At 69.8% G+C, this 56,229-nt stretch carries 53 protein-coding genes, 1 tRNA gene and 1 pseudogene (1 of these 55 only partly in view); 25 read left to right on the top strand and 30 right to left on the bottom strand.

Annotation, left to right across the window (positions count from 1 at the left end; all coding sequences use genetic code 11):
• Positions 1 to 154: the 3' portion of a hypothetical protein gene (locus tag ACFXOA_RS00275; RefSeq protein ID WP_385020097.1), read on the top strand. Its footprint begins 47 nt before the window's first position; the window shows 154 of its 201 coding nt (coding positions 48–201); its start codon lies beyond the left edge, outside the window; the stop codon is at positions 152 to 154.
• Positions 155 to 217: 63 nt separating this feature from the next.
• Here ACFXOA_RS00275 and ACFXOA_RS00270 read toward each other — a convergent pair whose 3' ends face one another.
• On the bottom strand, positions 218 to 1,294 hold the full coding sequence (locus tag ACFXOA_RS00270; RefSeq protein WP_385020094.1) for an acyltransferase family protein: 1,077 nt from the start codon (positions 1,292 to 1,294) through the stop codon (positions 218 to 220).
• Positions 1,295 to 1,766: 472 nt separating this feature from the next.
• Here ACFXOA_RS00270 and ACFXOA_RS00265 point away from each other — a divergent pair, with 472 nt between their 5' ends.
• Positions 1,767 to 2,531, top strand: coding sequence for an SDR family NAD(P)-dependent oxidoreductase (locus ACFXOA_RS00265; RefSeq protein WP_385020091.1), 765 nt, complete (start codon positions 1,767 to 1,769; stop codon positions 2,529 to 2,531).
• Here the strand turns inward: ACFXOA_RS00265 and ACFXOA_RS00260 are convergent.
• Positions 2,521 to 3,474, bottom strand: a complete 954-nt coding sequence (locus tag ACFXOA_RS00260; RefSeq protein WP_385020088.1) for a ScbA/BarX family gamma-butyrolactone biosynthesis protein — start codon at positions 3,472 to 3,474, stop codon at positions 2,521 to 2,523. The genes ACFXOA_RS00265 and ACFXOA_RS00260 overlap by 11 nt on opposite strands.
• Before the next feature lie 105 nt (positions 3,475 to 3,579).
• Here ACFXOA_RS00260 and ACFXOA_RS00255 point away from each other — a divergent pair, with 105 nt between their 5' ends.
• Both ACFXOA_RS00255 and ACFXOA_RS00250 read left to right on the top strand, forming a co-directional pair.
• Positions 3,580 to 4,224 carry a ScbR family autoregulator-binding transcription factor gene (locus ACFXOA_RS00255; protein WP_385020085.1) on the top strand — a complete coding sequence of 215 codons (645 nt, stop codon included), beginning with the start codon at positions 3,580 to 3,582 and terminating at the stop codon, positions 4,222 to 4,224.
• Between the two features lie 90 nt (positions 4,225 to 4,314).
• A complete protein-coding gene (locus tag ACFXOA_RS00250) occupies positions 4,315 to 5,049 on the top strand; it encodes a peptidoglycan recognition protein (RefSeq protein ID WP_385020082.1) in 735 nt (244 codons plus the stop codon).
• Between the two features lie 111 nt (positions 5,050 to 5,160).
• Here the strand turns inward: ACFXOA_RS00250 and ACFXOA_RS00245 are convergent, their stop codons facing one another.
• Positions 5,161 to 5,526, bottom strand: a complete 366-nt coding sequence (locus ACFXOA_RS00245) for a PH domain-containing protein (RefSeq protein ID WP_362549864.1) — start codon at positions 5,524 to 5,526, stop codon at positions 5,161 to 5,163.
• A 126-nt stretch (positions 5,527 to 5,652) separates the two neighbouring features.
• On the opposite strand from ACFXOA_RS00245, the gene ACFXOA_RS00240 reads away from it, so the two are divergent.
• Positions 5,653 to 6,516: a transglycosylase family protein gene (locus ACFXOA_RS00240; protein ID WP_385020079.1), complete on the top strand. Its 864-nt coding sequence runs from the start codon at positions 5,653 to 5,655 to the stop codon at positions 6,514 to 6,516.
• A gap of 457 nt (positions 6,517 to 6,973) precedes the next feature.
• Here ACFXOA_RS00240 and ACFXOA_RS00235 read toward each other — a convergent pair whose 3' ends face one another.
• Positions 6,974 to 7,189 carry a hypothetical protein gene (locus ACFXOA_RS00235; RefSeq protein ID WP_385020076.1) on the bottom strand — a complete coding sequence of 72 codons (216 nt, stop codon included), beginning with the start codon at positions 7,187 to 7,189 and terminating at the stop codon, positions 6,974 to 6,976.
• Positions 7,190 to 7,349: 160 nt separating this feature from the next.
• On the opposite strand from ACFXOA_RS00235, the gene ACFXOA_RS00230 reads away from it, so the two are divergent.
• Together ACFXOA_RS00230 and ACFXOA_RS00225 are read left to right on the top strand one after the other, a co-directional pair.
• On the top strand, positions 7,350 to 8,111 hold the full coding sequence (locus ACFXOA_RS00230; protein ID WP_385020073.1) for an HAD family hydrolase: 762 nt from the start codon (positions 7,350 to 7,352) through the stop codon (positions 8,109 to 8,111).
• Positions 8,111 to 10,543, top strand: a complete 2,433-nt coding sequence (locus ACFXOA_RS00225; protein WP_385020070.1) for a glycoside hydrolase family 65 protein — start codon at positions 8,111 to 8,113, stop codon at positions 10,541 to 10,543. Before ACFXOA_RS00230 ends, ACFXOA_RS00225 begins: the two co-directional genes overlap by 1 nt.
• 60 nt (positions 10,544 to 10,603) lie before the next feature.
• Here the strand turns inward: ACFXOA_RS00225 and ACFXOA_RS00220 are convergent, their stop codons facing one another.
• Complete coding sequence (locus ACFXOA_RS00220) at positions 10,604 to 11,272, bottom strand: class E sortase (RefSeq protein ID WP_385020067.1); 669 nt, start codon at positions 11,270 to 11,272, stop codon at positions 10,604 to 10,606.
• Positions 11,273 to 11,350: 78 nt separating this feature from the next.
• A complete protein-coding gene (locus ACFXOA_RS00215) occupies positions 11,351 to 13,015 on the bottom strand; it encodes an ABC-F family ATP-binding cassette domain-containing protein (RefSeq protein ID WP_385020064.1) in 1,665 nt (554 codons plus the stop codon).
• Between the two features lie 454 nt (positions 13,016 to 13,469).
• Between ACFXOA_RS00215 and ACFXOA_RS00210 the strand changes: the two genes are divergently transcribed.
• Positions 13,470 to 14,147, top strand: a complete 678-nt coding sequence (locus ACFXOA_RS00210; protein WP_385020061.1) for a polysaccharide deacetylase family protein — start codon at positions 13,470 to 13,472, stop codon at positions 14,145 to 14,147.
• A gap of 124 nt (positions 14,148 to 14,271) precedes the next feature.
• Positions 14,272 to 15,381, top strand: a complete 1,110-nt coding sequence (locus ACFXOA_RS00205) for a hypothetical protein (RefSeq protein WP_385020058.1) — start codon at positions 14,272 to 14,274, stop codon at positions 15,379 to 15,381.
• A 201-nt stretch (positions 15,382 to 15,582) separates the two neighbouring features.
• Here ACFXOA_RS00205 and ACFXOA_RS00200 read toward each other — a convergent pair whose 3' ends face one another.
• The 7 genes from ACFXOA_RS00200 to ACFXOA_RS00170 form a co-directional block, all read right to left on the bottom strand.
• Positions 15,583 to 16,701, bottom strand: coding sequence for an NADH:flavin oxidoreductase (locus tag ACFXOA_RS00200; protein ID WP_385020055.1), 1,119 nt, complete (start codon positions 16,699 to 16,701; stop codon positions 15,583 to 15,585).
• 88 nt (positions 16,702 to 16,789) lie between these two features.
• Positions 16,790 to 17,497: a Fic family protein gene (locus ACFXOA_RS00195; RefSeq protein ID WP_385020052.1), complete on the bottom strand. Its 708-nt coding sequence runs from the start codon at positions 17,495 to 17,497 to the stop codon at positions 16,790 to 16,792.
• Positions 17,484 to 18,206 carry a hypothetical protein gene (locus ACFXOA_RS00190; protein ID WP_385020049.1) on the bottom strand — a complete coding sequence of 241 codons (723 nt, stop codon included), beginning with the start codon at positions 18,204 to 18,206 and terminating at the stop codon, positions 17,484 to 17,486. Before ACFXOA_RS00190 ends, ACFXOA_RS00195 begins: the two co-directional genes overlap by 14 nt.
• 334 nt (positions 18,207 to 18,540) lie before the next feature.
• Positions 18,541 to 19,182 carry a fasciclin domain-containing protein gene (locus tag ACFXOA_RS00185; protein ID WP_385020046.1) on the bottom strand — a complete coding sequence of 214 codons (642 nt, stop codon included), beginning with the start codon at positions 19,180 to 19,182 and terminating at the stop codon, positions 18,541 to 18,543.
• 455 nt (positions 19,183 to 19,637) lie between these two features.
• Positions 19,638 to 22,931 carry a S8 family serine peptidase gene (locus ACFXOA_RS00180; RefSeq protein WP_385020043.1) on the bottom strand — a complete coding sequence of 1,098 codons (3,294 nt, stop codon included), beginning with the start codon at positions 22,929 to 22,931 and terminating at the stop codon, positions 19,638 to 19,640.
• A 479-nt stretch (positions 22,932 to 23,410) separates the two neighbouring features.
• Complete coding sequence (locus ACFXOA_RS00175) at positions 23,411 to 23,680, bottom strand: GlsB/YeaQ/YmgE family stress response membrane protein (protein WP_362549898.1); 270 nt, start codon at positions 23,678 to 23,680, stop codon at positions 23,411 to 23,413.
• Between the two features lie 124 nt (positions 23,681 to 23,804).
• Positions 23,805 to 24,029 carry a hypothetical protein gene (locus ACFXOA_RS00170; protein ID WP_385020039.1) on the bottom strand — a complete coding sequence of 75 codons (225 nt, stop codon included), beginning with the start codon at positions 24,027 to 24,029 and terminating at the stop codon, positions 23,805 to 23,807.
• Between the two features lies 1 nt (position 24,030).
• Between ACFXOA_RS00170 and ACFXOA_RS00165 the strand changes: the two genes are divergently transcribed.
• The 3 genes from ACFXOA_RS00165 (at position 24,031) to ACFXOA_RS00155 (ending at position 26,350) form a co-directional block, all read left to right on the top strand.
• Complete coding sequence (locus ACFXOA_RS00165) at positions 24,031 to 24,225, top strand: hypothetical protein (RefSeq protein ID WP_385020036.1); 195 nt, start codon at positions 24,031 to 24,033, stop codon at positions 24,223 to 24,225.
• 544 nt (positions 24,226 to 24,769) lie between these two features.
• Positions 24,770 to 25,366, top strand: coding sequence for a hypothetical protein (locus tag ACFXOA_RS00160; protein WP_385020033.1), 597 nt, complete (start codon positions 24,770 to 24,772; stop codon positions 25,364 to 25,366).
• A gap of 213 nt (positions 25,367 to 25,579) precedes the next feature.
• Positions 25,580 to 26,350 (top strand): polysaccharide deacetylase family protein, encoded by a 771-nt coding sequence (locus ACFXOA_RS00155; protein ID WP_385020030.1) that lies wholly within the window; start codon positions 25,580 to 25,582, stop codon positions 26,348 to 26,350.
• 132 nt (positions 26,351 to 26,482) lie between these two features.
• On the opposite strand, the gene ACFXOA_RS00150 is transcribed toward ACFXOA_RS00155, so the two are convergent.
• From ACFXOA_RS00150 to ACFXOA_RS00135, 4 genes are all read right to left on the bottom strand, one after another.
• Entirely contained in the window at positions 26,483 to 27,895 is a 1,413-nt protein-coding gene (locus ACFXOA_RS00150; RefSeq protein ID WP_385020027.1) for a glycosyltransferase, read from the bottom strand.
• Between the two features lie 86 nt (positions 27,896 to 27,981).
• Complete coding sequence (locus ACFXOA_RS00145; protein WP_385020024.1) at positions 27,982 to 28,125, bottom strand: hypothetical protein; 144 nt, start codon at positions 28,123 to 28,125, stop codon at positions 27,982 to 27,984.
• A 574-nt stretch (positions 28,126 to 28,699) separates the two neighbouring features.
• Complete coding sequence (locus ACFXOA_RS00140) at positions 28,700 to 29,038, bottom strand: thioredoxin family protein (RefSeq protein WP_385020021.1); 339 nt, start codon at positions 29,036 to 29,038, stop codon at positions 28,700 to 28,702.
• A gap of 351 nt (positions 29,039 to 29,389) precedes the next feature.
• Positions 29,390 to 30,529, bottom strand: a complete 1,140-nt coding sequence (locus tag ACFXOA_RS00135) for a PucR family transcriptional regulator (RefSeq protein WP_385020018.1) — start codon at positions 30,527 to 30,529, stop codon at positions 29,390 to 29,392.
• An 85-nt stretch (positions 30,530 to 30,614) separates the two neighbouring features.
• On the opposite strand from ACFXOA_RS00135, the gene ACFXOA_RS00130 reads away from it, so the two are divergent.
• Both ACFXOA_RS00130 and ACFXOA_RS00125 read left to right on the top strand, forming a co-directional pair.
• Positions 30,615 to 31,670 carry a ferredoxin reductase gene (locus tag ACFXOA_RS00130; RefSeq protein ID WP_385020015.1) on the top strand — a complete coding sequence of 352 codons (1,056 nt, stop codon included), beginning with the start codon at positions 30,615 to 30,617 and terminating at the stop codon, positions 31,668 to 31,670.
• A 7-nt stretch (positions 31,671 to 31,677) separates the two neighbouring features.
• A complete protein-coding gene (locus ACFXOA_RS00125; protein ID WP_385020013.1) occupies positions 31,678 to 32,796 on the top strand; it encodes a fatty acid desaturase family protein in 1,119 nt (372 codons plus the stop codon).
• Between the two features lie 92 nt (positions 32,797 to 32,888).
• Here ACFXOA_RS00125 and ACFXOA_RS00120 read toward each other — a convergent pair whose 3' ends face one another.
• Positions 32,889 to 33,368 (bottom strand): hypothetical protein, encoded by a 480-nt coding sequence (locus tag ACFXOA_RS00120; protein WP_385020010.1) that lies wholly within the window; start codon positions 33,366 to 33,368, stop codon positions 32,889 to 32,891.
• Between the two features lie 389 nt (positions 33,369 to 33,757).
• On the opposite strand from ACFXOA_RS00120, the gene ACFXOA_RS00115 reads away from it, so the two are divergent.
• On the top strand, positions 33,758 to 34,624 hold the full coding sequence (locus ACFXOA_RS00115) for a trypsin-like serine peptidase (protein WP_385020007.1): 867 nt from the start codon (positions 33,758 to 33,760) through the stop codon (positions 34,622 to 34,624).
• Between the two features lie 248 nt (positions 34,625 to 34,872).
• Here the strand turns inward: ACFXOA_RS00115 and ACFXOA_RS00110 are convergent, their stop codons facing one another.
• From ACFXOA_RS00110 to ACFXOA_RS00080, 7 genes are all read right to left on the bottom strand, one after another.
• The gene (locus tag ACFXOA_RS00110; RefSeq protein ID WP_385020004.1) at positions 34,873 to 35,274 is read right to left on the bottom strand and encodes a DNA-binding protein; all 402 of its coding nucleotides are present in this window, start codon (positions 35,272 to 35,274) and stop codon (positions 34,873 to 34,875) included.
• A complete protein-coding gene (locus ACFXOA_RS00105; protein WP_385020001.1) occupies positions 35,271 to 35,519 on the bottom strand; it encodes a hypothetical protein in 249 nt (82 codons plus the stop codon). The genes ACFXOA_RS00110 and ACFXOA_RS00105 overlap by 4 nt, the downstream gene beginning before the upstream one ends.
• A gap of 193 nt (positions 35,520 to 35,712) precedes the next feature.
• Positions 35,713 to 36,003, bottom strand: a complete 291-nt coding sequence (locus tag ACFXOA_RS00100) for a hypothetical protein (protein ID WP_385019998.1) — start codon at positions 36,001 to 36,003, stop codon at positions 35,713 to 35,715.
• A 29-nt stretch (positions 36,004 to 36,032) separates the two neighbouring features.
• Positions 36,033 to 36,398: a hypothetical protein gene (locus ACFXOA_RS00095; RefSeq protein WP_385019995.1), complete on the bottom strand. Its 366-nt coding sequence runs from the start codon at positions 36,396 to 36,398 to the stop codon at positions 36,033 to 36,035.
• Between the two features lie 29 nt (positions 36,399 to 36,427).
• The gene (locus tag ACFXOA_RS00090; RefSeq protein ID WP_385019992.1) at positions 36,428 to 36,622 is read right to left on the bottom strand and encodes a type II toxin-antitoxin system Phd/YefM family antitoxin; all 195 of its coding nucleotides are present in this window, start codon (positions 36,620 to 36,622) and stop codon (positions 36,428 to 36,430) included.
• A 369-nt stretch (positions 36,623 to 36,991) separates the two neighbouring features.
• Positions 36,992 to 38,413, bottom strand: coding sequence for an ATP-binding protein (locus ACFXOA_RS00085; RefSeq protein ID WP_385019989.1), 1,422 nt, complete (start codon positions 38,411 to 38,413; stop codon positions 36,992 to 36,994).
• A gap of 657 nt (positions 38,414 to 39,070) precedes the next feature.
• On the bottom strand, positions 39,071 to 39,445 hold the full coding sequence (locus ACFXOA_RS00080) for a DNA-binding protein (RefSeq protein WP_385020691.1): 375 nt from the start codon (positions 39,443 to 39,445) through the stop codon (positions 39,071 to 39,073).
• A 298-nt stretch (positions 39,446 to 39,743) separates the two neighbouring features.
• Between ACFXOA_RS00080 and ACFXOA_RS00075 the strand changes: the two genes are divergently transcribed.
• The 6 genes from ACFXOA_RS00075 to metC all read left to right on the top strand — a co-directional run bounded on the left by ACFXOA_RS00075 (position 39,744) and on the right by metC (position 46,830).
• Positions 39,744 to 40,916 (top strand): ATP-grasp domain-containing protein, encoded by a 1,173-nt coding sequence (locus ACFXOA_RS00075; protein WP_385019986.1) that lies wholly within the window; start codon positions 39,744 to 39,746, stop codon positions 40,914 to 40,916.
• Positions 40,917 to 41,002: 86 nt separating this feature from the next.
• Positions 41,003 to 42,256 (top strand): radical SAM protein, encoded by a 1,254-nt coding sequence (locus ACFXOA_RS00070; protein ID WP_385019983.1) that lies wholly within the window; start codon positions 41,003 to 41,005, stop codon positions 42,254 to 42,256.
• A gap of 20 nt (positions 42,257 to 42,276) precedes the next feature.
• Positions 42,277 to 43,503 (top strand): acetyl-CoA carboxylase biotin carboxylase subunit family protein, encoded by a 1,227-nt coding sequence (locus tag ACFXOA_RS00065; protein WP_385019980.1) that lies wholly within the window; start codon positions 42,277 to 42,279, stop codon positions 43,501 to 43,503.
• Complete coding sequence (locus ACFXOA_RS00060) at positions 43,500 to 44,384, top strand: sulfurtransferase (protein WP_385019977.1); 885 nt, start codon at positions 43,500 to 43,502, stop codon at positions 44,382 to 44,384. The genes ACFXOA_RS00065 and ACFXOA_RS00060 overlap by 4 nt, the downstream gene beginning before the upstream one ends.
• On the top strand, positions 44,381 to 45,643 hold the full coding sequence (locus ACFXOA_RS00055) for an MFS transporter (protein WP_385019974.1): 1,263 nt from the start codon (positions 44,381 to 44,383) through the stop codon (positions 45,641 to 45,643). Before ACFXOA_RS00060 ends, ACFXOA_RS00055 begins: the two co-directional genes overlap by 4 nt.
• Positions 45,640 to 46,830: a cystathionine beta-lyase gene (gene metC, locus ACFXOA_RS00050; protein WP_385019971.1), complete on the top strand. Its 1,191-nt coding sequence runs from the start codon at positions 45,640 to 45,642 to the stop codon at positions 46,828 to 46,830. Before ACFXOA_RS00055 ends, metC begins: the two co-directional genes overlap by 4 nt.
• A 114-nt stretch (positions 46,831 to 46,944) precedes the next feature.
• On the opposite strand, the pseudogene ACFXOA_RS00045 reads toward metC, so the two are convergent.
• A pseudogene (locus ACFXOA_RS00045) lies at positions 46,945 to 47,199 on the bottom strand (hypothetical protein); the annotation flags it as partial.
• Positions 47,200 to 47,285: 86 nt separating this feature from the next.
• Positions 47,286 to 47,359: transfer RNA gene (locus ACFXOA_RS00040), tRNA-Gly, on the bottom strand.
• A gap of 477 nt (positions 47,360 to 47,836) precedes the next feature.
• On the opposite strand from ACFXOA_RS00040, the gene dcd reads away from it, so the two are divergent.
• Positions 47,837 to 48,412: a dCTP deaminase gene (dcd, locus tag ACFXOA_RS00035; RefSeq protein WP_385019968.1), complete on the top strand. Its 576-nt coding sequence runs from the start codon at positions 47,837 to 47,839 to the stop codon at positions 48,410 to 48,412.
• A 6-nt stretch (positions 48,413 to 48,418) separates the two neighbouring features.
• A complete protein-coding gene (locus ACFXOA_RS00030; RefSeq protein WP_385019966.1) occupies positions 48,419 to 48,919 on the top strand; it encodes a phosphoribosyltransferase in 501 nt (166 codons plus the stop codon).
• 121 nt (positions 48,920 to 49,040) lie between these two features.
• Here ACFXOA_RS00030 and ACFXOA_RS00025 read toward each other — a convergent pair whose 3' ends face one another.
• The 3 genes from ACFXOA_RS00025 to ACFXOA_RS00015 form a co-directional block, all read right to left on the bottom strand.
• Positions 49,041 to 49,964 carry a Yip1 family protein gene (locus ACFXOA_RS00025; protein ID WP_385019963.1) on the bottom strand — a complete coding sequence of 308 codons (924 nt, stop codon included), beginning with the start codon at positions 49,962 to 49,964 and terminating at the stop codon, positions 49,041 to 49,043.
• Positions 49,965 to 50,193: 229 nt separating this feature from the next.
• Positions 50,194 to 52,461, bottom strand: coding sequence for a (Fe-S)-binding protein (locus tag ACFXOA_RS00020; RefSeq protein WP_385019960.1), 2,268 nt, complete (start codon positions 52,459 to 52,461; stop codon positions 50,194 to 50,196).
• 92 nt (positions 52,462 to 52,553) lie between these two features.
• Complete coding sequence (locus ACFXOA_RS00015) at positions 52,554 to 53,231, bottom strand: sugar transferase (protein WP_385019957.1); 678 nt, start codon at positions 53,229 to 53,231, stop codon at positions 52,554 to 52,556.
• Positions 53,232 to 53,558: 327 nt separating this feature from the next.
• Here ACFXOA_RS00015 and dnaK point away from each other — a divergent pair, with 327 nt between their 5' ends.
• Complete coding sequence (gene dnaK / locus ACFXOA_RS00010) at positions 53,559 to 55,415, top strand: molecular chaperone DnaK (protein WP_362550028.1); 1,857 nt, start codon at positions 53,559 to 53,561, stop codon at positions 55,413 to 55,415.
• Complete coding sequence (gene grpE, locus ACFXOA_RS00005; RefSeq protein ID WP_385019953.1) at positions 55,412 to 56,062, top strand: nucleotide exchange factor GrpE; 651 nt, start codon at positions 55,412 to 55,414, stop codon at positions 56,060 to 56,062. Before dnaK ends, grpE begins: the two co-directional genes overlap by 4 nt.
• The last annotated feature ends 167 nt before the right edge of the window (positions 56,063 to 56,229 follow it).

Raw genomic sequence — 56,229 nt, 5'->3', positions numbered from 1 at the left:
GGCCCCGGCAGGGGTGGCGCAGGCGGATGAGACGCACACCGGCTCCCACAACGGGCCGCAGGTGGCACTGATCGCGACGGGGCAGATCGACGACCCGCTGGAGGACGTCCTGGAGCACGTCACGCTCCTCGGTACGACGCGTATCACCGGCTGAGGGCGGTACGGCCGGGCCGTCGCAGGGGCGCCGGGCCGCCGTGAGACGGCCCGGGGCCGCACGTCAGTGGGCGGTCCTCGGCTTCCTGGCCCAGCCGAGCCGGGGCTCCACGACCGGGCGCAGCAGGCGCCGTACGGGTGCGGTGCACAGGCCGGTCACGACGGCGGCGGCGAGGAGCGACACCAGGACGCGGCCCGCCGGGGTGGCGAGGAGGTCCGCCTCGAAGAGGTCCCACTTGACCGCGGCCTTGATGACGAAGCCGTGCAGCAGATAGCCGTAGAGGGTGCCCGCGCCGAGTGCGGTCATCCACAGCTCGCGCCTGGGCACCCAGGCCAGGAAGCACGCGCTGAGGACCAGTGCGCAGGAGAACAGGAGCAGGGTGACGACGGCTCCCGTCCAGGCGGGAGAGCCGAGCTGCTCGGCGCCGTAACGGCGGAAGAACCACGACGTCGTCGTACGGGGCACCGCCCAGTAGGCGGCGGCGAGTGCCACGAGGCACACCGGCACCGAGGCGATCCGGACGGCCCGGCCGCGTACGAGGTCGAAGTGCGCGGGGCGCAGTTGCAGGCCGACGACGTAGTAGGGCAGGAACTGCAGGATCCGCTGCAGCTGAAGGTCCCCGCCGATGTTGCTCGTGACCGCCCCCATCGCCGCGATCACCAGCGCCACCGCCACCGGCCACCGCACGGTCTGCCAGAACGGGGTGGTCAGCCGCCACAGGAACAGGGCGGGCAGGAACCACAGCAGCCAGTACGGGGTCAGCGGACTCAGCGGGAAGCCGGGAGCCCCGGTGACGCGCTCGAAGAGCGTGTAGGCGATCTCGAAGAGGGCGTAGGGGACGACCAGGCTGGTGACGAGCTTCCAGACGCGGTCGGACGTCAGCTCCAGGCCGCGCGAGAAGTATCCGGCGATCATGATGAAGACCGGCATGTGGAACGTGTACACGAAGGTGTAGAGGGTCTCCACGACGCGTCCGCTGCCAGGCAGCGGTTCCCAGGAGTGCCCCATCGCGACCAGCACGATCGCCAGGTACTTCGCGTTGTCGAAGAACGGGTCGCGTCCCGGACGGCGTGATGCGGAGGCGGACGTCTCGGCACCTGCGGTGGCCGGGCCCGGAGAGTCTGAGGTCACGGAGGGCATCCGGTCACCCTAAGGGCTGCCCCGCGGGGCGTGCGGGGGTGTGATGCCGGGCCGTGGCCCGCCGGGCCCCGCCCCGCCCGCGCGCCGGGCCGGCGACGCGGGCCGGCGCGGCTCGTACCGCGGTGGCGACGCGGGCTGAGCCTTGTCCGTACACGGCCTGTTCCTGGCACTCCCCGCCCCGCCTCGTCCGCGCCGTGCCGTGCCGTGCCGTGGCTGTGTCCGGCCGGGGTCCGGCGGAGCCGTGGCGGGGGCGGGCGGCCAGGGCCGGTTCCGTGCGGCCCGCCGTGAAGGCACACCCTCTGTGTGGCGGCGTCGGGAATCGGCGACGGGCATCGGCCGAACCAGGATGAACGGTTTGTTATGGTCCGTGGCGGAATGTGACTCTTCCGGAGGGGCTGGAGGTGCCGGAGCGGCCGACGTGATGTGGTCACGAGCGTGGCCGCGACGGAGGGGGTCCTGCCAGACTGCGGCCATGAGCGATCTTCTTCACGACAGAGTCGTCCTGATCACCGGGGCGAGCAGCGGAATCGGCGCCGCGGCGGCCCGCGTGTTCTCGGAGGAAGGCGCGACGGTCGTCCTGGCCGCCCGCCGGGAGGACCGACTCGCCGCCCTGACGGACGAGTTGAAGGCCGAGGGGGCCCAAGCGTCCTATGTGGTCTGCGATGTGACCGTCGCGCAGGACGCCGCGCGTGCGGTGGACTTCGCGGTCGAAACCTATGGGCGGCTGGATTCCGCGTTCAACAACGCCGGGCTCGGGGGAGACCGAACTCCCATGCATCTCATGGGTGATGACGTCTACGACGCGGTCATGGACGTCAATGTGCGAGGTGTGTGGAACTGCCTCCGGCACGAGATCGCGGCCATGCTGGAGAACCCCGGTAAGTGCTCGATCGTGAACAACAGCAGTGTGGGAGGGGTGGTGGCCATCCCCGCCGCGGCCCCCTACATCGCGGCCAAGCACGCGGTCGTGGGACTCACCAGGGCGGCCGCGGACGAATACGCCCAACAGGGCATACGTGTGAACGCGGTTGCACCCGGAACGACCCGCAGCGAGATCACGGCGGACTGGTTCGGGCGCAACCCCGGGCTGGAGGACATGGTCAACAGCATGACGCCGCAGGGGCGTACGGCCGATCCGGAGGAAATAGCCCAGGCTGCGGCCTGGTTGCTCAGTGACCGCAGCCCGTTCCTCACCGGCACCGTACTCCCGGTGGACGGCGGCTTCCTCAACCAGTGAACCCGGTGCCTGGCTCGGCCGGCCCGCAACGGCCGGTCAGCCGACTGTGAAGAACCGTTTCTCCAGCCTGGCTCGCGGTGATCAGGACGGCGACCTCGGCGCCGGCCGCGATCTCCGTTCCGGCCTCCATCTCGGCGTCGATCCAGCAAGGCCGGTCGAACTCGGTGTACTTCTCGAAGGAGTTGCTGAAGGTGAGCACTTCGAAGGGGACGGGGTGCAGTGCGGCCAGCGCAGCCTGGTACGCCGCTTCCATCAGGGCCAGCCCGGGGACGTGGTCGACCGGGTGGTCGTAGAGCACGACGTCCCGTACGTCGTTGCGCAACTGCCAGCGCAGCGGCCGGTCTCCGGGCGAGAGGACCACTTCGGACGCGACCGGGCGGCGTACGACGCGCGGGTCCAGCGGGCTCGGTACATCCCAGGTGTTCCACTCGGTGCCGGGGGCCGCGCCACGGATCCTGCTGTAGACACGGGGAGAGATCCAGCCGAACTCCGAGGCGGCACGGGCGACAAGGGTGGCACCCTGGAGGAGCCGTACGTCGATGCCGAGGGAACTCACGGACCTGCCGGGGCGCTTGGGGGTCGAGGCGGAGACCTCGATCGCGAGTCGGCCCGGCACGTCCGGGGGTACCGCGAAGCCCTGGAGTACGTTGAAGTCGAAGTGGTGGAGCAGGGTTTGGTGAGTCAGCGGGACGCCGTAGGCCGCGTGTGCGATGAGCAGACCGCTCTGCCGGACCGTCTGGGTGAGCATCCGGATGTCGTAGGGAAGCCCGGCGGCCGGAGGCGGCCAGCTCGCGGTGAGGGAGAACTCGCCATCCGCCACGCGTCGCCAGCCGGTGAGGAGGACCGTGTCGGATCGCCGCAGGTGGAGGTCCTCCTCGCGGACGCTGTTCCAGCCCGCCACGGTGCCCGGCGGTGGGCTCGGAACGACGGGTATGTCGGGCATGGCCCTCCTGGGGTATGGCGCAAAATGGTCATTACGGCGCTGATAGAATACCGGCCCATCGGTACTTTTTGAAGAAACGTCAGGCACGTTCAAGGGGAGCGCGAGTTGGCACGACAGCAACGGGCGATCCGCACGCGCAGAATCTTCCTGGAAGCGGCAGCAGAGGTCTTCGACGAGCACGGATACGACGCGGCCACGATCGCGGCCATCCTGGATCGGGCCGGCCTCACGAGGGGCGCTCTCTACTTCCATTTCACGTCGAAGGAGGAGCTGGCCCGAGGTGTCCTGCAGGAGGCGGTGACCTCGGACGGGGTCACTCCGCAGACCTTCAAGCTGCAGGAATGGGTCGACACGGCGCTCCTGCTGGCCTATCGGCTGCCCAGGGAACCCCTGCTCAGCGCCTCCATCCGCCTCTCCGTCGACCCCCGGGCGCGGGGCCTGTTCGGCACGCGCTGGCCGGACTGGATAGCGCTGTGCACGGAGATGCTCACCGAGGCCAGGGACAGGGGCGAGCTCCTCCCGCACGTCGACCCGGAATCCACGTCCCGGCTGTTCGTGGGCGCCTGGACCGGGGTCCAGCTGGTGACCGAGTCGATGGCCGAGCCGCCCGACCTCGTGTCCGAGATCTCCGCCCTGTTCGAGCTGATCCTCCCCAACAACGCCGTGCCCGGCGTGCTGGCCCGTCTCGACACCTCGCCGCACCGCGCCGCCCGGCTCATCGAGCAGCAGCAGGCGGTCGCGGTCTCCTGACCCCGGCCTCCCCGGGGCGCCACCGCGGTCCGTCACCCGATCGGGTGCGGGGTGCCTGCGAAGTGGCTGGTCAGCCCGCATGGTGGCCCTATGTGGCTTCGCCGAACAGTCGTGTGCGCCATGGTCGTGCCGCTGGCTTTCCTGGTCATCCGGGACGCGCCGGTGCGACTCGTCGCGCCCGACCGCGATGCCGCGAAACCCTTGCAGCGCCCGGCGGCCCCCAAGCCGGTGATCATCACCAGAGCGCAGTGGCACGCGGACGAGAGTCTGGTGAAGGAGCACGCCGTCTACACCGGGACGGTCAAGGCGGTCTTCGTCCACCACACAGGGCACCCCAACGGATACGACTGCGCCGACGCCCCCGCCATGCTGCGGGAGATGGAGGAGGCGCACGTGGAGGGGAAGGGCTGGGACGACATCGGCTACAACTTCGTGGTCGACCGCTGCGGGAACATCTACGAGGGCAGGGCGGGCGGAGTCGGTCGCTCGGTGCGCGGAGCGCACACCACGGGGTTCAACGCGCACAGCGTGGGCATCGCGGCACTCGGCACCTACGACCCCGGGGTGCCGGTGCCCAAGGCGCTCATCGAGGGCATCGCGAAGGTCGGCGCGTGGAAGCTCGACCGGTCCGTCGATCCGAAGGGCTTCGTGCGGATGGTCTCGACGAACGACGACAGCCTTTACCACCGCGGTGAAGTGGTCTATCTGCACACGGTGGCGGGCCACCGGGACACCTTCCAGACGTACTGCCCCGGTGAAGCGCTGTACGCCCAACTGCCCGCCATCCGGCAGGAGATGGCCAGGATCCGGGCGAAGAACCGCTGAGGGCCGGCACGCAGTCCCCGGCGGGCGCGAACTGCGTGACAGCCCTTGGGTGTTCCCCTTCGGCCGGGCCTGACCGGACCGGATCCGCGGGAGACCGCACGGTGGCGCCCGCTACCCCGCGACGTACTGGGTCAGGACCGCCTGCACCTCGTAGATGTCGACGCCCTTGGTGAACGTCTTCTGGATCGGGGTGGCGGATCCGGACACCCAGATCTTCAGTTCGGCGTCCAGGTCGAAGGTGCCCGCGGTCTCCACCGCGAAGTGCGTGATGCTGCGGTACGGGACGGAGTGGTACTCCACCTTCTTGCCGGTGATCCCCTGCTTGTCGATGAGGACGAGCCTGCGGTCGGTGAACAGGATCGTGTCGCGTATCAGCTGGTAGGCGGCGTGCACCTGCTCTCCCCGCCCGAGAAGTCGTGCGTAGTCACGCTGAGCGCCGGCCGGATCGATGGTGTGAGCGTTGCCGAACAGTGCCATGAGGTCCCCTCCACCCGAGTGAATGTGCCGACCTTGAACGCGTCAAAGCCAGATAAAAAGAATATCGGCGGCTTATCTGTTCGTGCCCTTGCACACCTTCTGGAGCACAGCGGAGGAAATACCGTCATGCCGGCATCACCCCTCGCCAAGCGGCCCGTCGAATCGGTGCTCGCCCTTCTGCTCGTCCTCCTGAGCGTGCTGGGCCTCTCGGGCCGCAGCGCCGCCGCCACCCCGCAGCACGCTCCCGCCCAGGCTCCGGCCCAGGCGGCCACCGCCCGCGCAGCCGTCGCGCCGGCCATCACCACGGTGACGGGCGTGACCGGCGGTACGGACTGGGACCGCATCGCCCAGTGCGAGAGCAGCGGCCGCTGGAACACCAACACCGGCAACGGCTACCACGGGGGACTGCAGTTCTCCCCCTCCACCTGGCGCGCGTACGGCGGTGCGAAGTACGCGCCCCGCGCGGACCTCGCCACCCGGTCCGAGCAGATCGCCGTCGGTGAGCGCGTCGCACGCTCGCAGGGAATGGGCGCCTGGCCCACCTGTGGCCGCCTCGGCGCCGGCGGTTCGTCGTCGTCCTCCTCCTCGTCCTCCTCCTCGGCCTCGTCGTCCGGGGGCTCCGACCGGAGCGACGTCGCGCAGTCGGCCCCGAAGCGGCAGTCGGCCGGCGGTTCGAACAGCGGATCGTCCCAGAACGCCTCGTCCGGCGGTTCGTCGTCCGGCAACTCGTACTCCGGCGGTTCCTCCAGCGGCTCGCACGAAAGTGCGAACAGCGGCTCGTCCGCGAGTGACAGCGGCGCCACCCGGTACTCGGAGGACCTGGTCGGTGAGGAGACGTACGTCGTCGAGTCGGGCGACGTGCTGTCGGCGATCGCCGAGCGTGCTGACGTGGACGGCGGCTGGCCCGCACTGTACGAACTGAACCGCGAGGTCCTCGACCAGGGGCCGCACCTCATCTTCCCCGGACAGCGCCTGCGCCTGAACGCCTGAACATCGAAGCGCGACAGGACCGGCAACACGGGTAGGACCGTACGACCGGCGTCTCCGCAGTAAGAGCAGTAAGAGCAGTAAGAGCAGTAAGAGCAGTACGAGCGGTACGAGCAGTGAGAGCAGGACGAGTAGTAAGAGCAGTACGAGCAGGATTGCAGGACGCGCGGAGTCAGCAGCGCCGCAGGATCAGCAGGATTTACGAGCCGGAAGCTTCATGTGTGCCGTCCGGGCGGCGATGCCGGTCCCGAACGACGTACACGGCCAGGTACGCGGACGAACGCGAAACGTGGGTGGTGAAATGCGCACGGTCCAGAGGCAGTTCGAACCGGGAGAAGAGCGGTCGCCCGCGAGCCGCGCGATTGCCGTGGAGATCCGGACGGGCCTCAGGGCCACCGGTCGCACCCGCGCTCACGACCGTACCGGTCACCGGGACGAGGTGTACGGCCCCGAGTGCCGCTCACCGGTCGCCGGAACGCACGCTCCGCCCAGCGGTGGCGTCCTCCTCGGACCCGCTGTACCGATGGCACGCGGGGTTGTGGCACTCCCCGGGGCCCCACTGGGGGACGAAAATGCCCAGAGTCTTGTGCCGCGCCAGGACGGTCGCGACGGGCTTCTTGCAGGCCGGACACGCGTACTCCGCCTGCCGGCCGGTCTGACGCTCGGTTCTGGCCATGCCTTCACGGTAGCGCCGAAACGGACATGGAGAAAGTTTTACGACATTTTGCCCTGGTTGGCCCTCGTGAACGAGGAGCGGCCCGGGGCACGACAGGCGCGGGCGGCCGGATCCTGGTGCCATGGAGCGGGGGACGCCTCGACGAAGGGACCACCCGGTCATGGCACGCGCACCGTCACCGGCAGCAGTCCTGCTCTCCGTGCACGCCGTCGTCTTCGACATGGACGGTGTGATCACCGACTCGGCCCCGGCTCATGCCGCCGCCTGGAAACTCGCGTTCGACGCCTGTCTCTCCGGCCACCAGGACCAGCGACCCTTCGACGCGACGGAGGACTACCGGCTCCACGTCGACGGGAGGGCCCGCAAGGACGGAGCCGCCTCCTTCCTGAAGTCCAGGGGCATCGACCTCCCCGAGGGCAGCCCCGACGACCCTCCCGGCACCGGCACCGTGTGGGCGGTAGCCGCGCGCAAGGACGAGGAGTTCACCCGCCGGATACGTACCGATCCGATCGCGGTCTGGCCCGGGACCGTCCGTCTCCTGCACGTGCTGCACGACGCGCGGGTGCCGTTCGCCGCAGCCTCGGCGTCCCGCCACGCGACGGAGCTCCTGGCCGGGGCAGGACTCCTGGAGATGTTCGGCGCGGTGGTCGACGGCAACGAGGCCCGGCGCCTGGAACTGCCCGGCAAGCCGGACCCGGCCCTGTTCCTGGAGGCGTCACGGCGCCTCGGGATCCCGCCAGGGGAGAGCGCCGTCGTCGAGGACGCGCTGGCCGGGGTGGAGGCGGGCAGACGGGGTGGTTTCGGACTGGTCGTCGGCGTCGACCGTACGGACAGCCCCGAGGGAGCTGCCGGCCTGCGACGCCACGGCGCGGACGTGGTGGTGTCCGATCCCGGTGAACTGCTGATCGACGGGGAGGACTGATGGCCCGCGGATGGACCTGGAGCTACGAGGGGTACGACCCGGAGAAGGAGCGTCTGCGCGAGGCGCTCTGCACCCTGGGCAACGGCTACTTCGCGACCCGCGGGGCCGCGTCCGAGACACCCGCCGGTGACCACCACTACCCGGGCACCTATGTGGCCGGCTGCTACAACCGGCTGACCTCGTCCGTCCAGGGTCGGCAGGTCGAGAACGAGGACGTGGTCAACCTCCCCGACTGGCTGCCGCTGCGCTATCGGATCCACCCCGGTGGCGGGGCGGACCCAGGACCGTGGCTGACCCCTGACCACCCCTTCCTGGCGGACCATCGGCAGTCGATCGACCTGCGCGGAGGGATCCTGACGCGCAGGTCCGTGTACGAGGACGAGGCAGGGCGCCGGCTCACGGTGGTGCAGGAACGGCTGGTGCACATGGGTGACCCCCATCTCGCCGCCCTGCACGTGGAGTTCAGCGCCGAGGGCTGGTCGGGGCAGCTGGAGGTCGAGGCCGGGATCGACGGCGACGTCCGCAACACCGGGGTCGCCCGCTACCGTGCGCTGGCCGACCGGCACCTCACCGGCTGGGAGACCGGCACGGAGCCCGGTTCCATGGTGTGGCTGCGCTGCCGGACGGTGGAGTCGGACATCGGTGTCGCCCTGGCCGCACGCACCGTGGCCTCCTGCGGGCCGGAGCACAACGGTGACCACCGTGCCGAGCCGGAGCAGCAGCCACGCGCCGTCAACCAGCGGCTGCTGCTCCCGCTGTCCCCCGAGGAAGGGGTGGTCGTCGACAAGACCGTCGGCCTGTTCACCTCCCGCGACCCGGCGATCGGCAGTCCGCTGCGGGCCGCGGTGTCGGCGGTGGGCGACGCCCCGCCCTACTCCCGGCTGCGGTCGTCCCACCGCAGGGCGTGGCGCGATCTGTGGCAGCAGGTGAAGCTGGAGGTGCCGGGGGAGCCCGGGCGGATCCTGCGGCTGCACCTCTTCCACGTGCTGCAGACCCTCTCGCCGCACACGGCCGAACTCGACGTCGGCGTACCGGCCAGGGGCCTGCACGGGGAGGCGTACCGGGGGCACGTCTTCTGGGACGAGCTGTTCGTGCTGCCCTTCCTGAACATGCATCTCCCCGAGGTGTCACGAGGATTGCTCGACTACCGCTACCGGCGTCTGCCCGCCGCGTGCGCGGCGGCCGAGGCCGCGGGGCGGCGGGGCGCGATGTACCCGTGGCAGAGCGCGGACGAAGGGCGCGAGGAGACCCAGGAGGTGCATCTCAACCCGAGGTCGGGCCGCTGGCTCCCCGACCGCTCGCGGCTTCAGCACCACGTCGGGTCGGCCGTCGCCTACAACGTGTGGCAGTACTGCCAGGCCACCGGCGACACGGAGTACCTGTACTCCAAGGGCGCCGAGATGATCCTTCAGATCGCCCGCTTCTGGGCGGACAGTGCGCAGTGGGACGACTCCGTCGGGCGCTACCGCATCCGAGGGGTCGTCGGCCCGGACGAGTACCACGACGCCTATCCCGACTCCGACGTGTCGGGACTGGACGACAACACGTACACCAACGTGACGGCGGCCTGGGTCCTGGCGCGGGCGGGTGAGCTCTGCGGCAGTCTGCCTCCGAGCCGGTGCCGGCAGCTCCTCGAGATGATCCGGATCGAACCTTCCGAGCTGGACCGCTGGGACGACGTCTCCCGGAGGCTCCATGTCCCGCGGCACCAGGGGATGATCAGCCAGTTCGCCGGATACGGGGAGCTGGAGGAGCTGGACTGGGAAGGCTATCGGGAGAGGTACGGGGACATCCGGCGGCTCGACCGGATCCTGGAGGCGGAGGGCGACACCGTCAACCGCTACCAGGCGTCCAAGCAGGCCGACGTGCTGATGCTCGGCTACCTGTTCTCCCCCAAGGAACTCGCCGCGCTGTTCGGCCGGCTCGGCCATGAGCTCGACGACGACACCTGGCGCGCGACCGTCGACTACTACGAGCGGCGTACGAGCCACGGCTCCACCCTCAGCTCGCTCGTCCACGCCTGGGTGCTGGCGAGGGTGCACCGCGACCAGGCATGGAAGTACTGCGAGGAGGCCCTGATCGGCGACGTCGTCGACATCCAGGGCGGCACCACGGAGGAGGGCATCCATCTCGGGGCCATGGCCGGCACCCTGGACTTCGTCCAGCGGGGCATGACCGGCCTGGAGACCAGGGACGACGCCCTGTGGCTCGCACCGGCCACGCTCCCCCAGCTCTCGAAGTTCCGTATGCGTCTGCGGTTCAGGCGCCACTGGGACGTGGACCTGCGCCTGCGCGCGGAACGCCTCAGGATCGCCGTACCGGACTCGGAGCGGCCGGGGGTGCGGGTCAGGCTGGACGGCAGTGCGTACATCGTCGAGCCGGGGACTTCGCGATGGCTGGAGCTGCCGGACGACATGACCGGTGGTCCCTGAGCGGGCGCCGGGTTCAGGTGGGCCGGTTCGTGAGGGCCCCGGTTCATGGGGCCGGCGGGTTCAGGAGGGCCGGGAGGAGATCAGCACGCCGATCTTGTCGATCCGGTGCTCGGGGTTGTCGTGCGCGTCACGCCAGTGGTTCCCGGCCGCGTCGTCCTCCGGGGTCGCGCACGTGGAGACGGTGATCATGGCCCGGGTGGCCTTCTCGCCCGGTTCGCCGGGCACCTCGGCGCGCTGCTCCGCGAGGGAGCGCTCGGAGCGGAAGGACGTCTGCCGGGTCTCAGTGATCCGGTACTCGTAGACGGTGCCGCCCTCCTCGACGCGGACGGACTCGCCCTTCGCGAGCGCCGGAAGGTCGCGCAGGGGTCCCCCGTGGGAGAGGCGGTGGGCGGTCACCAGGTAGTTCCCGACCTCGCCCGGACCGACGCCGCCGTCCACGCCGTACGGGCTGGCGGCCACCCCGCGGTCCTGGATGCGGGTGCCGGGGGTGTCGTCCGTCGTTCCCTCGTACGGGACGACGGGCAGTGCCGTCACCCCGATCGACGGGATGGTGAGATCCGCGGTGGCGGTGCGCGGGTCGGTCCGGTCGGACGGGGCGGTGTACGCGGCGGCGGTCGCCGGTGGGGGACCGGCGGTGGCGGCCACCGGTGGGGCCAGGGCCGTCAGCAGGACGACGGCCGTGCCCGCGAGGGCCCGGGAGATGCCTCGGAACGCTGCGGAAGGGTGCATGGCGGAGTCCGGATCGGTGGCCGGGGGTGCCGGGTGCGGACCCGGCGGACGGCCCGCACCCCTCCAGTAGAACACCGCTCACACGGTCGCGCCGGGCGCCCCGAACAGGTCCCGCACCTCCTCCACACCCAGTTCCGTGAGTTCCTCACCCACGAGCACCCAGCGGGTGATGCCGGCCGACTCCAGGAAGGCGAGGTCGTGCCCCGCGATGACCAGGGCACCCTCGTAGGAGTCGAGTGCCGTCGTCAACTGCCGCACGCTCGCCACGTCCAGGTTGTTGGTGGGCTCGTCGAGCAGCAGCAACTGGGGTGCCGGGGCGGCCAGCATCGTGGCCGCGAGCGCGGCACGGAAGCGCTCGCCGCCCGAGAGGGTGCCGGCCGGCTGCTCGGCGCGGGACCCCTTGAAGAGGAAGCGCGCGAGCTGGGAACGGATCTCGTTGTCGGTGATGCCGGGCGCGAGGCGGGACACGTTCGCGGCCACGCTCAGGCCGTCGTCGAGCACGTCCAGACGCTGCGGCAGGAAGCGCAGGGGCACGAAGGCCCTGGCCTCCCCGGATTCCGGCGCGAGCTCCCCGGTGAGGGTGCGCAGCAGCGTCGTCTTGCCCGCGCCGTTGCGTCCGACGAGTGCGACGCGTTCGGGCCCCTGGACGTGGAGCTCACCGTCGCGCAGGGCGCCGAACCGCGGGCGCAGACCCTTCACGCTGAGCACCGTGCGGCCGGCCGGGACGGCCGTGCGGGGCAGCCGCACCCGGATCTCGGCGTCGTCGCGGATCGCCTCCGACGCCGAGTCGAGCCGCTCCCGTGCCTCCTGGAGACGGTCCTCGTGGAGTCCGCGCAGCTTGCCCGCCGCCTCCTGGGACGACCGCTTGTGCGCTCCGGCGACGATGCGGGGTGCCCGTCGCTCGGCGTCCATCTTCCGGTTGTGGCGCTGGCGGCGGGCCACCTTGGTCTGCGCCTCCTCCAGCTCGCGTTTCTGGCGGCGTACGTCGGACTCGGCGGCCCGCACCATGCGTGCCGCCGCCTCCTGCTGGGTGGCCAGCGCCTCCTCGTACGCGGACCAGCCACCGCCGTACCAGTTCACCTCGCCGGTGCGCAGCTCGGCGATCCGGTCGACGCGTTCCAGCAGGTCACGGTCGTGGCTCACCACGACGAGCACACCGGAGCGCCAGGAGTCGACGGCGTCGTACAGTCTGCGGCGCGCGAACACGTCGAGGTTGTTGGTCGGCTCGTCCAGCAGCAGGACGTCGGGGCGTTCCAGCAATAGTGCCGCGAGCCGCAGCAGGACGGTCTCGCCTCCGGACAGCTCCCCCACGGTGCGGTCCAGCCCGACCTCGCCCAGGCCGAGTGACCCCAGAGTGGCGAGGGCACGCTCCTCGACGTCCCAGTCGTCGCCGACCGTCTCGAAGTGGGCCTCGGCCACGTCACCGGCCTCGATGGCGCGCAGCGCCGCGCGCCGCTCGGTGATGCCGAGGGCGTCCTCGACGCTCAGCTCCGTGTCGAGGGTGAGGTTCTGCGGGAGGTAGGCCAGGTGGCCGCCGACGGTGACGGAGCCCGCCGAGGGCTTCAGCCGGCCGGCCAGCAGGCGGAGCAGGGTGGACTTGCCCGATCCGTTGGTGCCGACGAGCCCGGTCCGGCCCCGGCCGATGCTGAGGGAGAGCCCGTCGAAGACCTCCGTGCCGTCCGGCCGGCGGAAGGACAGGGCCGAGCAGGTCAGGGAGGCGGCGGGCGCGGTGGGGTGTGACATGTGATCCTCGCAGTCGCAAGCGTGTGAACAGGGGCTTCGTGTGCGAGCACCACGCGGCGACCGGCCGGAGGGGGGAGGGGTGCGAGGCCTGTGGACAGACGGGGACGGCTCATGCACCGAGGTCGCATCCACGCGGGGTCACGGGCGACGGCGGAGCCGACGCGGACATGACGGGCTACGGCAGCGGGGCCGTACCGCGCGATGATCGCGGACCTCAGATGCGCAACGTCCACCTCTATCGGAGACGACAGGACCCGAAAACTGTACACCGAGGACGGCCTCCGAGCGCGGGATCCACTGGCCCGTGGGTGCTCCGTGGGTGCCCCGTGGGGCGCTCCGTGGGCAGCGACGGCGCCGAGTCGTCCGGAGGGCGCGGCCCCCGGTCCTGACGGGGGCACCCCCGTCGTCTTGACGGTGCGCACGGGCTTGCCTAGCGTCTGCCCGGTCGATCGGCATGGCGCTCGAAGGCGTCGCCGCCACGGTGCTGCGCGACGCAGGCAGAAGGGTCTCCGCGTTGAACTCCTCCCACCCCGGCACCGGCATCGTCGACTCCACCCGGCTCGGTGGCAGGACCGTCGCCCTCACCTTCGACGACGGACCGAACCCCGTCGACACACCCCGGCTGCTCCGGGTGCTGCGCACGCACGGCGTACGGGCCGTCTTCTGCCTGTCGGGGGATCGCGCCCAGGAACACCCCGGGCTGGTGCGGGCCACCGTCGAGGACGGTCACGTGCTGGGCAACCACGGGATGCACCACGACGACATGACGACGTGGTCCGCCGAGGAGATCCGGGCGGACCTGGAGCTGACCACCGCTGCGATCCGTCGCGCCGTCCCAGGTGCGGACATCCCCTATTTCCGCGCCCCGTACGGGAGTTGGGGTGAGAGCCCGGCGGTCGCGGTGGAGCTGGGCATGCGGCCGCTGGGCTGGCGGCTGGGTATCGGCGACTGGGAGACGCCCGGTACGGACGTGCTCGTACGCCGGGTCGAGGAGGGCATCGGACCGGGTGCGGTGGTGCTGCTGCACGACGGGGGCGGCGACCGGGGCCAGACGGTCGACGCGGTCGACCGCCTCGTGCCCCTGCTGCGGGCCGGCGGATGGGACTTCGACCTCCCCGCCCTGCCCGCCTGAGACCCGGCCGCGCATCGGACGGGGCCGCAGCGTGAGTGGCTGGAAATCATCGGTCAGGTGAAACAGAAACGGGGTGCCGGCGCACCGAAGGGGTGACCGAGTCATCTACGAGCGAGGAATTCGTATGCGTTCGCGTCTGTCCCCCGTCACCGCCGGTGCCGCCGCCGGTCTCGCCCTCGTCCTCACCCTGTCCGCCGCACAGACCGCCTCGGCGTCAGGGCCGACCTGGCGGGACGTCAGTCCCGCGACCGGGGCCGGCAGCATCCTGAGGGACGTCGAGTCGTCCGGTACCACCGCCTGGGCGGTGGGCGACGTCCTGGGCGCCGGAAAGAGCCCCGAGACCCTCCTCGCCGTGCGCTGGACCGGCCGGGGCTGGGAGCGGTCCGCCCTCCCCGCCGAGCACGGACGGCTTCTGGACGTTTCCACCGGAGCGCACGGGCAGCCGTGGGCCGCCGGGACCGAGACCGTGACCACGGCCGAGGGGCAGTTCGCCCACGCTCTGCTGCTGAGCCGGCAGAACGGTTCATGGCGCAGGACCGCCCTCCCGCTCCCCGCCACGGCGACGGACAGCGGACTGGACGCCCTGGACACCACCGCCGACGGTCAGGTCTGGGCGTACGGCTGGTACGCGACGGAGGAAGGCGGCGGGAACATCCTGTTCCACAGGAACGCGGCGGGCACCTGGACCACCCTGCCCGCCGACACCGGCCTGAACTGGGTGGACAGCCTGGAGGCGGGCGAGGACGGGACGCTGACCGCCACCGGTGACGGGATCTCCCGCTTCGACGGCCGCTCCTGGGCCAGGCAGGCACTCCCCGACGACAACACCGTGCTCGCCGGGATCGAGGTCCGGTCCGCCCACGACATCTGGGCGGTCGGATTCCACCCGGACGAGGAGCTGTGGAGACGGCCGGCGATCATGCGCTTCGACGGGAAGTCGTGGCGCGAGATCCCCGCACCGCAGGAGACCGGGCAGCTGTACGACATCGCCTTCGACGGCTCAGGCCGCCCGGTGATCGTGGGGGAGACCGCGGACACCGCGGTCGACGAGGGCGGCGACTACGTGCTGACCCGTGACCGGAGCGGTGCCTTCACCCGGACGGAGTCCCCCTCCGGCGCCGGATACCTCTACGGCGCCTCGACGGACCGCTTCGGCAGGGTCTGGTCGGTCGGCGGCGCGGCCGGGGCCGTCGGCGGGGTCTCCCCGTCCGCCTACGCGGGACTGCGCGGGTGACCACACGGGTGACGCCGGGACGCCCCAGCGGTGCTGCGCGGCGATGAGCCGGCGCTGAGCCAGTTCCCGCACCGCGACCGCGTTTCCGGAGGACCCGCTGGTCGCGGACGCGGAACGCGGATTCGGGCGGACACGGAGGCCCGGTGCCCGGGGCGGGCACCGGACCTCCGGGCCCGCCCCGGACCCGAGGGCCGCCGCGGCTCAGCGCAGGGTCTTGAGCATCTCCGCGGAGAACGGCGTGATGTCCTCCGTACGGCCGCGGAGGGTCTTGGCGGCCCACTCGGGGTCGGCGATCAGGGCCCTGCCCACGGCGACCATGTCGAACTCGTCGCGCTCGATGCGCTCCAGGAGCTGCTCGATCCCGGTGACGGACGAACCGTTGCCCTGGAAGGCGCTGAAGAAGTCGCCGTCCAGACCGACCGAGCCGACCGTGACCGTCGGCCTGCCGCTGATCTTCTTCACCCAGCCCGCGAGGTTGAGGTCGGAACCCTCGAACTCGGGGAGCCAGTAGCGGCGGGTGGAGGCGTGGAACACGTCGACACCGGCCTCGGCCAGCGGCGTGAGGAGGCTGTCCAGCTCCTCGGGCGTCCGGGCGAGCTTCGCCTCGTAGGCGTCCATCTTCCACTGCGACATGCGGAAGAACAGCGGGAAGTCGTCCGAGACCGCGGCCCGGCAGGCCGCCACGATCTCCGCGGCGAAGCGGGTACGCGCGACGACGGAGCCGCCGTACGCGTCGGTGCGCCGGTTGCTGCCCTCCCAGAGGAACTGGTCGATCAGATAGCCGTGCGCGCCGTGCAGTTCGGCCCCGTCGAAGCCCAGGCGCTCGGCGGCCGCCGCCGCACCCGCGAACGCCCCGATGACGTCGTCGAGGTCCTTCTGCGTCATGGCGCGCCCCTTCGGCTCGCCCGACAGGGACACCCCGGACGGGCCGACCGGCTCGGCGTCCACCACCGGCGGTGCGCCCTCGGCGCGGGTGACACCCACGTGCCACAGCTGCGGGATGATCGTGCCGCCCTCGGCGTGGACGGCGTCCACGACGCGTGCCCAGCCGGCGAACGCGTCCTCGCCGTGGAAGCGCGGGACGCTGCCGCTGGTGCCCGCAGAGTCGTGGTCCACGTAGGTGCCCTCGGTGATGACCAGGCCGACACCGCCGGCGGCCCGGCGGGCGTAGTAGTCCGCCACGTCCTGCCCCGGCACACCACCGGGGGAGAACTGACGGGTCATCGGCGCCATCGCGATCCGGTTGGGCGAGGTCAGTCCGCGGACCGAGAACGGGCGCGAGAGGGCGTCGGTCGCACGGAGGGCATGCTCGTCTGTCACGGGGAGTCCTGTTCGTCGGGTGGGGGCAGCTCCGACCGTCACCAACAATCCCGGGCCGCGACCGAATCCCGGGAGGCCCACGATGTGGTCAAGGTCTCGTGTGCGGCCGGGCCCGCGGACCGGCGAAGGCACGGGCACAGCCGCCGTGCCGGCTGGTCCCGCCCGCCGACGCCCGCACCAGCACCGAGACCAGCAGCGCCAGATCGGCGGCACCCGCCGCGTCGTCCGCGTATCGGGTGGTACCCAGAGGCCCCACCTGGCTCAGGAACACCCGCTCCCTGGCGAGGACGAAGGTCAGGGCGAGCAGGGCGGCGCGGCCGTTCCCGTCCTCGAAGGGATGGAAGAACGCCACGTCGAGGTAGGCACGGGCGGCCCGCGCGGCCAGGGGTACGGACGGGTCACCGCTCTCGCGCAGGCACTCCTCGAAGTCCGTACGGGTACGAGCCGTCAGGCCGTACCGCTCGCGCCCCCGCTTCGCGTAGGCGTCGCCGGTGCGGAAAGAGGTCTCGCGGGTGCCGAGCACCTCGCGCTGCCAGCCGCACAGCAGCGCGAAGGTGAGTGGCTCCCCGCGGCCGGCATCGGCACGCAGGGCGGCCCACCCCGCCAGCAGACGCCTGGCGCGCACGGGATCGCGGAGGGCGACCGGTCCCTCGCACCAGGCGGTGAACCCGTCGACGGCCGGGATCACCGGACCGGGGGCGGTCTCCGCGCCCAGGCGCGCCCAGCCCACCTCCCGCCGGACCAGGCACCAGACGGCCAGGGAATCGGCACCCGGGGGCGCTTCACCCCGAGGCACGCGGACCCCTGTCGTGGCGTTCCTCCAGGTCCCCGTACTCCCGGTGGTCGCGGTAGGGCATCCGGCCGGTCAGTCCGACCGCAAGGTCCTCGCCGACCGAGTCGATCAGCGTCTGCCCCGGTGCGACCCAGCTCTCGAAGCGTCCCCCTATCGCCGCCTCCACGGCGGTCGCGGCCTCTTCGCGCTCCATCCCGCAGGAGGTGAGGAACCAGGTGAGCACCAGATAGCACCCCCCGTACCAGCCGCTGTCCGGTCCTCCCTGGTCGAGCACCCGTGTCACCAGCCGTACGGCGGCCCGCTCCAGGTGCCAACTGCGCTGCTCGGGGCTCGCGTCCGGTGCCGGCGACAGCTCGGCGAACGACGCGGCCAGGCCTTCCAGCCAGGCCCGCCACTCCAGCAGGGCGGCGACGGCATCGGCCGCCGTCTCCCGCGGTGCGCGGACCGAATGCGAGGCGCAGCACCAGGACCCGACCGGGCCGCCGTCCTTGTCTCCCTCACCCGTGGTCCAGTTCCACTCGCGGGCCCAGGCGCCGTACCGCTCGACGAAGAGTTCCGTGATCCGGTCCACGCAGATGTGCCGGGCCTCCCGGTGGGGGTCCGGATACGACCAGGAGGACGCCCCCGCCGGGACGAGCGCCTCGACCCGCGCGACCAGCAGGGCCCGTTCCTCGTCGTCGGGGGAGAAGGGATGGAGCCCGGGATCGACCATGGCCCAGGTGAGGTCCAGGGTACGGACGACTGGTTGCGGTTCCGTGGACGTGGGGGGCCTCCCGGGGCGTGCGGCAGGGGAACGACCGCACCAGTGTGGGGGGTTCGCCGCAGGCACGCACCCCGTTTCGGCCCGGCGGTGGTCCCTGAGCGCCTGCCCCCGGCGTCCGCCCCGGAACTCGCTCCGGGGCGGACGCCGGGGGCAGGGGGCGCGACACGCGCCGGGTGCGGGGCACCGGACCGGGCCGGGCAGCGCGTTCCCGAGGGGGGTTGGAGCACGGGTGCGCTGCCGGCCGGCACCCGCCTGTACGGCGGGCGATCGGCGGGGCCCGGCGTCAGGCCTTCGGCATCAGCACGGTGTCGACGATGTAGACCGTGGCGTTGGCGGTCGGGACGTTGCCGCAGACGACCTTCGAGCTGTCGTTGACGGTGTAGTCCTCACCGCTGCCCTTGGTGGTGAGCGTCGACTTCTGCAGGGTGTCGTAGGTGCCGTTCTCGAGCTGCTTCGGCGTCAGCTTCTCGCCCACCACGTGGTACGTGAGGATGTTGGTGAGCATCTCCTTGTCGGCCAGGACCTTGTCGAGGTCGGCCTTCGGGATCTTGGCGAACGCGTCGTTGGTGGGCGCGAAGACGGTGAGGTTCTCGGCGCTGTTGAGGGTGTCGACCAGGCCGGCCTTCTTCACGGCGGTGACCAGGGTGGACAGCGCCGGGTTGTTGGACGCCGCGGTGGCCACCGGGTCCTTGGCCATGCCGTCGAACGATCCCGCGCCCTCCTTCGGCACGGAGGCGCAGCCCGGACCGAAGGGGCCGTCGGCCATCGCCGGGCTCGACTCGGCCTGAGCCGGTGCCGAGCTCTTGCTCTTGTCCGTGGCCGAGCTGGAGTCGTCGTCGGACCCGCCACAGGCGCTCAGCGCGAGCGGCAGGACGGTGGCGGCGGTGACGGCGACAGCGGTGCGGCGGAAGCGGAAGGCGTTCATGACTCTCCTGTGTGCATGGGTGGTTGCTGTGCGTGATGTCTTCGGGGTGCGATGCGACCGGGTGCCGGGCGCGGGACCCGGGCGTGCCGTCAGGGGCGCCACCGGGGCGTGGGGCGCGCGGCGAGCGCCTGACGCCGGGTGCGCCGACGTCTCCCCGGCGCCGTCCCCCGTACGGGGCGGGCGCACGGGCGGGTGCCGGTCTCGACGGCGGCGGGCAGCAGCGGGCCCGGCACGGGGCCGGAGGCTTTCCGTCCGGTGCGCGTCACTGTCTTCGTCCCGATCGTCACATGGGCCATTCGGCGCACAGGGGCCAGGCGGATTGGTCTCTTCACGAAAGAGTTCAGATTCGCCGTGAGTTGACGCCTCGCCGCCGGTGCCGGGAGGTGCCCGGACGACGAAGGGCGGGCCGGCCCCCTGAGGGACCGGCCCGCCCGTTGAGCGGGTCGGACGTCGGCCTACCTGTGTCCTCCCGAGACGCCGTACGCCCTGGTGATCGTCTGGGTCACGGAACTCCCGTCGCTCGCCGAGACCTTCGCGCGGAGCGTCGCGTGGGCCGCGCCGGACGGAGCGAGGAGGTAGGTGTGCGCGGGCGCCCAGCGGGTCGCGGGGATGACGAGCGCCGGACGCCAGGTGGCCCCGTCGTCCCAGCTCACCTCGAGCCGGGTACGTCCGACCGTGGCGTCGGCGGCACCCGGTGCGCGCTGCACGGCGATGTCCACGCGGGTGAGGGCGTGGCGGGCGGCAGTGCCCGAGTCGTCGAGACCGTGCGGGGTGAAGCGCACGGCCATCAGAGGCAGTACGGTGCCCGCGCCGCTGTCCGTGCCGGAGTCGAATCCCCACTCCGTACGCACCCGGGTGGAGAGCCCGGCGTACGCCTGTGCGCGGCTGACGTCCGCACTGAGCGTGTAGTGCCCGGGGCCCGCCGCCACGGGGGTGGTCCTGCCGGAGCCGACGGCGTTCCACGAACTCAGGGCCTTGCCGTCCCTGGCCAGGGTCACGGTGCCGGACGCCCCCCAGTCGGTGCCTCCGCGGCTGCCGTCGCCGTCCACCAGCCACGGTGTGGCGGTGAACGTCATGGAGTCCTCGACCCGGTAGAAGGGCGCGGCGGGCAGGCCGGGACCGACCACCGCCGCCCCGAAGTCCAGGGTGCTGCGGCCATGCGGTCCGAAGGCCTCCGCCGAGGTCGCGATCGACTGGCGGCCCGCGATGGTGGTGCGGTCGAGCCACTCCCCGGGCGTGCGGTAGTCGTGCACGGCCGACGGGAAGGCGACCGACTGGTCGATGTTCAGGGGGAGCAGCAGGTCGTCGTCCGGAGCGGCCGAGGTGGTGCCCGCGGCGGGGGTGCCCTGGGCGTGGAAGCGGACGCGGACGTCGGTCAGGTCACGGCGCTTCACGGAGAAGGAGGGGTCGGCGGGTACACCGCCCGGCCAGGTACGCGCCACGTGGTAGAAGAACGGGCTGGGCGACGCGGAGGAGGCGCCCTCGGCGGCGAACACCGCGAAGGTGCGGTACTTCGCGTCGGGGTCGGCGAACGGCAGCGCGTACAGGGACGTGCCGGCGGACGCGCCGGTGGACACGACGCTCATCGTGTACGTGCCCGCTCCGGCCGGAACCGCGAACGCCGCCTGCACCGCGGTGGCCCTGGCCGCCTGGTCGTGGACGTCGGCCCTGACCGGAACCGCCTTCCTGGCGTCGAGCACGACGGAGGTGTCCGCCACGGGGCTGACGGATGTGGCGGCCATGGTGGTGGTGCGGTCGGTGCCGGAGCCGCTGATGATGGTCATGCCGATCCAGTACTGGGCCTCGGGCACGTCCGCCGAGCCGGTGCCACCGGAGAGACGGACCGGGTAGCGGTCGCCCGTCCAGCGGTTCACGAGCAGCGCGGTCCCCTCGGCGGGGCTCCCGTCGCGCCGGAACGCGCTCACCGTCATGCGGTGTGTGGGGACGGGGCTGTCGACGCCGAGGATGGTGCGGGTGACCGGCTCGCCGTCGCGCGAGGCGGTGAGCACCGCCGACCAGGGGCCGTGCGGCAGGAGCGACGCCCGGGTGGTGACGGTGGCCGTCGCGGTGGAGTGCGCGGGCACGGTGACGCTGTCGCGGTCCACGGAGAACTGTCCGGCGTTGCCCGGCTGCGCGGTGGGCGACTGGGGCCTGCTGACGGACAGGGCAAGCGTGGTGGCGGAGTCACCGGTGTTGGTGAAGGTGACGGTCCGCTCGGTGTCCTTGCCCTCGCCGTCCGGCCAGTCCGCCGTGGTCGTCAGGTTGGCGGGGGAGGCCAGGACGGTCTCCTCGACCGAACGTCCCACGTCCACCCGGCCGGTGCCCTGCTGGTACGGGGCCAGTCCCGCGGTGGGCTCGGCGCCGCCCATGAGCGCGGTCTTGATCTGCTCACCGCTCCAGTCGGGGTGGGCCTGGGCGACGAGGGCGGCGGCGCCGGCCACGTGCGGCGTCGCCATCGACGTACCGCTCTTGGAGGTGTGACCGCCACCCACCTTCGCCGCGACGATGCTCACGCCGGGTGCGGTGATGTCGGGCTTGACGGCGTTGTCGGAGGGGCGGGGTCCCCTGCTGGAGAACGGGGCCAGCTCGTCCTCGGTGTTCACCGCCCCGACGGCGAGCGCGGCGTCCGCGATGGCGGGCGAGCCGACCGTGCCGGTCCCGTACTCGCCCTCGTTGCCCGCCGCGACGACGAACAGGGTGCCGGTGCTCGCCGACAGTTCGTCGATCGCCGCGATCGCGGGGTCCTCCTCGTCGGCGGGGCCGCCGAGGCTCATGCTGACCACCTTGGCGTGGACGGTGTTCACGGCCCAGTCGATGCCGGCGAGGACGGCCGAGGTGGTGCAGGAGCCCGTGCTGTCACAGACCTTCCCGACCGCGAGCGAGGCGTCCGGTGCGACGCCCCGGTAGGTGCTGTCGACACCGGCGATCGTGGACGCGACGTGCGTGCCGTGACCGTTGTCGTCCTCCGCGGACCCTGTGCCGGTGAAGTCCGAGGAGACCGACACCCGGCCCGCCAGATCGGGGTGGTCGGAGTCCCAGCCCGTGTCGAGGACGGCGACCGTGGTCCCCTTGCCGGTGTACCCGTCCTTCCAGGCCTGCGGCGCGTTGATCTGCGGCACGCTCTTGTCCAGCGAGACGCGCATCCGGCCGTCGAGCCACAGCTTGGCGGCGCCGCCCGCGAGCGAATCGCCCTTGCCGGTGGTCAGCCTCTTCCACGTGGCGGTGGCGTCGGCGCGGTCGTGCGGGCCGAGCGAGGTCATCCCGAGGCGGGACACCGCCTTCCCGGGGCGCGCGGCGGAACCGGCCGCGTCACGCGCCTTCCTGGCGGCGGCCGGACCCCTGCCGTGCTGCACGATCATGCCGACGGCCCGGTCGGTGCTGCTCCCCTTCGTGCCGTACCCGGCGTCGAGCAGCGCCTTGACGTCGAACAGGCGGGCATCGACCCTGCCGGACGCGAGCAGTGGCTCGGCGTCCTCGGGGACGACGCTGATGCTGTCGGCCCCGACCGAACTGGTGCTGAAGGAGAGGTTCTTACGGCCGGGAGCGGGGGTGACGGTGGCCGAGCGGATGGTGTCGCCGGACCGCTCCACGGTCACGGTGTCGCCGGTGGGCAGCGGCACGGTGACGGCGGTGACGGCGGGGGCGCCGGGTGCGGTACCGGGGGCGGGGGGCGCAGCCGCCTGGGCGGCGCCCGCGGGTATGAGGGCCGCCACGAAGGTGACGGCTGCTGCGACAGATCTCAGACGCACGGAAGGGACTCCCGAAGATCGCAGTGGGTGGATCACCCGATGCTGGCAGGAGAGGAGTCCTCAACAGAGGCGTGAGGCTGGCGAGATGGCGACGCGGCGCATACTGGCCAACCGTCCGAGGGGCGTCCGGGGCGTGTGACGGGCGTCCGGGTCCGGGGCGTGCGACGGGCGTCCGGGGCGTGCGACGGCGTCCGTCCGTCGAGGCGGTCGGAGCCGGGCCGCTGCGGTGCGGGTGCTCACGCGCGCCGACACCGGTGCCGTGCCTGTCGTGCCTGCCGTGCGTGCCGTGCCTCCCGTGCGTGGGCACATCGCGTGCCGGTGGTACGAGCGTGAGGGTTCCCGGGAGTGCCGGTTCCCGGGCGTGCCGACGTCCTGAGGGAGGGCGCACGCCGTACGCCGGACGGCTCCGCCCTCGGTCACGAGGGGGAGCCGTCGTCTGGGTGTGCGAGACGCGGGCGGGCACTGCCCGCCTGGGCGCGTCAGCGTGCGTGCCGGTTGCCGGTGAACACGCGGTAGAGCAGGAGCAGGATCATCGAACCGATGATGGCCGCGATCCACGTGGACAGATCGAAGAAGCCGTCGATGGAGTCGACCCCGAATATGACCTTGCCGAGCCATCCGCCGAGAAGCCCGCCCGCGATCCCGATGAGCATCGTGATGATGATGCCGCCCGGGTCCTTTCCGGGTACCAGTGCCTTGGCGATGAGCCCTGCGATCAGCCCGATGAGAATCCACGCGAGAATGCCCATGATGCCCTCCTGGTGCCGGTATAAGGTCTGCGTCAATTCATCGTCTGTGCCGTCCCAGGGCTTTCAAACCTGGCGTGTCGGCAGAGCTTCCCGCCCGGCCCGGAGGAGGCCGGACCGGCACCGCCTACGCGATCTCCGTGCCGGATGCGGGACCGGTGCAGAGCTGGGCGGTCAGGGCATCGCCGACCCATTCCTCCCAGGCATCGGGTGACCAGCCGCGGTCGCGGACGAACACCAGGTAGAGCTCGGGGCTGAGCAGCCCGTACAGGAGATCCGCGGCCCGGTCGGTGTCGATGTCCGGCCGCGCGTCCGGCTTGGCGGACAGCGCCTCCGCGGCGGCGCGCTGCACGGTGTACCGCGCCGCCCCCGGCGCCGGACTGCTGATGTTCGGCTACGGGCCCGAGGCGTTCGACGACCCCATCTCGGGCGCCACCGCCGAGGAACTGCGTTCCCGGTTCGCCGGGTGGCGACTGACCGACGTGACGCCGGGGACGAACCCGGTGCCGACCTTCTGGTTCACGCTGAGACGCGACGAACAGGCGTGACGTCCGGCCCGGGTGCCCGGCACCCGGGGGCGCCCCCGCGCGTCGTGGCCGCGTGCGGTGTCGAGGTCCCTGCCCGGCGGGCCGCCTGCCGGGCAGGGACCTGAGGGTCGTCCCCGCAGTTCCCGGCGGGCGCGCGACTACAGCTACGGCACGCCCCCGGACATCGTCCGGGGGCGCCCTCACCCCCGCGTTGCCGGAACGTCCACATGCCGGATGTACCCGGATGGCCACCGCCTTTCGACGCACCCCATCCGACGTCGCGCGCTGAACCACCGCGCATCGCGGGAGGGCCCTCGGCATGCGGGGAGGGGCGCTGTGACACAGGTGTCGCCTCGGCTGCCGATCCGTTTCTCCGCGAATTCCTCCGGAGTTCTTCCATAGGCGGCAGGATTTGTTTTCCCTCTCGGGTGCAAATTCCTCTGCCGGTGTCCTGCTTTTTTCGGCCCCGGAGGTGGTCCTGGCCGGCGCGCGGCGGATTGTGCTGTTTGATTTCATGATATAGTCCTCGTGGATTTGCAGGACGCCACACAAAAAGGGGAATGCCGTGAATACTGAGAAGATTACGGCGCGTCGGCTCACGGCCGAAGAGGTTTCCGAACTGGGCATCCAGGAGACCGTGTTCGTCTCGGCGGAGATGGACGGTCTCCCTCTCGACTGTTACGCACCGGCCTCTCTCACGGCGCCGGGTAAGAATTTCGAAGGGGGTTCCTTCGCGGTCAGGACGATCTTCGGGAAGGAAATTCACGTCCTCCCCGAAAACGCCGATGAGCCCGGTATCTGGATTGCCGACAAGAGCGGGGAGGAGATCGAGGTGCTCCGGAGCGCCGGTGTCCTTCTGAACCTCGCCCTTTTCGTCCCCGACGGAAACAAGGAATCGCTGGAGGCGCTCTACGCCGCCGCGCGGGACGCCTTCGGTGCCGGCATCGTCCAGCGCTGGAGCGAGGAGACCGTCGCGGTCCCCGACGTCAAGGTGGACCTGTACGAGGAGCCGGCCCGGGCCCGGAAGTCGAACCCCCAGAACCGCGACCGGCGCGCCCTGGACATCTACCCCACCCGGGTCCGGTTCCTGGAGCCCAGCGACGGCTGGAAGTTCGTCGTGGAACCGCACAAGGCGATCGTCGACGACACACCGACGATCTGACCGGTGACAGGCCGGTCGTGAGCCCCTTCGGGAGCCCGTCAGTTCTCTGACGGGCTCCCGCCCTTTCACGGGCCTCCGTGTCGCGGAACCCGCGCGATTGTCGCCGACCACCTGCGGCTGCGTCCGCGATCGGTAACAGCCCTGCCGTGTACGGGTGTTCGTGTGAATTCATGGGCCTACGGCATCGGCGGAGGCGGCAAAGGGGCGGCGACCATGGCAAAGCACAAGGGGCGGGGCTGGCACGGACGGCTCCTCGCGGCCGGGCTGGGCGTGACGGCGCTGGCCGCGGCCACCTCCGTATGGACCGCGCAGGCGGACCCGGCGGGCACGCGCGGGCCGCAGGCGCGAGTTCCGGCCTCGGAGTCCGCGCCGGTGTCCGAGGTGTCGGCGGAGATCGCCCACGCCTCCGACCGCGGCGCCAGGGGTGTCAACATCACCATCGACGACGGACCCGACCCGGTCTGGACGCCGCAGGTACTGCGGCTGCTGAAGGAGAACGGCGTCCGGGCCACGTTCTGCATGGTGGGCACCCAGGCCCAGGCCCACCCGGACCTGGTCAAGCAGGTGGTGGCGGAAGGGCACCGGCTCTGCGACCACACGGTCGCCCACGACACCGCCATGGACACCCGCTCCGAGACCTATCAGTCCCAGCAACTCCTGGACGCCGAAAAGATGATCACCGAGGCGTCGGGAGGTGTCCGCCCGCAGTACTACCGCGCTCCGGGCGGAGCCTTCACCCCGTACAGCCGGCAACTCGCCGCATCCCGGGGCATGCGTCCGCTCGGCTGGAACGTCGACACCAAGGACTTCGAACGTCCCGGAGCGGACGCCATGGTGGCCACCGTCAAGAACGAGATCGCCAACGGACCCACGATCCTCTTCCACGACGCGGGCGGGGACCGCTCCCAGACCGTGGAAGCCCTCCGCGAGGTGCTGCCCTGGCTGAAGCAGCAGGGCTACTCCTTCGGCTTCCCCGTGCGCTGAGCCGGGGCAGGGGAGCAGGAGCAGCAGCGGCCGCGTCCCGGCCGCGACGACGGTGGGCACGTCCGGAGCAAGCCGGCGCCGAGGAGTGCCGGTGCACGAGCCGTGTGCCCAGCGCGGGTTTCCGTGAGCCGCCTACGGGACGGACACAGGTCCCGCGGCCGCCCCGGACGTCTGCCCCCGGGGAGTGCGGGCGACTTCGACGTCAGCCCGGGTGCCCCAGCGGTTGACCCGGTGGCAGGTGGCCATCGAGTAGAAGTACAGCGGACGCAGGATCAACGCCCGCCACGCGGAGGCGAGCGGTGCGAGGGCGAACAGCAGCAGGACCTGCCGCCGGCGCATGTCGGTGCGGCGGACGGTGAAGAGGCGGAGCGCCATCAGGTAGCTCATCGCGGTGCCGATGACCACGGCGGCGCCGATGAGGTCGCCGGTGTGGGCCCGCAGTGCGGGGTCGGAGACGATCACGGCGGGGATGGCCACGCCGAGGACGATGTGGACGTACTCGGCGACCGTCGACCAGAAGACGATGCCCGTCAGCGGCATGTAGCGCAGCCACCACAGATGGCGGACGGTGGTTCCCCGCATCCAGCGCAACTGCTGGCGCATGTAGTGCGACCAGCGTTCCGGGGCGAGGGTGAAGACCAGCGACGACGGCTGGTGGACCGTGTCACCGGCGAGGAGCCCGTAGAAGGTGAGCATGGAGTCGTCGTTCATCTGCATCGCACGGCCGCGGAACGTCTCGTTCTCGTAGACCCCGGCGGCATCCCGCACGATGTGCGCCCGGTAGAAGGCGAGGGTGCCGGAGTTGATCGTCACCCGCCCCAGTACCGACTGCGCGGACCGGAGGCCACGTGTGAACGGGAGATACAGCAGGTTGATCATCCGGGTCAGGGCGTTCGCGTCGTGGTTCAGGACGACCACCTGCCCGGCGACGGAGGTCACCCCGGGGTCGGCGAACGGTTTCAGGCCCTCCGCGATCGCCTCCGAGTCCAGCAGCGAGTCGCTGTCCAGGGTGACGAACACGTCGGCGTCGTCGGTGGCGAGGACGTGCATCTGGGCATAGCGCTTACCGCGGTTGGGTGTGCGGTCCCAGCTCACCTCCACCCCGGCCGCCGCGGCACGCTCGAAGAACTCACCGCGCACGTCGTCGTAGGTCATCGGTGCACCGTCGTGCACGGACCCGTCGTCCACCACCCGGATCCGCTGCACAGGCCGGGTCTGCGTCAGCAACGAGTGCAGACAGCCCCGCAGCGCGTCGGGGTCCTCGTTGTACACCGGGATCTGCACGGTCACGGTCAGCCGGTCCAACTCCGCCTGCGCCGCGGAAGAGGCGGTACGGGGCCGCTCCAGCCAGGACAGCGGTACCCACCACAGCAGCAGGAACGACACGAGCCACGGCAGCGCCAGGCCCTGGCTCCCGCCCGCGATCGAGGCCACCGCACTGTAGACGTGCGCCACGCCCCAGGCCAGGAACGCGGTCAGCGGCACCGCCCCGAGCAGCAGGACACGGACGGACGAGGCGTGCTCGGCACTCGGCAGCGGAGCCACACCCGGCCACCGCTCAGGGCCCTGCTCGGCGGGCGTCCCCGCCGCCCCTCGGCCCGACGCGCGATCGACGGCCCGTGCGTCCGGAGTCACCGCTCGACCGGGCCCATGCCGCGCCGGAAGGACACCCTGACAGCGAACGCGCCCACCAGCACCGCCACCACACTGAGCGTCACCAGCCACAACTGACCGGTCGCGAGCCCCGTGGCCGCCAGAGTGCTTCCTGGACCCACGATCGAACCGTACGGCATATCGCCTCCCTGGGAATGAACCAACAGAGGCTGATATATATGCGCCGAATAACCTTTTGGGGGACTTTCAGCTATTTGTCATGTGTGTGTCCCGTGAGAATGCTGCCCGGGCGGGTGCCGTCTGGTGTGGAGTACTCAGGTCCTGTGGGTCGGGCCCTGGAGGACGAGACTTCCCGTGGCTGGGCCCGCTCCGAACGCGGTCACCGCGCCGAACGCCCCCGAGCCCCTCGCGGCGTGATGCCGACGCGGTTGCCGCCCCGTTCGGTGAACCACGCGGTGCCCTGCCCTGCCCGTCGACGGTGACGGCGTGCGGGTGTGCGGTGCGGTCGGGCAGAGGGAACTCGGCGATCGCCTGCCGGTCACCGACGCGATGCTGGACCGGCTTCGGACGGCTTCGGATGGCTTCGGAGCTTCGGTACCGACCGGAGTCACGGTGCTACGGGAGCCTGAGGGTGCCGACCGACCCGGTGAGCCACCGCTTGCCGGGTGCCTGGGCCGGACACGGGCCGCTGGTCCGGGTCCACGTCGGCTTCGAGGGCCTGGACGAAGCGGCAGCTCAGAGATGACCGTCCAGGAACGTCCGCACCTCGTCGACGGTCATGGGCCCGACGCCGTGCGCCACCGCTTCTCCCTCCTTCAGCAGAAGGCAGGACGGAGCTCCGGTGATTCCGTATCGCTCGGTTGTCGCCGGGCAACGCGTGATGTCGGTGCGGACGACCGTCAGGCGGCCCGTGTAGTCGGCGGCGATGGCGCCCACGACAAGGTCCATCACCCGGCAGGGCTCGAGCGCCTTGGGCCATGTCCCGGTGAAGTACGCGAAGACCGGAACCCTGCTTCTGCCCAGGATGAAACTGAACTCCGCGTCCTCACGTGGCCGGTGAACCAGATGTGCCATGGAAGCTCCTGACCTCACGTTTCGAATTCCGACCCATGATCCCTCGCGCGGTGTGCCGGGACGGCCCCGATCGGTCGTCCGGCCGCCCGTAGGAAGGGAGGTGCTGGGCCGTCGCCGCACTGAGGGGGGTCCTGGGACGAGCAGCCCGGTTCCACGTCCCAGGTGGCCAGGGGCTTGGCCGCGCCGCCTGTTCACCCGGCGGCGGCCGCACGCGCGCTCATGTGCCGGTTGGTGCCAGGACAGCGTCCTCCGTGACGACCGGCAGGCCGTGTTCCCGGGTCATGGCGGCAGGACACCGGGAACGAGCACGTTCCCTGGAGGCTCGCGGACGTGGCGTGGACGGGTGACGCGTCAGCTGACCCGGAGACCGACCGCCAGCGTCAGCTCGAGCACCCGGTGCGGTGATGCGAGATCGGGAAACAGCTCCCGCAACTGCGACATCCGGTATCGGACCGTCTGGGGATGGACGAACAACGCCGCCGCGACCTCGTCCCGCCTGCCCTGGTGCAGCAGCCACGCCCGCAGCGTCTCCTCCAGCCGCCGTGCGGTTGCTGCGGGCAAGCTCTGCAACGGTGCGAGGGCTCGGGCGCGCAGGTCGGCGAACGCGTCCACGTCGGCGCTGAGCACCAGGTCGGGCAGATGGTCCTCGGTGTCGCGGATGCCGGAGGAAAGGGAGCGCGCGCGTAGGGCACGTGCGTACGAGGCGGACGCGTGGGCCCATGGCCGGGCCGGGCCGACCACGGCGTCGCGATCGGTCAGCTGCCGCAGGAGACGTGATCGGTCGGCATCGGGGACGAGGAGCACACCGGTGGCATCCGGCAGATCGTCGAGGACGAGGGTGCTCGGGTCGAGTGTCCGGTAGGCAGGCCGTGCCTGGATGGCGGGCAGCAGGACGGCGGTCAGCGAGACAGGAGGCTGCCACCCGGCACGTTGGCCGGAGGCCAGCAGCACGTCCGGACTCGCGCCGGCGAGGAGGTCGCGGGCCAGGTGTTCCAGGTGGCGCTCGTGGGCTCTGCCCCGGGCGGCCAGTTCGTCGGCGTGGCCCGCGGCGCTCGCGGCGGAGAGCTCGTCGATGTAGGCGAAGGTCAGCTCGGCGAACTTCGCGACCTCGGCGGCCGGCAGACCCGCGGGTACGGCACCCGCTGCAAGACATCGCCAGGCGACCCGGGCGCCGACACGGTAGGCGCTGAGCAGGGCGTCCATGGAACGGCCGTCGCGCACCTCGCCGCGGCCCAGCTCGTAGGCGGCGTCCCCGGCGTCGCCGCCCGTGGCGGTCCCGCTCGCAAGGTCCAGGTAGTGCCCCAGGGCGGTGCGGACGGCTCTGCGGATGGTGGCGCCCATGCGGCCCGACAAGGCATGGGCGTAGGGAGGAACCTCGTCGATGATCGCCTGGACGACTTCGTCGGCGGTGGTCTTCAGGGCGGCCCGAAGGGCGGTGACCGTCGTCTCGTCCAGGGTCAGTTCGCTGGCCCTCCGGGTTGCATAGCTCATTTTTGTTCCCTGCGAACAATTCAGTCGGCCAGATTTACGTCCTGTGGTCAGGACTTTACGCCTGGAGGCGCAGCAAGCTGGGGCCATGACGAGTGGAGCCCTCCGCAGCAGGGCGTGGAAACTGCTGGAGATGGTCACGACGCCGCTGCTGCCGTCGGACTACCTCGACCTGGTCAGCCCGCTGCGTGCGGGCGCCGACCTGTGTGGGCGCATCGAGGCCGTGCACTCCGAGACCGATGACGCGGCGACCGTCGTGATCAGGCCGGGTCGGGGCTGGCGCGGCCACACAGCCGGCCAGTACGTGAGGGTCGGGGTCGACGTCGACGGCGTGCGCCTGTGGCGTGCCTACTCCATCACCTCGCCGACGGACCGCCGGGACGGCCGTGTCACGATCACGGTGAAGGCGATCCCGGGCGGCAAGGTCAGCAACCACCTGGTCCGCAGGGCGAAACCGGGCACGCTCATCCAGCTCGACCAGGCGACGGGTGACTTCGTCCTGCCCCCGGCCGAGCCCGCCAAGGTGCTCTACCTTACGGCCGGCAGCGGCATCACACCCGTGATGGGCATGCTGCGCTCCATCGAACTCGACGACGTCGTCATGGTCCACTGTGCGCCACAGCCGCAGGACGTGATCTTCCGCGGGGAACTGCACGGCCTGGTCGCGGACAAGAAGCTTCGGCTCACCGAGGTGCACACCGACACCGACGGCAAGCTCGACATCGCCCGTCTCCACGAACTCGTGCCCGACTGGGCCGAGCGCGAGACCTGGGCCTGCGGGCCCGCGGGTCTGCTCGACGCCGCCGAAGAGCACTGGACCGAACAGGGCGTCCGGGAACGCCTGCACACTGAACGGTTCCGCGCCGGCGTCATCGTCGCCGGCGAGGGCGGCGAGGTCACGTTCAGCGCCACCGGCAGGACCGTCGACGCGGACGGCGCCACGCCGTTGCTCGACATCGGCGAGGAGGCCGGCGTGCTCATGCCCTCCGGGTGCCGCATGGGCATCTGCTTCGGCTGCGTCACGCCGCTCAAGGCCGGCGCTGTCCGCGACCTGCGTACCGGCGAGATCACCGAGGCCGAGCCGGGCGTCCTCATCCAGACCTGTGTGTCCGCCGCGGCGGGCCCCTGCGACATCGAACGGTAGGAGCACCGTGACCGCCATCGACCCCACCGCCCACCTGACCGCGGAGCAGATCGAGGAGTTGGGCCGCGAGCTGGACGCCATCCGTGACGAGGTGATCGCCGGCCGCGGGGAGAAGGACGCCGCCTACATCCGCCGCGTCATCTCGGCCCAGCGCAAGCTGGAGCTGGTCAGCAGGGGTGTGCTGCTGTTCTCGTTCTTCCCGCCCGCGTGGCTGATCGGCACCGCCGGGCTGTCCGTGGCGAAGATCATGGACAACATGGAGATCGGCCACAACATCCTGCACGGCCAGTGGGACTGGATGCGCGACCCGAAGATCCACTCCACGACCTGGGAGTGGGATCACGTCTCGCCGTCCGATCAGTGGAAGCACTCGCACAACGAGCTGCACCACACGTACACCAACGTGATCGGCCAGGACAACGACCTCGGCTACGGCATCATGCGCGTCGACGAGGACCAGAAGTGGCACCCCTTCCACTTGGGCCAGCCGCTGTGGAACTTCCTCAACGCCTGCTTCTTCGAGTACGGCATCGCGGCGTACGACCTGGAGCTCGGCAAGAACCTCACTAAGCGCCGCCGCAAGAACCCGGAGTTCCGCGCGCGGGCCAGGGCCGTGGGCCGCAAGATCCGCAAGCAGGTGCTCAAGGACTACGTGATCCACCCGCTGCTGTCGGGCCCCTCGTTCCTCACCACACTTGCCGCCACGTTCACCGCGAACCTGGTCCGCAACCTCTGGACCCACTCGGTGATCATGTGCGGGCACTTCCCCGAGGGCGTACAGGTCTTCGAGCGCCGGTCGATCAAGGGCGAGACACGCGGCCAGTGGTACCTGCGCCAGATGATGGGCTCGGCGAACATCAGCGGCAGCAAGGCCATGCACTTCATGACCGGCAACCTGTCGCACCAGATCGAGCACCACCTGTTCCCGGACCTGCCGAGCAACCGGTACGCCGAGGTCGCGGTGAAGGTGCGCGCGCTGTTCGAGAAGTACGAGCTGGAGTACGTCACCGGCCCGCTGCCCAAGCAGGTGTTCTCCGCGTGGCACAAGGTCTTCCGGCTCGCACTGCCGAACAAGCAGCCCGAGGTCGAAGCGCCGGACCGTGAGCGGGACCTCATCGCCGCCTGACTCCCCGCCTGACTCTTCGCGTGCTCCGGGCGGGCGGGCCGGCGGGTCAGGCTGGACGACCTCGTGCGGTCCGTGCGCAGGAAGACTGATCGTTACCAGGTGGTCAGGTCGACCGAGTAGGCGCAGTGGGGGTCGGATGTGTCCGTCACCCAGCGTTGCTCTTCGTCGATGAGTGAGGGCAGGGCTGCCAGCAGGGCTGTCAACGCACCGGTGAGCTGTACGTCGGCCGCGATCAGGCCGTCTGCCTTCTCGACTGCGAGGTAGAGACGCATGCTGTCCTGTCCGGTGAAGAGGAATCCGCAGAGTGCCGGGCTGGGCGGACTCTCGACGAACGGCCAGGCCAGAGTGCGCAGTAGGCGCAGCGCTTGGTCCGTACGGGTCGAGTCGGCAGGTTCGAGGGCGGTGGTGTCCACGGGGACGAGCGGCATGCTCATCACGGTCGCGTCCGTTTCGGGGAGGGGGCCGGATGCGAGCGTGCGCGTCCAGCCGAGGACGAGCGGGGCGGTCACCGGTTCCTCGTCCTCGTCCGACAACGGGACTTCATAGGCCACCAGTTCGTGTTGCGTCGACATGTCGGCGGCTCCAGTGGGGGGTGCCTTCGCCACCGGGCTGCAAAGCCGGGGATGTTGCAGCCGCCTGCAACCGGACACCCTGGACGGGTCCAGTATTTACTGTCCGGCCCATTCTTGCTGGTCACAGCCCTGACCGGACAGCCGGACAGCCGGGACGCCCGTAGTCGTGCTGGATCATGGACATCGTCTACTTGTGGCGAGGAGACCGCGGCTGAGCCCGTGAACTCCTTGCGTGGAAACGGGCTGGTGATGCAAGATCCGTCAGCCGCCAGGTCACGGGGATCAGGGGCTTGACCTGTGGGGCTGTTGTGGCTGGCGCGGACAGACCGATGAACCTGCTGGGCAGGGGTACGAGGAACAGACTCGCGTGGGCTGGTGCGGTCGCGGCTGTGCTGATCACGCTGGGAACGGTCGGCCACAACAGCCACGGGGTTGTTGGTGCGTCGACGGCCGAGCCGGAGATCGTTGTTCGTGACGCAGCGATCACGGAACAGGATCGCAGTCGGGTGGAGACGTACTGGACCGGCACGGGCATCGCGAACGTGGCCCACGGGGACGCCACTGGCAACCCCGTGCAGCCTGAATGGGCGGAGGGCGGTCTCATTGCCCGTACTGTCGGCCGCCTGTACGCCCAGGGTGCAGGGGGCAACTTGGGTGCCTGTACGGCGACCGTGGTCGGCACGCGCACGGTGATAACCGCCGCGCACTGTGTCAGAACGTCGGATGCCGGGGAGTCCTCCCGGTCGGCGACGTGGGACCAACAGCTCTACTTCGTGCCTGGCTACCGCGACGGCAAGAGCCCCTACGGCGGCTTCACTGTGCGCCGGGTGCGGATGGCCGAGGAGTGGCAGGACGAGGGCATGGACGTCGCCGTGCTGGAGATGAACCCCGGCCACGACGGGCGGAGCGTCTCCGAGGTGACCGGCATTCAGCGGATCTCGTTCACCACTGAATCGGGTAGCCGCACCCACTTCTTCGGCTACCCGTACACGAACCGGCTCTTGCACTGCGAAGGCGTCAATTCGCGCGAATACCGTGGCAGTGCTTTGCTGCGGATCCCTTGCGTAATGGGCGTCGGGTCGAGCGGCGCCCCCTACATCGTCGACCTCGACGCGGCCGAAGCCGGCACTGTCGTCGCGGTGAACATCAGTGGCGACGAGAACTTCAGTTACGGAACGGCCCTGGGCTCGTTCGCCCGACGCCTCTACGCGCAGTCTGAGCACTGCTCGCGAGACTGTGTCGAGCGTGACGCTTAGACCGAGCAAGACAAAAGGAAGCCCCCGCTCTTCCATGGAGAGGGTGACGAGAATCGAACTCGCGCTCTGAGCTTGGGAATCAGCGGTCCTTGAACGGCCGCATCGGCTCTGACCTGTGTGTTTGCGTCGGTCGGCGTGGATGGCCACGGTCTGTGGAAGCCGTACTCGACCGTTGTTGTCCGCTCTTCTGGGCACGGATGGGGCACGAGAGCTGGCAGCGAGACGCGTGCTCCGGGCGGGCCGGCTGGTCAGAGAGGGATGATGCGAACCTGGCTGCCGCAGAGCTTGGTCATGTCGTCGCTGTCGGAGGTCAGCAGGGCGACGGGTTTCGGCTGGCGGAGTGCGACCTCGGCGACGGTGGCGTCGATGGCGTACTTGTGCCCGTGCAGTCCGGCGCCCTTGAGGAGCTCAGCCGCCGCTTTCGCCGCCTGCCCGGTCACCGGCTCCACCTTGATGCGGGACAGGGCCCAGTTCAGGCGCGGCATGTCGGTACGGGAGTGGGCTACTTCCACGATGGTGTTCGCCCCGATCACCAGGTCGGCTCCCATGTCGTGGAAGACCTGCAGCATGGCGAGGAGCTTGCGGTCCTGCGCGATCCAGGCGGAGAGACCTTCCGAGTCCAGGACGACCGTTTCGATGCGCTCGCTCACGCGGCGTCCGCGTCCTTGGAGGAGCCGGTGGCGTCGAAGATCTTCGCGTGGGCCTCGGCGAGCTCCTCGTCGCTGAAGCCTCCATGCTCTTCCTCATGCCGGCGAAGGTCGTCGCCCAGAAGCTGGTGGCGGATCTGGCGGGCCACGGCTTCCGCGACGTAGCCCGAGACGTTGTCTGTGAGCTTGCGGAGCTCCGCCACCTGGTCGCTGGGGAGCGTGACGGTGATGCGAGTCGTTGAGGACACACGTCAAGCATACTGGAGTATGCGTGACTGGGCTCGGGTTTGCGGCACCGATCGTTCCGGTCAAGGTTTCGCGACCGGAGGGTTCCGGCGCTGGGAGTTCAAGCCCGCGGGCCATGCGCGTATCGGTCATGGGCCGAGACGAATGGCCAGGCCAACGTGCGCAGTGCTTGATCCGACGCTCCGATGGATCGGGTCAGGCCCAGAAGGCTTCGGTGACGATGATCTGCGGGTCGGCGTGGCGCCGCATGAAGGTGTAGATGAGCCAGCCGCGTCCGCCGGCCAGATCCACGATGTGAGGGCCGCCGGGGCTTGTGGATGCCAGAGGTCGGACGGTCATCCAGTGCGGGAGCGAGGCATCGACGTCGATCCCCCGGAAGTACGGGTCTTCGGCCGTGATCGGTTCCGCACGGGCACTCATGACCAGTTCACTGCCTTCGGCGGGCATGTTCTGGAAGTCGTGCTGCGCCTGCTTCGTCCAGTCCATCTGCCAAGGCGGCCGGAGTGATTCGTCGATCACTCTCCGGGCTTCCGCTCGGCGGCTTCGTGCCGGAGGCGGCTGTACTCCTCCAGAAGCCGAGTGGACTCCTCGGGGTCCTCGGACTTGGCGGCGCGGGCTTCGAGGTCACGAAGGTGTGAGTCGAGGACGGGATTCCGCGCAATCGCGTATTGCGTCCACCACAGGCGCATGAAGGCCGGCACGGGGGTGATGTTGAAGGCGTCGCCGATGACGCGCTTCCAGTGCGCCTCGAAGTCCGGGAGGAGGTGCGGAGTGTGTTCCTGAATCGCCAACCGAAGTGCCTGAGGCGTGTGTTCGGGCATGGGCGGCAACCGCAGGGGTTCCTCCTCGTACCCATCGAAGTGGAGTGCGTGGGCGGGCATCGTTCGTGCTCCTTGGTGTGGAGGGTGGTTCAGGCCGCCTCGCGTCGGTCCCCGCGCGACTCGTGCCCGCGGGCCATCTGCTCGAACCACTCGGCCGGCACCAGGTAGGCGACCGTCTTTCCCTTGCGGGTGATGGCGGCGGCCTCGCCGGCGATCCGGGTCCGGTCCAGGATCTCGCCCATCCCCTTGCGCAGGTCGATGGTCGTGTATGTCTTCGTCTCCATATGCTGAAGCGTATAGCAACTATCATAGTTGCTATACGTACCCCTGGAGTGCGACGGCTGGAAGAAGCCAACGGGCACGTCGGGTGCAGTGCGGGAGCGGGGTGCCTGATCGGGCTCGTGGCAACAAAGAAGCCCCAGGTCCCTGACCTGGGGCTTTTTCATGGAGCGGGTGACGAGAATCGAACTCGCGCTCTGAGCTTGGGAATCAACGGTCCTTGAACGGCTGCAGTGACTCTGACCTGCATGTTTGGCCGGGTCAGGCAAGGCCGGTGTGGTCTCCGGGCACCGGGCTTGACCGCTGTTGTCCGCTCCGAAGGGCACGGATGGGGCACGAACGCGGTCACTGCGGGGGAGACGGCCCTTGGCGTGTCACGCCCAAGCGGTGATGAGGTCGTCGGGGGTGAGGCTGAGGACGCCGTTGGCACTGCTTCCGCTGCGGGCGACGGCGAGCAGGGGGGTGGAGTCGTCGGTGCCGGGCAGTTGTGAGCGGTGGGTGACGAGTCGGGCGAGGTCGCGGTTGTCGAAGGGCTTGTTCTCCAGCCACTTGATGGATCCGACGAAGGTGATCTTCTTGGCGATAGGAGATCGGTCGGCGCCCACGAGGTCGATTTCAGGGTCGTTGGTGCGGGTCCAGTAGCCGCCGATCACGTTGGTGGCCTCGGGCAGCCGGTCGTCGGTCAGGCGCCACAGAGCCTCGCGGATCACAGGTTCGACGGCGCGGCCTCGCCAGGACGTCCAACTGGTGCGGATCGATTCGAGTACACGGTCTCCACGCCCGCGCTCGATCATGGGGATGCCGGGCCCGAGGAAAGAGAGCCAGAAGCGCAGGTATGGATCGGCTACGTGGTAGCGGCTCTCGCGGCTCGGCCTGGTGGACAGCGGAAGGTCGGCCGCCACCATGCGTCGGCTGGTGAGTAGCTCCAGGGAACGTTTCAGAGAGCCTGGATTGAGGTCGCCGGCTGCCCGGCCGATCAGGGTGAAGGTGCGTTCCCCGTGTCCGATGGCACTCAGCACGGTGCGGGCCTGTGCCTCTGTGGGGAACTCGGCGGCCAGAGTGCGCTCGCCGCTGACGAGGAGGGCGGACGTCGGACGGGCCAGCGCCTGCTCCAGGTAGTCCCAGAGGGTGGCACCTGGAGGCCATTCCTCAAGGACGAGCGGGAGGCCGCCAGAGACCAGGAAGGCGTCGAACGCCTCAGCCGGCGGGAGGTCGAGCATGGCGGCGACCTCGGTCGGATTGAGCGGAGGTACGACCATCTCGGTGCCGCGCTGGTAGAAGGGGCGACCGTAGGTGTTCAGCTGCTCCATCATCGCGATGTCCGAGCCGATGAGGACGAGCAGTACGGGGAGCTTGGACAACGTCCGGTCGAATGCCTTCTGCAGCGCGCCCTCGAAAGCGGGGTCCTCGCGTACGAGGTAGGGCATCTCGTCGAGCACGACCACGCTGGGCGTGTCCGGAGGCAGGACACTGGCGAGCAGGCTCAAAGCCGCGTCCCAGGTCTGCGGGGTGGCGAAGTCCGCGACGCGGCCGGCGTCGGGGAGTGGAGAGACGGCGAGCTCGGCGGCGAAGCCTGCCAGGTCCTCGGCCTTCGCGCCGCCTACTGCGGTGAAGAAGACATGAGGAAGCCCGGAGCGTTCCAGGAACTCCTCCACGAGCCGGGACTTGCCGACCCGTCGGCGCCCTCGGATCAGTACGGCGCGCCCGGGCCGCCCGCTGCGTCCGCCGGTCCGTACAGGGGCCAGTAGGTCATCAAGAAGGCCGAGCTCCGTACGACGCCCAACGAATCCGTTCACAGGTTCCACCTCGCCGATCGTTCACCCTCTGCAAAGCAGGTTACTTTCTTCAATGCAAGTTGCGCAAATGCAATGCTTCTGCGCTATTGCTGCCGACGTCCCGTGAGGCTGGGAGAAGATCAAGGCCGGTTTGCATGCAGTGGGCCCGTGTTATGGCACGCCAACTCGTCGGTGCCCGGGGTCGATCGGCGTCAGTGGCGGGCGCCGGGTCCCGGGGGGTGTGCGTGACAGGGCCGCGTCCGCGCGCCTCCGGCGGTCGACGCGTGCCGACGCGCCAGACCGGACTCGCCTTGTAGATGTTGTTTGAAGCCGGGCTCGGGGCGTAATGGCCGGGCGGAAGGGCGCTGAACAGCGGGAGCAGGGGCAAGGTGCGGAGGTGATACGGGATGGTCAGGCCGGTCTGAACAGCAAGAAAGCCCCCGGCCGTTGGCCTGGGGCTTCTTCATGGAGCGGGTGACGAGAATCGAACTCGCGCTCTGAGCTTGGGAATCAACGGTTCCTAGGTTGCTGCAGGGGCTCTGACCTGCGATTTCGGATTGGTCAGGTGGGCGGCTCCCGGTCTCTGGGAGTCGTATGTGACCGCTGTTGTCCGCTCTGCTGGGCACGGATGGGGCACGAGACTGGCAGTGCGACGCGTGCTCCGGGCGGGCCGGCTGGTCAGAGAGGGATGATGCGAACCTGGCTGCCGCAGAGCTGGGTCATGTCGTCGCTGTCGGAGGTCAGGAGGGCGACAGGTTTCGTCTGGCGGAGTGCGACCTCGGCGACCGTGGCGTCGATGGCGTACTTATGCCCGTGAAGTTCGGCGCCTTTGAGAAGCTCAGCTGCCGCTTTCGCCGCCTGTTCGGTAACGGGCTCCACCCTGACGCGGGACAGTGCCCAGTTCAGGCGGGGCATGTTGGTGCGGGAGTGGGTCACTTCCACGATGGTGTTGGCCCCGATGACCAGGTCGGCTCCCATGTCGTGGAAGACCTGAAGCATCGCGAGGAGCTTGCGGTCCTGCGCGATCCAGGCGGAAAGTCCTTCCGAGTCCAGGACGGCGGTCTCGTTTGGCTGGAATCATGCTCCTGGCATGCCCGTTTGGCATCCGTGCGTGAACGTCCTTCTCGCCGCATGACCATCTGGGCGGGACGTGACCTGACGGGCCGGATGCCACCAGGAACCGTCGGGAAGAACGGTTCCCGGTCTTTTGTCAACCCGTTGACAGAGGTCGCCGCCCTTGCGATGTTTTGCCTGCCGCGCAGGTCGAACGAGCGGTCGGCATGGGGGACGGGGAGAGCAAGTGTGCGCAGTGGTGGCGGTGGAAGCATCGCAGGGGGCCAGCCCGCGGGGTGTGGGCGATGTGCCGGTCCTCGTGATCGTCGGTGCCAACCCCACGGTGGCCCGGGAGGCGGCGACCCTGCCCGGTGAAGTGATTCACGTGCAGTTGCCCGGCGCGTCGTCCCTTGGCCCTGACGACCGGGTTCTCACCACCGACTACGGGGACCTGTCGGCCTTTCTCGACTTCACCGACGAGGTCCTGCGGCCGCTGGCGCCCACCGCCGTGGTTTCCCTGACCGAATTCGGCCTGGAGCCGGCCGCGCAGGCCGCGCGACGGCTCGGTGCGACCGGCGTCGCACCTGCTGTGGTGCGGGCCACCCGCGACAAGCTGGAGATGCGGCGGATACTTGAGCGCCAGGCCGCGCATCTGAATCCGGCCTTCGCTGCGGGCGACGACCCGGAAGGCGTGGCGCGCCTGCTCTCCGTACACAGGCGGGGGGTGGTCAAGCCGGTCGACGGGGTCGGCAGCGCCGCCGTCGCCCTGGTGGAGGGCGTCGATGGATTCCCCGCCGAGCGCCGTACGGCAGCGCACCTGCTCGAACAGTTCGTCGAGGGAGACGAGTTCAGTGTCGAGGCCCTCTCGGTGGGAGGCGACCACAGGGTCGTCGGCATTGCCGAGAAGGGCACCACGGACGGGTTCGTCGAAGTCAGTCATATGATGCCGCCGCCCTCGCTGGACCCGCGACGCCAGGAGCTGGTCGTCCGGGCGGTCGGCGAACTGCTCGACGCCATCCGCCTGACGGACGGCCCGAGCCACACCGAGGTGAAGGTCGACGGTGACAAGGTCGTCGTGATCGAGACCCATACCCGGCTCGGCGGCGACGGCCTCGCGGACCTGGTCCGCCTCACCACCGGGGTCGAGTGGCGGCGTGCCGCGCTCGGCTGGGCCATCGGTGCGGAGGCCTCCCGGGGGCCCGCATCGGCGTCCGCGGCTGCCACCGTCTTTCTCACCGCGCCGCCCGGACGAGTGGCGGCTGTCGCGCCACGGCCCGACCTCACCCACGGGCACATCCACGCCTGGGATGTTTCCGTTCTCCCTGGAGACGAGGTCCGTCCGGTGCACTCATCCTCGGACCGGCTCGGTATGGCCGTCCTGACCGCGGCCGACACCGGCGCCTGCGCGGCGGCCGTGGCGGAGCTGATCTCCCATCGGGTGGTCACCACCACCCCCGGCCCTTCGCTCTGACAGGAGCGCGGGCCGTACTGCCTGGCCCGCGCGGCCTCATTCCTTCACCCACTCCTTCATCGTGCACACCAACATACGGGGGACACATGCCTGTCAAGAATGATCCTATTTCCTATGATTTCCACGGGGATGCGCCGTTCTCGATGCCCTTCCAGGACATCAAGCCCCAGGACATCCACATCTACCTCGACCTCGACACGAAGATCGGGAAGAACACCTGCGGCCAGAAGTGCAGCCACTGTTGGTTCGTCAACTACGAGAAGGTCTACGACAAGTCCTTCGCGCTGGAGGAAGGCCCCCGCATTCTTCAGGGCCTCCAGTCGCACGGGTACCACGTCTACCCGCGTTACGTGGACAGCTTCGCCTACGACGGTGCCTTCATGCGGCTCTACGGGCCTGCGAACAACCGCGAGTTCCGGCAGGAATCCGACCACAAGCCCACCGAGACCATGGAGAAGGGAGACGCCTGGACCAGCGGCCGCCCCCTCCTCGCCGACAACTGGACCGAACTCCTCGACCTGGCCGTGGAGAACGGCTACGGCACCATCTCCATCACCTATCACGGCGTGATCGACGAGAATCTCGAAATTGTCGACCACAAGTCGTATCCCATCAAGGGAGTCTTCTCCGGCGCGGACACCGAGGAGGTGCTGCGCCGCATCGCCGTCTACAACAAGGGCGTCGACCCCGAGGACGCCTTCCGCGTCAACATCGGCGTCACCGTCGGCCGCCACAACCACGGCCGCACCTCCCTGGAGCGCTACGCCCGCTACTTCAACAAGCTGGGTGTCGCCACCGTCCGGTTCAACAACTTCACCGACCACGGCGGCCGGCACCCCGAACTCCGCCTCTCCCGCGAGGAGACGGAGCAGGCGTACCGGGACTTCAAGTGGATCCACGAGACCGTTCCGCTCGGATTCCAACTCGGCGTCAGCGAGGATTTCGGCACGTTCGGCATCAAGGTCATGGGCTTCCCCGGCCACGTCGGCTGGTGCCGGGCCGGCCGCCAACTGTTCGCCGCCATCCCCGCGCAGGAGGAGACGCTTTCCGACGGGCCCGAGGGCCGTCGCGAGAAGATCGGCGACATCGTCGGCTGCGTCAACACCTTCGAGCCACACCTGGGACACCTGGTCCGCACGGTCACCCAGGGTGATGCGGGTGAGGAAACCACGTACGACGTGGAGTTCGATCACGAGGGGATCGAGACGTTCACCGCCAAGAGGCTCTCCGGTACGTACAAGGACGGCTGTTTCGCCACCGAACTGTCCGAGGAGCTCGGCCTGATCTCCCGGGTCCCGGCGCGGCGCCGACTGCCGCTCCTCACCGACTCCCGGCCCTGACCCGAGAGGTTCCAAGCACGATGCGCCACATCCTCGTCTTCGCCAAGACGCCCTACTCCAAGACCCCGTACGACCAGTGGCTGACGGGTTCGGGAATCGTCCCCGTCATCGTGACCGCTTCCGAATACGCCGCGGGCTACTCCCACCTCCCGCACGTCCATGCCTTCGACGCGTACGACACCAACCAGCTGGTCGAGAAGACCGCGCTGCGCCTGGCCCGCGAGTTCGCGGTCGAGGCGGTCTTCGCCCGCGCCGAGGCCGACATCGTGCGCGCCGCCCACCTGCGGGAGCTGCTCGGGCTGCCGGGGCAGCACGTCTCCAGTGCGCGCGCCTTCCGCGACAAGGTGGTCATGAAGGACCACCTCGCGGGCGGTCCCGTCGACGTGCCCGCCTACCGACGGCTCGACTCGGCCTACACAGCCCTCGAATTCGTCGCCGAGCACGGATACCCCGTCGTGATCAAGCCCGTGTCCGAATCGGGCTCTCTGGGAGCGGTGATCGTACGCGAGGAGGCGGAGCTGGACGCGTACCTCGCCGACCCCTGGCGGGGAGAGAGCGAGATCGAGGAGTTCGTCCCGGGGCAGATGTACCACGTGGACGGCCTGGTGGCCGAGGGAGAAGTGGTCTTCGTGCATCCCTTCCGGTACCTCAACGACTGCCTGTCCTTCCGGGACGACGACTGGGTGGCCAACCTCCCGCTCACCCGGCAGGACCCGTCGTACGACCGGTTGGTCAAGGCGGCACGGGCGGTCCTCGCCGAGCTGCCGACCCCCTCGCAGACAGCCTTCCACGCCGAGTTCTGGATCACGCCCGACGACCGACTGGTCTTCTGCGAGATCGCCAGCCGTACCGGTGGCGGCATGATCAGCGGCATGGTCCGGCACGCGTTCGGGATCGACCTGGACAAGGAGTGGCTGTACGCGGAGTGCGGCCTGCCCCCGACGCGGGGCGCCCTCACCTACCGACCTGCCGGAGCGCTGTGCATCCCGCCCCGGAAGGGCGTACTCGAATACCTGCCGACGTCCGGCCCAGGGGCCGGCCAGCCCGAGTGCGTCCGCGAGACGACCCTCACCGGGGCGGCCGGGCAGCAGTTCAACGGCGGAGTCAAGTCCGGTCTGTTCCTGGCCGGTTACGTGGTCGACGGGAACACGGAGGAGGATGTGGCAGCCAATCTCGAACATGTGGCGGGCTGGTTCTACGACAACACCCGGTGGCGGCCCGCCGATTCCCTCGGAGGTACCGCATGAGTGCGACGACACGCCCCGATACCCCTGCCACCGAACTCCCCGGCCCGCTCGTCGGGGCCGACCGGCTGGCTGCCCTGCGCGAGGAGGGCGTGATCCTCTTCGACGCCTCGGTCGGCGCCCACCGGGGCGCGGCTGTGCGCATCCCCGGGGCCCGCCCCTTCGACCTCGACGGGGACCTGTCCGATCACACCTCCACCGTGCCGCACACCATGCCCGGTGCCCGGCAGTTCACCGAAGCCCTGCGCGCGCTCGGCGTGCACGACTCCGACACGGTGGTCGTCTACGACGCCCAAGGCATCTACTCCAGCGCCCGCGCCTGGTGGATGCTGCGTGCCATGGGTTTCGACAGGGTCGCCGTCCTCGACGGCGGACTGCCCGCCTGGGTTGCCGCCGGCCATCCGGTCGAGCAGTCGCCGGCCGCCTACGACGGCCCGCGCGGCACCTTCACCGCCCGGCCCCGGCCGGGGCTGATCGTGGACGCCGATACCATCGCCTCCGCCCTCGCCGACCCGGCAGCCGTCGTGCTCGACGCACGCACGGCGAAGCGCTACGCCGGCACCGCGCCGGAGCCGCGCCCGGGCCTGCGTGGGGGCCACATGCCGGGTGCCGTCAGCCTCCCCTTCGGGGAGATCCAACGGGACGGCGGTGTGATGCGTCCGACGCACGAGCTGCGCACGGTGTTCGAGAGGGCGACCGAAGGGCGTGAGCAGCTGTACTTCAGCTGCGGCTCCGGGGTCACCGCCTGCGTCCTCGCACTGGGGGCCACCCTGGCCGGCTACGGCGACCTCGCCGTGTACGACGGCTCATGGAGCGAGTGGGGCCTGCCCTCCGACCGGCCGGTGGCCACAGGCGACGGTCTCGACGGGAGCAGCCCGCGATGACCGAAAAGGCTCGCGGTGTGCGGCTCACCGCGAAATGGCGGACCTTCACCAGCCTGCCGGCCGGCCTCAAGGCCCTGATCGGCCTGTCCTTCGTCGTCGCCCTCGGCAGCTACATGGTCACGCCGTTCATCGGGGTGCTCATGGTCAAGGCGATCGGCCTGGACATCCGCGTGGCCGGAACCCTGGTGGCCGTGGCCACCTTCATCCAGTTCGGTGGCAGCATCCTCGGGGGTGCGGTCGTGGACCGGATCGGTCTCAAACGGACCATGGTGCTCGCGCTCATCCTGCGCACGGCCGGCCTGGTTCTGCTCGGAGTGGCCGTCACGGTGCCCTGGGTCGCCTACCCGGCCGTCGTCCTCGTGGCGGCCGGTCCGGCACTGTACCTGCCGGCGAACAAGGCGTACATCGTCACCAGCGTCTCCGACGATCTGCGTCCGCTCTTCCTCGGAGTGAGTAGCGCCGCCCTCAACGCGGGCATGGGGATCGGGCCGCTGCTCGCCGCGCTGCTGATCGACGCCGATCCGGTGCTGCTGCTCGTCGGTCTCGCCGGACTCTTCGCGCTGATCACCGCAGCCCACCAAGCCGCCCTGAAACCGGTCGAGCGCCGGCCGGACGCGCCTCCGGCGACGCACGGGAGCGAGAAGGTCCGTGGTAAGCGGGCGGCGCTGCGCGGCGCGCTGCGCCCGGTCCTCTTCACCGCGCTCGCCTTCTACCTCTACTTCTTCTTCCAGAGCTTCATCGGCCTGTACGCGGCCGGAGTGTCCGACATCCAGCTTCTCGGATGGGTGATGCTCCTCAACTGCGCCATGGTGGTGCTGCTCCAGCCTCCGCTTGCCGACCGCATCGCCTCCGCCGACTACCGCCTGCTGATGGCCGGTTCGTTCGGCCTGATGGCACTCGGCATGGCGAGCATGGCGCTCGGCGGCCTTCCCGCCCTGTTGGCCGGCACCGCACTCTTCACCCTCGGCGAGATCTTCCTCTTCCTCCGCTGCGACCTGGAACTCGTCGACCGTGTGCCCGGCAACCCTGCGTTCGCCTTCGGTGTCCAGCGGCTGGCCGCCGGAATCGGCGGCCTCCTTGCCGGTGTCGTCGGCGGGTTCGTCTTCGCCCACTTCGAGGCCGCCGGGGATCTTGGTACGTTCTGGCTGGTGGTGGCGGCCCAGTGCGCGGGCGCGGCTCTGCTCGCCCTGCTGCTGGGTGGCCGCCGACGCCCGGCCGTTCCCGAAACGATCGCGGTCGAAACGGGGGTGGCCCGGTGAACGAGTCAGCCTTCTCGCAGGAGACGCGTTTCGTGCACGCGGGCTCCGACCACCGGCAGCAGGGCGGCTACGTCAATCCGCCCGTACACCGCGCCTCCACCGTCCTCTACCGGGACATGGCCGAGATGGACGTCTCCCAGGCGGATCCGCTCAAACGCGGAGGCCCGGTCTACGGGCGTTTCGGTACCCCCACCAGCCGCGCTTTCGAGGAGGCGCTGACCGAACTGGAGGGTGGGCACGCGGCGGTGGCGACCTGCTCCGGTCTCTCGGCGATCACCACGGCGATCCTCGCGTACGTCCGGGCCGGCGACCACCTCCTTGTCAGCGACTCCGTCTATCTGCCGACCCGGAGGTTCTGCGACTCGCTCGCGGCACTGGGAGTGGAGACCGAGTACTACGCTCCGCTCACGGATGGCGCCGCGATCGATGAACTGATCCGCCCCCGGACGCGGTTGGTCTACCTGGAGTCCCCGGGCTCCACCACCTTCGACGTGCAGGACATCCCGGCGATCACCGCCGTCTGCCGGGCCCGGGGCGTAGCCACCATCGCGGACAACACCTGGGCCACTCCTGCTTTCTGCCGACCGCTGACGCTGGGGGTGGACGCGGTGGTCCACTCCGCGACCAAATACCTGACAGGACATGCGGACAGCATCCTCGGAACGATCGTCTGCACGCAGGAGAGCTACCCGGTGATCCGGGGAGCGGCCATCCGGCTCGGTCAGTGCGCCGGTGCCGACGACGCCTACCTGGGGCTGCGCGGGCTGCGTACTCTGAGCGTACGGATGAGCCGGCACCAGCAGCAGGGGCTGGAGCTGGCACGCTGGACCGCCGGTCAGGAAGGCGTGGCGGCCGTCCTGCACCCAGGGCTTCCCGAGGATCCCGGCCACCACCTGTGGCGCCGCGACTTCACCGGAGCGGCGGGGCTGTTCGGGGTCGAACTGGATCCGGGTTTCGGCAAGCCGGCCATCGACGCCATGCTCAACCGGCTTCGGATCTTCGGCATCGGTCACAGCTACGGCGGCTACGAGAGCCTGATCGTGCCGACCGACCCGGAGACCCACCGCTTGCCGGGTACCTGGGCCGGACGCGGGCCGCTGATCCGGGTGCACGTCGGCTTCGAGAGCCTGGACGACCTCAAGGATGACCTGAGGGCAGGTTTCGGCGCTCTGGCGAGCAGGGGATAGCCCCACTGCTGAGACGACACCGCGGGCCCGGGAGCGGTGGCGCGACCGTTTGCCTTCTGGTGCCGTGCCCGCCCGGGCCATCAGCGCTACGGGCCGCACGGTCGTCGGTCAGGCACTGACGGGGTCGGTGACGATCAGGCGTGCGGAGAGCGGATCTGTTTCCAGGGCGCTGACCTGCCGACCGAGCTGTTCCAGGCCGGCGCGCACGGCAGCAGCAATGTCCTCCATGCCCTCGGGGTTCTCGGTCGCTACGTCGAGGTCCTGGCTGAGCAGTCCGACCAGGCCGTGTGCCGCAACTGCGCAGCCGCCGGTCAGCGCCACAGGGTGGACACCGCCCACGGCGAGGACATCAGCCAGCACGTCGATCATCCAGGGAGAGGCCACCGAAGCCGACCGGACGCATCCAAGGTGCCCCAGACAAAGAAGCCCCCGGCCGCTGGCCTGGGGCTTTTTCTTGGAGCGGGTGACGAGAATCGAACTCGCGCTCTGAGCTTGGGAAGCTCATGTTCTACCATTAAACTACACCCGCGAAGCGCGCCGATGATCGGCGGTGCATCGTCGCACACTCTACCCCATCGCAGGCCCCCGGCGTGTCAGCCGTGGGGCCTGCGTGGTTTTCGGGTGGGCGGATGCCGTTGTCGGCGGCGGGAGTTGTGGGCGTAGCGTGGGGGTCGGAGTGCCGCCTGGAGCGGCGTCCCGTTCATCCCCTAATGTGGCGGTCTCGTCCAAGGCTGGTTGGGGAAGGGACTTGATGGAGTCGATGGAGCGCACCGTCGTCCGCTGTGCCGAAGGGCACGTTTTCGCTACCTCGTCGTTCCCGATGCAGCAGCTCGGGTCCGAGCGGATCGGTCCCGGGCGGCTCATCCGCTGTCCGCGCTGCGCGCGGTTGAGGCAGGCCGTTCCGGTGGTGTTCGAGGAGCGTTAGCGGGGCGCTGCAGTGCTGTGACGCAGACGCGCGAGGTGGTCCGGTTGGGGACGGCTCGCGCGTTCTGCGTATCCTCGGTGCGTGCTTCTCTCAGACAAGGACCTCCGGGCCGAGATCGACGCCGGGCGGGTCCGTATCGACCCCTTCGACGCCTCGATGGTGCAGCCCTCGAGCATCGATGTGCGGCTGGACCGCTACTTCCGGGTGTTCGAGAACCACCGCTATCCGCATATCGACCCCGCCGTCGAACAGGTGGACCTGACCCGTCAGGTCGAGCCGGAGGGCGACGACGCGTTCATCCTCCACCCGGGGGAGTTCGTCCTGGCCTCGACGTACGAGGTCATCTCCCTCCCCGACGACATCGCGTCGCGGCTGGAGGGGAAGAGCTCGCTGGGGCGCCTCGGTCTGGTGACGCATTCCACGGCCGGTTTCATCGACCCCGGGTTCTCCGGGCATGTGACCCTGGAGCTGTCGAATCTGGCGACGCTTCCGATAAAGCTGTGGCCGGGAATGAAGATCGGGCAGCTGTGTATGTTCCGGCTGTCCTCGTCGTCCGAGTTCCCCTACGGATCCGAGCGTTACGGATCGCGTTATCAGGGCCAGCGAGGGCCTACCGCCTCGCGTTCCTTCATGAATTTCCATCGGACTCAGGTGTGATACGGCATGGCTGCTGAAGCTCGGGAGAATCTGACGTACGAGGCCTTCGGGACCGCCGTGCGGGAGTTGGCGCAGGCGGTCGCCGACGACGGCTACGAGCCCGATGTGGTGCTGAGCATCGCCCGCGGCGGGGTCTTCGTCGCCGGCGGTCTGGCGTACGCCCTGGACTGCAAGAACATCCACCTGGTGAACGTCGAGTTCTACACCGGTGTCGGGACCACGCTCGAGATGCCGGTCATGCTGGCGCCGGTGCCGAACGCGATCGACTTCTCGCAGAAGAAGGTCCTCATCGCCGACGACGTCGCCGACACCGGGAAGACGCTGAAGCTGGTCCACGACTTCTGTGTCGACCACGTGGCCGAGGTGCGCAGTGCGGTCATCTACGAGAAGTCGCATTCGCTCGTGAAGTGCGAATACGTGTGGAAGAAGACCGACCAGTGGATCAATTTCCCCTGGAGCGTCGAGAAGCCCGTCGTGCGCCGTGAGGGCCAGGTCCTCGACTCGTAGGGACCGTCGGCCCGGAACAGCGGGCCGCGGCCGCCCGTCCGGCGGCCGTCGCTGACGTACGGAGGGCCCGGGCGCGCTGTTCTCAGCCGCGCCCGGGCCCTCCCGTGTACGGGTTCCGCCGTCAGATCGTGCCGAGCTTGATGATGGAGAGCAGGGCGATCAGCTGGATCGCCGAGGCGCCCAGGGCCTTCGGCCACGGAAGGTCGTGGGACTTGCTCACCATCGAGGTGAACAGCGCTCCGGCGGCCAGCCAGGTGACCCAGCCGAGGATCTGCACCAGCGAGTTCTCACCGCCCAGGAACAGGGCGAAGACGAGCCGCGGCGCGTCCGTGATCGACATGATGAGCATCGACAGGCCGACCGTCGGCTGCCAGGAGCCCGTGCCGCCGAGCTGGCGCGCCAGGGTGTGGGTGACCGCCCCGAGGACGAGGCCGCCGAGGACGAACCCGACCCCCGTGAAGATCACGTACGGCGCCGCCGTGGAGACCTCCGCGTGGATCGCCTCGTCGCGGGCCTGGTCGAAGCCGAAGAGGGCGAGCAGGCCGTACACGAACGTGACGACGATCGCCGTGCCCCAGACGGGGTAGTCGCGCATCTGCCAGAAGGTCGGTCCCGGCCGCATCACTATGCCGCTCAGCAGCTGCTTCCAGTGCAGCCGCGGGCCCGAGGGCTGCGCCGGGGCGCTCCCGGCCTGGTAGGTACTGCCCTCGCCGTACGGGTCCTCGTCGATGCTGAACGCCTGGGTGTGGCCCGGCGCGTTCGCATACGGGTCGTGCTGCGACGGCTGGTGGTGCGGCTCGCCGAAGTACTCCGGCTCGCCGTGGCCGCCCCCGTGCCCGTTCCCACCCCCGTGTCCGTTGCCGCCGTGCCCGCCCGCGTACGGAGCGCCCTGGGGGCCGCCGTACGGTGCGCCGTTGCCGCCCGCCGGGGGCCACGACTGGCCGCCGTAGGGCGGCGGTGAGGCCTGCGCGCCGTACGGCTGCTGCTGCGGGTGTTGCTGCGGTGTGCGGTTGTCCCGGCCGCGTCCGATCCTGAATCCAGCCACCCGTCGAACGTACCTGGTCCGTGAGGGTGGGGTGGCTGGGCGGGGGGAACAAGGGTGCCATTGCGGCCTAGCTGTGACATCCCGTAGGGGAACCCCGGAGGGTTCGCCGTGCCTCCGGCAACCGGGTGGCACCCGGGCGTACGGGCGCCGGCACGGCAGACGGAAGCGGCCGGTCCTGCCCCCGAGGCAGGTCCGGCCGCTTCCGTGGTGGAGACGTCCGTGAAGACGGTTACTGCACGGGCTCCGGTTCCGGCTGATCGGCCGTCTCGGTGTCGTCCGACGGGTCGATCGGGGTCTTCACCGACTCCAGCAGGAGCTGGGAGACGTCGACCACCTGGATCGACTCCTTCGCCTTGCCGTCGTTCTTCTTGCCGTTGACCGAGTCGGTCAGCATGACGAGGCAGAACGGGCAGGCGGTGGAGACGATGTCCGGGTTGAGGGAGAGGGCCTCGTCGACACGCTCGTTGTTGATGCGCTTGCCGATCCGCTCCTCCATCCACATCCGGGCGCCGCCGGCGCCGCAGCAGAAGCCGCGCTCCTTGTGGCGGTGCATCTCCTCGTTCCGCAGACCGGGGACGCTCTTGATGATCTCGCGGGGCGGTGTGTAGACCTTGTTGTGGCGGCCCAGGTAGCAGGGGTCGTGGTACGTGATCAGGCCCTCGACCGGCGTCACCGGGATCAGCTTGCCCTCGTCCACCAGGTGCTGGAGCAGCTGCGTGTGGTGGATGACCTCGTACTCGCCGCCGAGCTGCGGGTACTCGTTGGCGATGGTGTTGAAGCAGTGCGGGCAGGTGGCGACGATCTTCTTGAGGGCCTTGGCCTTCTTCGTCGAGTCGTCCTCGTCGTCCTCGCCGAACGCCATGTTCAGCATCGCGACGTTCTCCTGGCCGAGCTGCTGGAACAGCGGCTCGTTGCCGAGGCGGCGGGCGGAGTCACCGGTGCACTTCTCGTCGCCGCCCATGATCGCGAACTTGACGCCCGCGATGTGGAGGAGCTCCGCGAAGGCCTTCGTCGTCTTCTTGGCGCGGTCCTCCAGGGCGCCGGCGCAGCCGACCCAGTAGAGGTAGTCGACCTCGCTGAGGTCCTCGACGTCCTTGCCGACGATCGGGACCTCGAAGTCGACCTCCTTGGTCCACTCGACCCGCTGCTTCTTGGCGAGCCCCCAGGGGTTGCCCTTCTTCTCCAGGTTCTTGAGCATCGTGCCCGCCTCGGACGGGAACGCGGACTCGATCATCACCTGGTAGCGGCGCATGTCGACGATGTGGTCGATGTGCTCGATGTCCACCGGGCACTGCTCGACGCAGGCACCGCAGGTGGTGCAGGACCAGAGGACGTCCGGGTCGATGACGCCGTTCTCCTCCAGCGTCCCGATCAGGGGGCGCTCGGCCTCGGCGAGGGCGGCGGCGGGGACGTCCTTGAGCTGTTCCTCGGTCGCCTTCTCGTTGCCCTCCATGTCCTTGCCGCCGCCGGCCAGCAGGTACGGCGCCTTGGCGTGCGCGTGGTCGCGCAGGGACATGATGAGGAGCTTCGGGGAGAGCGGCTTGCCGGTGTTCCAGGCGGGGCACTGCGACTGGCAGCGGCCGCACTCGGTGCAGGTGGAGAAGTCGAGGATGCCCTTCCAGGAGAACTGCTCGACCTGGGAGACGCCGAAGGTGTCGTCCTCACCCGGGTCCTCCCAGTCGATCTCCTTGCCGCCGCTGGTCATCGGCTGCAGGGCGCCCAGCGCGACCTCGCCGCCGGCGTTCCGCTTGAACCAGATGTTCGGGAAGCCGAGGAAGCGGTGCCAGGCGACACCCATGTTGGTGTTGAGCGAGACCGTGATCATCCAGATCAGCGAGACGCCGATCTTCACCATCGCGGTGAAGTAGATGAGGTTCTGGAGCGCTCCGAGGGAGAGGCCCTTGAAGGCGAGCACCAGGGGGTACGACACGAAGTACGAGGCCTCGTAGCCGTCGACGTGGTGGATGGCGCCCTCGAGACCGCGCAGGGTCAGGATCGCCAGGCCGATGACGAGGATGACGTACTCCACGAAGTACGCCTGCCAGGCCTTGGAACCGGCGAAGCGGGACTTGCGGCCGGCGCGGGAGGGCAGGTTCAGCAGCCGGATCGCCATGAGCGTGAGGATGCCGAGCGTGGTCATGATGCCGATGAACTCGATGTAGAGCTCGAACGGCAGCCAGTCCCCGACGATCGGCAGCACCCAGTCGGCCTTGAACAGCTGGCCGTACGCCTGGAGCAGCGTCGGCGGCAGTGTCAGGAAGCCGATGGCGACGAACCAGTGGGCGAAGCCCACGATCCCCCACCGGTTCATCCGGGTGTGGCCGAGGAATTCCTTGACCAGGGTGATCGTGCGCTGCTTGGGGTTGTCGGTGCGGCTGCCTGCCGGCACCGGCTGTCCGAGACGGACGAACCGGTAGATCTGCGCGACGGCTCGGGCGATGAGCGCAACGCCGACGACAGTCAGCACCAGCGACACGATGATCGCGGCGAGTTGCATTTGGGGGCTCCTCGGGCCTGCGAGGGTGGGATCCAGCGCGTACAAGCGATTACTAAGCAGTAACTTAATCAGTCTGTGCTGACACTATCCACTTATTCCGCCGTGCTGTAGCCGGGCAGGCGGTGATCTGTGTCGCTCAGGTGAGCCTTCCCCGGGTGGCGTAGTCCGCGCAGGGCCGCGTGGAGCGGTATGCGTACGGATTGAGCCAGGATCGCCAGGTCGAGCCGTGTTCCATGATGCTCCGCGTAGTGGGCGTCCAGGAGGGCGGGTTCGTCCCAGGGCATTCCGGAGCGGGCACGGACCTGGGCGAGTCCGGTCAGGCCGGGGCGCAGGTCATGCCGCCGGCGGCCCGCCGACTGGTCCAGCAGGGCGGCCTCGGCCGGTGTGAGCGGGGGCGGTCCCACCAACGAGAGGTCCCCCCGCACCACGTGCGGCAGCCGGGAGAGCAGATCGAGCCGGAACCGCCGGGTCCGCAGCGAGCGCAGTTCGAAGGGGCGCCCGCCGAGGCCGATCCGGGTTTCGCGTCTGATCACGCCGTCCCGGGTGAAGGGCGGACGGAGGGTGAGCGCGAGGGCCGCGAGCGCGAGTGCGGGGGCGGCCGCCAGCAGCATCGCCGTGCCGAGCGCCACGTCCAGGGTCCGCTTGACGTCCGGCGCGGCCAGGCTCCCGGCGAGGCGTTCGATGCCGGGCGCCGCCCGGCCCGCCGCCCTCCTGGCGGAGAGCAGGGTGAGCCGCGTCCTTCGTGCCGCAGTCTGCTTCGCGTACCGCATTGCACCTGCCCGGGGGTCGACGACGTGACGCTATGACCGTCTCGCTGTGTTTTGTGACAGAACGATCCCACGGTGCGAGGGTGGGGTGTGGGTGTGCGCGGCATGCGCGTGCCGGTGTCGCGGTCGCGGGCCGGCCTCAGTGCCTTCCCGTGGGGCGCCGAAAGATCGTCCGCCGGTTTCCGGAGCCGTGACGATCGCAGAAATGCCTGATCAGAGGTGTTGCGAGCATATAAGTTGAGCGTAAGTCGCTCAGGTCCTTTGACTCCGAGGTGCGTCTCATGCATCCTTGAGTCAGATCCACTCAAGTAGTCAGTTGGAGGAATTGAAATGGCACGTGCGGTCGGCATCGACCTGGGCACGACTAACTCCGTCGTCAGCGTTCTCGAAGGCGGCGAGCCCACCGTCATCACCAACGCCGAAGGCGCCAGGACCACGCCGTCCGTCGTCGCCTTCGCGAAGAACGGCGAGGTGCTGGTCGGCGAGGTCGCCAAGCGCCAGGCGGTCACCAACGTCGACAGGACGATCCGTTCGGTCAAGCGCCACATGGGCACCGACTGGAAGATCGACCTCGACGGCAAGAGCTTCAACCCGCAGCAGATGAGCGCCTTCATCCTGCAGAAGCTGAAGCGGGACGCCGAGTCCTACCTGGGCGAGAAGGTCACCGACGCGGTGATCACCGTCCCCGCGTACTTCAACGACTCCGAGCGTCAGGCGACGAAGGAGGCCGGCGAGATCGCGGGCCTCAACGTCCTGCGCATCGTCAACGAGCCGACCGCCGCAGCCCTGGCGTACGGCCTCGACAAGGACGACCAGACGATCCTCGTCTTCGACCTCGGTGGCGGCACCTTCGACGTGTCCCTCCTGGAGATCGGCGACGGCGTCGTCGAGGTGAAGGCCACCAACGGTGACAACCACCTCGGTGGTGACGACTGGGACCAGCGTGTCGTCGACTACCTGGTGAAGCAGTTCGCCAACGGCCACGGCGTGGACCTGTCCAAGGACAAGATGGCTCTCCAGCGTCTGCGCGAGGCCGCGGAGAAGGCGAAGATCGAGCTCTCGTCCTCGACCGAGACCACGATCAACCTGCCCTACATCACGGCCTCCGCCGAGGGCCCGCTGCACCTGGACGAGAAGCTCACCCGCTCGCAGTTCCAGCAGCTGACCGCCGACCTGCTGGAGCGCTGCAAGCACCCGTTCCACAACGTCATCAAGGACGCGGGTATCCAGCTGTCCGAGATCGACCACGTCGTTCTCGTCGGTGGCTCGACCCGTATGCCGGCCGTCGCCGAGCTCGTCAAGGAGCTGACCGGTGGCAAGGACGCCAACAAGGGCGTGAACCCGGACGAGGTCGTCGCCATCGGCGCCTCGCTCCAGGCCGGTGTCCTCAAGGGCGAGGTCAAGGACGTCCTGCTCCTCGACGTGACCCCGCTGTCCCTCGGTATCGAGACCAAGGGAGGGATCATGACGAAGCTCATCGAGCGCAACACCACGATCCCGACCAAGCGCTCCGAGATCTTCACGACGGCCGAGGACAACCAGCCGTCCGTGCAGATCCAGGTGTACCAGGGCGAGCGCGAGATCGCGGCGTACAACAAGAAGCTCGGGATGTTCGAGCTCACCGGTCTGCCGCCGGCCCCGCGCGGGGTGCCGCAGATCGAGGTCGCCTTCGACATCGACGCCAACGGCATCATGCACGTCTCCGCCAAGGACCTCGGTACCGGCAAGGAGCAGAAGATGACCGTCACCGGCGGCTCCTCGCTGCCGAAGGACGAGGTCAACCGGATGCGCGAGGAGGCCGAGAAGTACGCGGAGGAGGACCACGCCCGCCGCGAGGCCGCCGAGTCCCGCAACCAGGGCGAGCAGCTCGTCTACCAGACGGAGAAGTTCCTCAAGGACAACGAGGACAAGGTCCCCGGTGACGTGAAGACGGAGGTGGAGACCGCGCTCACCGAGCTGAAGGAGAAGCTCAAGGGCGAGGACACCGCCGAGATCCGTACCGCCACCGAGAAGGTCGCGGCCGTCTCCCAGAAGCTGGGTCAGGCGATGTACGCCAACACCCAGGCCGAGGGTGCGGCCCCGGGCGCCGAGGCGCCGGGTGACGACCAGGCCCGCGCGGCCGACGACGACGTCGTCGACGCCGAGATCGTGGACGACGAGAAGGACCAGAAGGGCGGTGCGGCGTGACCGAGGAGACTCCGGACTTCGAAGAGAAGCCCGACGTCCCCTCCGGCGCCAGCCCCGACGACGCCGAGCCGAAGGCCGCCACCCCCTCCGAGGAGGAGGCGGCGGCCCCGGCCGGGGACGTGCAGCAGACCGCGGCCCTGACGGCCCAGCTGGACCAGGTCCGCACCGCGCTCAACGAGCGCACGGCAGACCTCCAGAGGCTCCAGGCCGAGTACCAGAACTACCGCCGTCGCGTGGAGCGTGACCGGGTGACGGTCAAGGAGGTCGCCTCGGCGGGCCTGCTGACCGAGCTGCTGCCCGTGCTCGACGACGTCGGCCGGGCACGGGAGCACGGCGAGCTGGTCGGTGGCTTCAAGTCGGTGGCCGAATCCCTGGAGACGGTCGTCGCGAAGCTGGGCCTCCAGCAGTTCGGCAAGGAGGGCGAGCCCTTCGACCCGACCATCCACGAGGCCCTGATGCACTCGTACGCGCCGGACGTCACCGAGACGACCTGCGTGGCGATCCTGCAGCCCGGGTACCGCATCGGGGAGCGCACCATCCGCCCCGCGCGGGTGGCCGTGGCCGAACCGCAGCCGGGGGCGACGCCCGCGGCCGCGAAGGAAGAGAAGGCAGACGACGAGGAGAGCGGTGGCACCGAAGAGGTCTGACCTTGCGTCCGACCACAGGGGTGAACACCGACGGGTCGTGGGGGGGGGCCCCGGGCGGGCCCCCCCCCCCCGCCGGCCGCGGGGGGGGGGGGCGGGAGTTCAATAAAAAAATTAAGGGGTTTGTTATAAAAAAAAAAAAACCACACAAAAAAAAAACAAAAACAAAA

It is taken from the genome of Streptomyces sp. NPDC059166 (assembly GCF_042755185.1).
Taxonomy (GTDB): Bacteria; Actinomycetota; Actinomycetes; order Streptomycetales; family Streptomycetaceae; genus Streptomyces.
Note: the sequence above shows the minus strand (reverse complement) of the source record. Positions and strands in the feature narration are given on the sequence as shown.

Bases quoted from the DNA above. Each gene is read 5' to 3' on its own strand.
- ACFXOA_RS00250 (WP_385020082.1), top strand. From the start codon at position 4,315: ATGTGGCTTCGCCGAACAGTCGTGTGCGCCATGGTCGTGCCGCTGGCT.
- ACFXOA_RS00055 (WP_385019974.1), top strand. From the start codon at position 44,381: ATGACCGAAAAGGCTCGCGGTGTGCGGCTCACCGCGAAATGGCGGACC.
- ACFXOA_RS00130 (WP_385020015.1), top strand. From the start codon at position 30,615: ATGACGAGTGGAGCCCTCCGCAGCAGGGCGTGGAAACTGCTGGAGATG.
- ACFXOA_RS00090 (WP_385019992.1), bottom strand. From the start codon at position 36,622: ATGGAGACGAAGACATACACGACCATCGACCTGCGCAAGGGGATGGGC.
- ACFXOA_RS00070 (WP_385019983.1), top strand. From the start codon at position 41,003: ATGCCTGTCAAGAATGATCCTATTTCCTATGATTTCCACGGGGATGCG.
- ACFXOA_RS00155 (WP_385020030.1), top strand. From the start codon at position 25,580: ATGGCAAAGCACAAGGGGCGGGGCTGGCACGGACGGCTCCTCGCGGCC.
- ACFXOA_RS00065 (WP_385019980.1), top strand. From the start codon at position 42,277: ATGCGCCACATCCTCGTCTTCGCCAAGACGCCCTACTCCAAGACCCCG.
- ACFXOA_RS00215 (WP_385020064.1), bottom strand. From the start codon at position 13,015: ATGTCACACCCCACCGCGCCCGCCGCCTCCCTGACCTGCTCGGCCCTG.
- ACFXOA_RS00140 (WP_385020021.1), bottom strand. From the start codon at position 29,038: ATGGCACATCTGGTTCACCGGCCACGTGAGGACGCGGAGTTCAGTTTC.
- ACFXOA_RS00175 (WP_362549898.1), bottom strand. From the start codon at position 23,680: ATGGGCATTCTCGCGTGGATTCTCATCGGGCTGATCGCAGGGCTCATC.
- ACFXOA_RS00225 (WP_385020070.1), top strand. From the start codon at position 8,111: ATGGCCCGCGGATGGACCTGGAGCTACGAGGGGTACGACCCGGAGAAG.
- ACFXOA_RS00095 (WP_385019995.1), bottom strand. From the start codon at position 36,398: ATGCCCGCCCACGCACTCCACTTCGATGGGTACGAGGAGGAACCCCTG.
- ACFXOA_RS00060 (WP_385019977.1), top strand. From the start codon at position 43,500: ATGAGTGCGACGACACGCCCCGATACCCCTGCCACCGAACTCCCCGGC.
- ACFXOA_RS00135 (WP_385020018.1), bottom strand. From the start codon at position 30,529: ATGAGCTATGCAACCCGGAGGGCCAGCGAACTGACCCTGGACGAGACG.
- ACFXOA_RS00210 (WP_385020061.1), top strand. From the start codon at position 13,470: ATGGCGCTCGAAGGCGTCGCCGCCACGGTGCTGCGCGACGCAGGCAGA.
- ACFXOA_RS00190 (WP_385020049.1), bottom strand. From the start codon at position 18,206: ATGGTCGATCCCGGGCTCCATCCCTTCTCCCCCGACGACGAGGAACGG.
- ACFXOA_RS00205 (WP_385020058.1), top strand. From the start codon at position 14,272: ATGCGTTCGCGTCTGTCCCCCGTCACCGCCGGTGCCGCCGCCGGTCTC.
- ACFXOA_RS00245 (WP_362549864.1), bottom strand. From the start codon at position 5,526: ATGGCACTGTTCGGCAACGCTCACACCATCGATCCGGCCGGCGCTCAG.
- ACFXOA_RS00015 (WP_385019957.1), bottom strand. From the start codon at position 53,231: ATGCGGTACGCGAAGCAGACTGCGGCACGAAGGACGCGGCTCACCCTG.
- ACFXOA_RS00030 (WP_385019966.1), top strand. From the start codon at position 48,419: ATGGCTGCTGAAGCTCGGGAGAATCTGACGTACGAGGCCTTCGGGACC.
- ACFXOA_RS00260 (WP_385020088.1), bottom strand. From the start codon at position 3,474: ATGCCCGACATACCCGTCGTTCCGAGCCCACCGCCGGGCACCGTGGCG.
- ACFXOA_RS00240 (WP_385020079.1), top strand. From the start codon at position 5,653: ATGCCGGCATCACCCCTCGCCAAGCGGCCCGTCGAATCGGTGCTCGCC.
- ACFXOA_RS00235 (WP_385020076.1), bottom strand. From the start codon at position 7,189: ATGGCCAGAACCGAGCGTCAGACCGGCCGGCAGGCGGAGTACGCGTGT.
- dnaK (WP_362550028.1), top strand. From the start codon at position 53,559: ATGGCACGTGCGGTCGGCATCGACCTGGGCACGACTAACTCCGTCGTC.
- ACFXOA_RS00265 (WP_385020091.1), top strand. From the start codon at position 1,767: ATGAGCGATCTTCTTCACGACAGAGTCGTCCTGATCACCGGGGCGAGC.
- ACFXOA_RS00185 (WP_385020046.1), bottom strand. From the start codon at position 19,182: ATGAACGCCTTCCGCTTCCGCCGCACCGCTGTCGCCGTCACCGCCGCC.
- ACFXOA_RS00230 (WP_385020073.1), top strand. From the start codon at position 7,350: ATGGCACGCGCACCGTCACCGGCAGCAGTCCTGCTCTCCGTGCACGCC.
- ACFXOA_RS00270 (WP_385020094.1), bottom strand. From the start codon at position 1,294: ATGCCCTCCGTGACCTCAGACTCTCCGGGCCCGGCCACCGCAGGTGCC.
- ACFXOA_RS00120 (WP_385020010.1), bottom strand. From the start codon at position 33,368: ATGTCGACGCAACACGAACTGGTGGCCTATGAAGTCCCGTTGTCGGAC.
- ACFXOA_RS00100 (WP_385019998.1), bottom strand. From the start codon at position 36,003: ATGGACTGGACGAAGCAGGCGCAGCACGACTTCCAGAACATGCCCGCC.
- ACFXOA_RS00220 (WP_385020067.1), bottom strand. From the start codon at position 11,272: ATGCACCCTTCCGCAGCGTTCCGAGGCATCTCCCGGGCCCTCGCGGGC.
- ACFXOA_RS00020 (WP_385019960.1), bottom strand. From the start codon at position 52,461: ATGCAACTCGCCGCGATCATCGTGTCGCTGGTGCTGACTGTCGTCGGC.